At 64.6% G+C, this 45,275-nt stretch carries 40 protein-coding genes and 1 pseudogene; 27 read left to right on the top strand and 14 right to left on the bottom strand.

Annotated features, from left to right (window positions below):
- Together B1C78_RS17740 and B1C78_RS03885 are read left to right on the top strand one after the other, a co-directional pair.
- A partial coding sequence (locus B1C78_RS17740; protein WP_217697995.1) for a hypothetical protein occupies positions 1 to 188 on the top strand: 188 nt, incomplete at its 5' end.
- 104 nt (positions 189 to 292) lie between these two features.
- Positions 293 to 2,221, top strand: coding sequence for an NAD(P)-binding protein (locus B1C78_RS03885; RefSeq protein WP_077277832.1), 1,929 nt, complete (start codon positions 293 to 295; stop codon positions 2,219 to 2,221).
- A 224-nt stretch (positions 2,222 to 2,445) separates the two neighbouring features.
- Here the strand turns inward: B1C78_RS03885 and B1C78_RS03880 are convergent, their stop codons facing one another.
- The 4 genes from B1C78_RS03880 to flgA all read right to left on the bottom strand — a co-directional run bounded on the left by B1C78_RS03880 (position 2,446) and on the right by flgA (position 4,932).
- Entirely contained in the window at positions 2,446 to 3,192 is a 747-nt protein-coding gene (locus tag B1C78_RS03880; RefSeq protein WP_077277831.1) for a flagellar brake protein, read from the bottom strand.
- A 138-nt stretch (positions 3,193 to 3,330) separates the two neighbouring features.
- Positions 3,331 to 3,804, bottom strand: a complete 474-nt coding sequence (locus B1C78_RS03875; RefSeq protein ID WP_077277830.1) for a flagella synthesis protein FlgN — start codon at positions 3,802 to 3,804, stop codon at positions 3,331 to 3,333.
- Positions 3,804 to 4,115, bottom strand: coding sequence for a flagellar biosynthesis anti-sigma factor FlgM (gene flgM / locus B1C78_RS03870; protein ID WP_077277829.1), 312 nt, complete (start codon positions 4,113 to 4,115; stop codon positions 3,804 to 3,806). Before flgM ends, B1C78_RS03875 begins: the two co-directional genes overlap by 1 nt.
- 91 nt (positions 4,116 to 4,206) lie before the next feature.
- A complete protein-coding gene (gene flgA / locus B1C78_RS03865; RefSeq protein ID WP_077277924.1) occupies positions 4,207 to 4,932 on the bottom strand; it encodes a flagellar basal body P-ring formation chaperone FlgA in 726 nt (241 codons plus the stop codon).
- A gap of 197 nt (positions 4,933 to 5,129) precedes the next feature.
- Here flgA and B1C78_RS03860 point away from each other — a divergent pair, with 197 nt between their 5' ends.
- From B1C78_RS03860 to flgL, 13 genes are all read left to right on the top strand, one after another.
- Complete coding sequence (locus B1C78_RS03860) at positions 5,130 to 6,059, top strand: chemotaxis protein (RefSeq protein WP_077277828.1); 930 nt, start codon at positions 5,130 to 5,132, stop codon at positions 6,057 to 6,059.
- A 309-nt stretch (positions 6,060 to 6,368) separates the two neighbouring features.
- A complete protein-coding gene (locus tag B1C78_RS03855; protein WP_139349795.1) occupies positions 6,369 to 7,199 on the top strand; it encodes a CheR family methyltransferase in 831 nt (276 codons plus the stop codon).
- A gap of 337 nt (positions 7,200 to 7,536) precedes the next feature.
- Positions 7,537 to 7,932: a flagellar basal body rod protein FlgB gene (gene flgB / locus B1C78_RS03850; RefSeq protein ID WP_077277923.1), complete on the top strand. Its 396-nt coding sequence runs from the start codon at positions 7,537 to 7,539 to the stop codon at positions 7,930 to 7,932.
- 6 nt (positions 7,933 to 7,938) lie between these two features.
- Complete coding sequence (gene flgC / locus B1C78_RS03845; RefSeq protein ID WP_077277826.1) at positions 7,939 to 8,358, top strand: flagellar basal body rod protein FlgC; 420 nt, start codon at positions 7,939 to 7,941, stop codon at positions 8,356 to 8,358.
- Positions 8,359 to 8,375: 17 nt separating this feature from the next.
- Entirely contained in the window at positions 8,376 to 9,047 is a 672-nt protein-coding gene (locus tag B1C78_RS03840) for a flagellar hook assembly protein FlgD (protein WP_077277825.1), read from the top strand.
- A 27-nt stretch (positions 9,048 to 9,074) separates the two neighbouring features.
- Positions 9,075 to 10,304 carry a flagellar hook protein FlgE gene (flgE, locus tag B1C78_RS03835; protein ID WP_077277824.1) on the top strand — a complete coding sequence of 410 codons (1,230 nt, stop codon included), beginning with the start codon at positions 9,075 to 9,077 and terminating at the stop codon, positions 10,302 to 10,304.
- A gap of 15 nt (positions 10,305 to 10,319) precedes the next feature.
- Positions 10,320 to 11,060, top strand: coding sequence for a flagellar basal body rod protein FlgF (locus tag B1C78_RS03830; protein WP_077277823.1), 741 nt, complete (start codon positions 10,320 to 10,322; stop codon positions 11,058 to 11,060).
- 138 nt (positions 11,061 to 11,198) lie between these two features.
- Positions 11,199 to 11,990, top strand: coding sequence for a flagellar basal-body rod protein FlgG (gene flgG / locus B1C78_RS03825; RefSeq protein WP_077277822.1), 792 nt, complete (start codon positions 11,199 to 11,201; stop codon positions 11,988 to 11,990).
- A gap of 2 nt (positions 11,991 to 11,992) precedes the next feature.
- A complete protein-coding gene (gene flgH, locus B1C78_RS03820) occupies positions 11,993 to 12,682 on the top strand; it encodes a flagellar basal body L-ring protein FlgH (RefSeq protein WP_077277821.1) in 690 nt (229 codons plus the stop codon).
- Positions 12,683 to 12,694: 12 nt separating this feature from the next.
- On the top strand, positions 12,695 to 13,837 hold the full coding sequence (locus B1C78_RS03815) for a flagellar basal body P-ring protein FlgI (RefSeq protein ID WP_077277820.1): 1,143 nt from the start codon (positions 12,695 to 12,697) through the stop codon (positions 13,835 to 13,837).
- Between the two features lie 191 nt (positions 13,838 to 14,028).
- Positions 14,029 to 14,994 carry a flagellar assembly peptidoglycan hydrolase FlgJ gene (flgJ, locus tag B1C78_RS03810; RefSeq protein WP_077277819.1) on the top strand — a complete coding sequence of 322 codons (966 nt, stop codon included), beginning with the start codon at positions 14,029 to 14,031 and terminating at the stop codon, positions 14,992 to 14,994.
- Positions 14,995 to 15,056: 62 nt separating this feature from the next.
- Positions 15,057 to 16,979 (top strand): flagellar hook-associated protein FlgK, encoded by a 1,923-nt coding sequence (flgK, locus tag B1C78_RS03805; protein ID WP_077277818.1) that lies wholly within the window; start codon positions 15,057 to 15,059, stop codon positions 16,977 to 16,979.
- Between the two features lies 1 nt (position 16,980).
- Entirely contained in the window at positions 16,981 to 18,231 is a 1,251-nt protein-coding gene (flgL, locus tag B1C78_RS03800) for a flagellar hook-associated protein FlgL (RefSeq protein ID WP_077277817.1), read from the top strand.
- A 319-nt stretch (positions 18,232 to 18,550) separates the two neighbouring features.
- Here flgL and B1C78_RS03795 read toward each other — a convergent pair whose 3' ends face one another.
- The 4 genes from B1C78_RS03795 to epmB all read right to left on the bottom strand — a co-directional run bounded on the left by B1C78_RS03795 (position 18,551) and on the right by epmB (position 24,578).
- Positions 18,551 to 19,186 carry a class II aldolase/adducin family protein gene (locus tag B1C78_RS03795; RefSeq protein ID WP_077277816.1) on the bottom strand — a complete coding sequence of 212 codons (636 nt, stop codon included), beginning with the start codon at positions 19,184 to 19,186 and terminating at the stop codon, positions 18,551 to 18,553.
- A 10-nt stretch (positions 19,187 to 19,196) separates the two neighbouring features.
- Positions 19,197 to 21,281 carry an EAL domain-containing response regulator gene (locus B1C78_RS03790; RefSeq protein ID WP_077277815.1) on the bottom strand — a complete coding sequence of 695 codons (2,085 nt, stop codon included), beginning with the start codon at positions 21,279 to 21,281 and terminating at the stop codon, positions 19,197 to 19,199.
- Between the two features lie 351 nt (positions 21,282 to 21,632).
- Positions 21,633 to 23,441 (bottom strand): hypothetical protein, encoded by a 1,809-nt coding sequence (locus B1C78_RS03785; protein WP_077277814.1) that lies wholly within the window; start codon positions 23,439 to 23,441, stop codon positions 21,633 to 21,635.
- Positions 23,442 to 23,543: 102 nt separating this feature from the next.
- On the bottom strand, positions 23,544 to 24,578 hold the full coding sequence (epmB, locus tag B1C78_RS03780; protein ID WP_077277813.1) for an EF-P beta-lysylation protein EpmB: 1,035 nt from the start codon (positions 24,576 to 24,578) through the stop codon (positions 23,544 to 23,546).
- Between the two features lie 97 nt (positions 24,579 to 24,675).
- Between epmB and efp the strand changes: the two genes are divergently transcribed.
- Both efp and epmA read left to right on the top strand, forming a co-directional pair.
- The gene (efp, locus tag B1C78_RS03775; protein WP_077277812.1) at positions 24,676 to 25,236 is read left to right on the top strand and encodes an elongation factor P; all 561 of its coding nucleotides are present in this window, start codon (positions 24,676 to 24,678) and stop codon (positions 25,234 to 25,236) included.
- A gap of 64 nt (positions 25,237 to 25,300) precedes the next feature.
- Positions 25,301 to 26,247: pseudogene (gene epmA, locus B1C78_RS03770) on the top strand (EF-P lysine aminoacylase EpmA).
- 145 nt (positions 26,248 to 26,392) lie between these two features.
- On the opposite strand, the gene asd reads toward epmA, so the two are convergent.
- Both asd and B1C78_RS03760 read right to left on the bottom strand, forming a co-directional pair.
- Positions 26,393 to 27,265, bottom strand: coding sequence for an archaetidylserine decarboxylase (gene asd, locus B1C78_RS03765; RefSeq protein WP_077277811.1), 873 nt, complete (start codon positions 27,263 to 27,265; stop codon positions 26,393 to 26,395).
- Between the two features lies 1 nt (position 27,266).
- A complete protein-coding gene (locus B1C78_RS03760) occupies positions 27,267 to 27,932 on the bottom strand; it encodes an SCO family protein (protein WP_077277810.1) in 666 nt (221 codons plus the stop codon).
- 42 nt (positions 27,933 to 27,974) lie between these two features.
- On the opposite strand from B1C78_RS03760, the gene prmB reads away from it, so the two are divergent.
- On the top strand, positions 27,975 to 28,889 hold the full coding sequence (gene prmB / locus B1C78_RS03755; RefSeq protein ID WP_077277809.1) for a 50S ribosomal protein L3 N(5)-glutamine methyltransferase: 915 nt from the start codon (positions 27,975 to 27,977) through the stop codon (positions 28,887 to 28,889).
- Positions 28,890 to 29,078: 189 nt separating this feature from the next.
- Complete coding sequence (hemN, locus tag B1C78_RS03750; RefSeq protein WP_077277922.1) at positions 29,079 to 30,479, top strand: oxygen-independent coproporphyrinogen III oxidase; 1,401 nt, start codon at positions 29,079 to 29,081, stop codon at positions 30,477 to 30,479.
- A 155-nt stretch (positions 30,480 to 30,634) separates the two neighbouring features.
- Here hemN and B1C78_RS03745 read toward each other — a convergent pair whose 3' ends face one another.
- The 3 genes from B1C78_RS03745 to B1C78_RS03735 form a co-directional block, all read right to left on the bottom strand.
- The gene (locus B1C78_RS03745; protein ID WP_077277808.1) at positions 30,635 to 31,096 is read right to left on the bottom strand and encodes a DUF2721 domain-containing protein; all 462 of its coding nucleotides are present in this window, start codon (positions 31,094 to 31,096) and stop codon (positions 30,635 to 30,637) included.
- 112 nt (positions 31,097 to 31,208) lie between these two features.
- Positions 31,209 to 32,462 (bottom strand): TlpA family protein disulfide reductase, encoded by a 1,254-nt coding sequence (locus B1C78_RS03740; RefSeq protein ID WP_077277807.1) that lies wholly within the window; start codon positions 32,460 to 32,462, stop codon positions 31,209 to 31,211.
- Positions 32,463 to 32,552: 90 nt separating this feature from the next.
- Positions 32,553 to 33,389: an amidohydrolase family protein gene (locus B1C78_RS03735; RefSeq protein ID WP_077277806.1), complete on the bottom strand. Its 837-nt coding sequence runs from the start codon at positions 33,387 to 33,389 to the stop codon at positions 32,553 to 32,555.
- 97 nt (positions 33,390 to 33,486) lie between these two features.
- Here B1C78_RS03735 and aroC point away from each other — a divergent pair, with 97 nt between their 5' ends.
- The 3 genes from aroC to B1C78_RS03720 all read left to right on the top strand — a co-directional run bounded on the left by aroC (position 33,487) and on the right by B1C78_RS03720 (position 37,264).
- A complete protein-coding gene (gene aroC, locus B1C78_RS03730) occupies positions 33,487 to 34,587 on the top strand; it encodes a chorismate synthase (protein WP_077277921.1) in 1,101 nt (366 codons plus the stop codon).
- 225 nt (positions 34,588 to 34,812) lie between these two features.
- The gene (locus B1C78_RS03725) at positions 34,813 to 35,970 is read left to right on the top strand and encodes an MFS transporter (protein ID WP_077277805.1); all 1,158 of its coding nucleotides are present in this window, start codon (positions 34,813 to 34,815) and stop codon (positions 35,968 to 35,970) included.
- 238 nt (positions 35,971 to 36,208) lie between these two features.
- Positions 36,209 to 37,264, top strand: coding sequence for a thioredoxin family protein (locus tag B1C78_RS03720; RefSeq protein ID WP_077277804.1), 1,056 nt, complete (start codon positions 36,209 to 36,211; stop codon positions 37,262 to 37,264).
- A 289-nt stretch (positions 37,265 to 37,553) separates the two neighbouring features.
- On the opposite strand, the gene B1C78_RS03715 is transcribed toward B1C78_RS03720, so the two are convergent.
- Positions 37,554 to 38,429, bottom strand: a complete 876-nt coding sequence (locus B1C78_RS03715; RefSeq protein ID WP_077277803.1) for a LysR family transcriptional regulator — start codon at positions 38,427 to 38,429, stop codon at positions 37,554 to 37,556.
- A 117-nt stretch (positions 38,430 to 38,546) separates the two neighbouring features.
- Between B1C78_RS03715 and leuC the strand changes: the two genes are divergently transcribed.
- The 5 genes from leuC to B1C78_RS03690 all read left to right on the top strand — a co-directional run.
- The gene (gene leuC, locus B1C78_RS03710) at positions 38,547 to 39,965 is read left to right on the top strand and encodes a 3-isopropylmalate dehydratase large subunit (RefSeq protein WP_077277802.1); all 1,419 of its coding nucleotides are present in this window, start codon (positions 38,547 to 38,549) and stop codon (positions 39,963 to 39,965) included.
- A 305-nt stretch (positions 39,966 to 40,270) separates the two neighbouring features.
- Positions 40,271 to 40,909 carry a 3-isopropylmalate dehydratase small subunit gene (gene leuD, locus B1C78_RS03705; RefSeq protein WP_077277801.1) on the top strand — a complete coding sequence of 213 codons (639 nt, stop codon included), beginning with the start codon at positions 40,271 to 40,273 and terminating at the stop codon, positions 40,907 to 40,909.
- A gap of 232 nt (positions 40,910 to 41,141) precedes the next feature.
- Entirely contained in the window at positions 41,142 to 42,221 is a 1,080-nt protein-coding gene (gene leuB / locus B1C78_RS03700; RefSeq protein ID WP_077277800.1) for a 3-isopropylmalate dehydrogenase, read from the top strand.
- A 139-nt stretch (positions 42,222 to 42,360) separates the two neighbouring features.
- On the top strand, positions 42,361 to 43,383 hold the full coding sequence (locus B1C78_RS03695; RefSeq protein ID WP_077277799.1) for an aspartate-semialdehyde dehydrogenase: 1,023 nt from the start codon (positions 42,361 to 42,363) through the stop codon (positions 43,381 to 43,383).
- Positions 43,384 to 43,565: 182 nt separating this feature from the next.
- Positions 43,566 to 45,275 (top strand): type IV pilus assembly protein FimV (locus B1C78_RS03690; protein WP_245795294.1); only part of this gene is annotated, 1,710 nt, incomplete at its 3' end.

Raw genomic sequence — 45,275 nt, 5'->3', positions numbered from 1 at the left:
AGATTCGAACCCACGAAGATGGAGACCTGCTCGACGGGTGCAGCGAGCGGAGTCCGAACATCGTTGCGCAGCGGCGTTCGAACAATCCCACACTTTTCGTCATACAAATGCACAGGGGCCACGGCAGTATCGGCACCCCTGTGCATTTGTATCCCATTGAAACGGGCTTGGATGTTTTATGCCGTTGAGCCCGGATTCCGGTCAATCGGCACGATTTGCGTTGATTTTTATGGGGAAGCGTGTTTACTACACTAGGATGAGTCATACCGGGCCGTGAGCCATCGGGGGGACCATGAACGACCAATCAGGCACCTTTCGCCGCTATCAGGACGGTGAGGATACGTACCGCTCCCTCAAGGACGCCATCTTCGAGGCGGATGCCAGTCACAAGTGTCCGGTGTACGTGCACAGGACGCCTCCCTGTCAGGGGAGTTGTCCTTCAGGACACGACGTGCGCGGCTGGCTGGATATCGTGCGCGGCATCGAGAAGCCGCCGGAGGGCATGGATTGGCAGACCTATGCGTTTCAGCGGGCCACGGATGCCAATCCATTCCCCGCCATCATGGGGCGAGTCTGCCCCGCCCCCTGTGAGGACGGCTGCAACCGCAACCAGGTGGACGACCGGGTGGGTATCAACGCCGTTGAGCAGTTCATCGGAGACTGGGCGGGGGCCCTCGATCTGAAGCTGGCCCCGGCAGGCAGCCCCACGGGCAAGCGTGTGGCGGTGGTGGGCGGAGGACCGGGCGGGCTGGCCTGTGCCTACCAGCTGCGCCGCATGGGTCATGCGTGCACCCTGTTTGACGAACACGACCATCTGGGCGGCATGATGCGTTACGGGGTCCCGGGTTATCGCACGCCGCGTGATGTCCTGGACCGCGAGATTCAGCGCATCGTGGACCTGGACGTGGAGATCCGCCTGGGCGTGCGCATTGGGCGTGATATGTCCCTGGATGACCTGATGCGCGATTTTGACGCGGTGGTGCTGGCCATCGGGGCGCAGTCGGGCAAGCCCTTGCCGGTGCCGGGCGCGGATGCCCCCAATTGCGTCAGCGGCGTGGCGTTCCTGGAGGCCTTTAACCAGGGTCGCCTGCGCTACACGGCACGGCGGGTGGTGGTCATAGGCGGCGGTGATACCGCCATGGACGTGGTGTCCGTGGCCCGACGTCTCGGGCACATCGAGACCCAGCGCGAGCAGGACCGTCCCGAGTACGTGATTCTCAACCAGACGGCCCAGGACGTGGCCGACGTGGCCCGCCACGAGGGCTCCGAGGTGTTGCTGGTCTACCGTCGCCCGGTGGATCGCATGCCTGCCGCCAAGCACGAGGTGGAGGCGGCCATGCACGAGGGTGTGGAGATCCGTGGCAGCCTCGCGCCGGTGGAGGTCATCCTGGACGAGAACGGCCGTGCACGCGCATTGCGCGTGGTGGAAGTGGAGTGGGAAGGGAACCAGTCCAAGGTGAAGGAAGGCAGCGAGTTCGACATCGAATGCGATCTGGTGGTGGCTGCCATCGGGCAGGGGGTCGATTTCGCGGGCTTCGAGTGGCTGGACAACGGCAAGGGGCTGGTGGACGCGGACCGGCATTACCAGGTGCCAGGGCGCAAGGGCTTGTACGCCATCGGCGACATGCTGAGGCCGCATCTGCTCACCACCGCTATCGGACATGCGCGGGTGGCCGCCGAGAGCGTGGATCATTACCTTCGCAGCAAGGAACCGGGCGCACGCCCCAAGGTCGACGTGCACCACTTCAGCCTGTTGGAGAAGCTGCGCGAGGTTCACCTGGAACCGGAACCCTACCAGCATGAAGCCGAATGGGGGACCAACGAGGCGCGTTACGCAGTTCACAATTATGAGGACCGCTCGCGTCACGAGGTCATACCCTCGGATGAATTGTTCCTGGGCCATTTCAAGCTCACGCCGCGGCACCGGCGCCACGAGACGGGCGTTTCGGCCGAAGAGGTCCTGGGTCACTTCGAGGAGCGCTTCCGGGGCCTCGACGAGGAGGAGGCGCGTGCCGAGGCGGATCGCTGCATGAGCTGCGGCATGTGCTTCGAGTGCGACAACTGTGTGATCTACTGTCCACAGACCGCCGTGAAGCGCACGCCCAAGAAGCAGGCCACCATGGGGCGTTACGTGTATACCGATTACGCCCTCTGCATCGGCTGCCATATCTGTGCCGATGTTTGCCCCACCGGATACATCCGCATGGGCATGGGGGAATAGCGGATCGTCGAGGGACTTTTTGGGGTGGGAGGCGGCCCTGAAACCACCCCCACCCTAACCCTCCCCCATGAGGGGGAGGGGACAGTCTTGTAATCTCACGAGGGGGGGAGGGGAAGCTATGCTCTGTCTCACCTCTCACCTCTCACCTCTCACCTCTCACCTCTCACCTCTCACCTCTCACCTCTCACCTCTCACCTCTCACCTCTCACCTCTAGCGCCTTCCTTCAGCTCTTCGTCTGCTTGCGGATCTGCTCCCGCTCCAGTTCCAGGATGGTGCGCAGGAGTTCGCGTTCCGCGCGTGGGTCCAGCTTGGTGAACAGTACGCCCATATGAAGGTGTCCCTCGGTGGGGTGTGTGTGGCGCACCTGGGCGCTGCCGTTGATGGGGTGGCGGCCCGGGAGCTGGAGTGTCTCGATGGTGATGTCATCCATGGCCTGGACGGGGGAGTCGGATGGCAGCAGAGCGCCGAATCCGCCCAGGGAGATGTCCTGCAGGCGCCCCTTCACCTGGCTGCCGTCCTGGAGGCGCAGGTGCAGCGAGGCGTCCATGCCCATGCCCACATAGGCCCGAAAATGGGCGCGCCGCTGCTGGTAGTCCATGGTGTCGGGCAGGGGGGCCCGATAGAAGGCGATGCCGTCCTTCTCGCCGATGTGCTCGATGACACAGGCAAAATGCGCGGGGACGCCGTTGAAGACACCGTAGATGTGCACCTCGTCCCCGGTGGCGAGCGTGTCGTGGCCATCCCGGGGGGAGAATTCGTCGAGGAACAGAAAGCCGCCCTGCAGATCCAGCTTGAGCAGCGCGGTGTTGTAATACCCCTCGCCCTTGGGCGTTCGTGCGCTCAGCAGGGACCGCTGGCTGCGCAGCCCGTTGAGGATACTGCGGATGCGTGCCGCTTCCGTGAGCTTTTCGTGAAGGCCCGCCTGCTCCCGGGATCCCGTGCTGTTGGCGGGCGGATTGCCGTCGCTCATAGCGTGCAGGGCCCCCTGTCCCCTGATGACCTTCGATGTCCCTTTGCTTATCTTTCGCCTTGAGGGTCAAACCCGGATGCGGCGCCACTGTACCACGGCGCGCCAGGGAAACGGGTCCCGTGGAGGTTGGAGTCGTCTTCAGGCCTTGGTGATGTGCCGTGAGGTCTCGGCCGAGACGGCCTGACCCCGGGGGTCGTAGAGTTGGGTGCGGCCGTCTTCCCCGCGCAGGATATGGATGGCCTGTTCGGTCTGGCGCTGCTGCATGTTGACCACGCCGCCATTGATCTGGTTGAGTCGGCGGCAACGGGCCATCACGTCCTGAAGGCGTTCCCAGACCGGGCGCATGAGACCCTCGGTGTCCCAGTCGCGCAGGCAGGCTTCCATACCGGGGCCGTCCGGCGCGAATCCACCCTGGCCGAGCAGCGTGGCCTGTTCCCGGGTGAAACGCTCCAGTGATTGCACCACCTGGTGTTTTTCCGCCACTGCCTGGTTGAGGGCGTCGAGATCACGTTCCGCCAGGGCGTTGCTTTCGCGCTCCAGCGCCGATTCCAGCAGGCAGGCTTCGCGCACTGCCTGGTCCAGCAGGGCGTCCAGGCGTTCGGCGGGATGCACTAGAGCAGTTCCTCGGTCTTCATGAGCTTCTCGGCCACCCGCTCGGCACTGACCTCGTACCGGCCTTCCTGGATGGCCTGACGGATCTGCTCGACGCGCTCCTTGTTCACAACCGGCTGGGCGGCAACGGTCTGCACCACGTCACTGAGGCGGCGTGCCGTATCGGTGAGGGTGACCTGGTCAGTCGCGACCCCCTGTCCCGAACGGGAATCGCCCTCGGAACCGCGCGCCCCGCGATGTTCATTCACGGCCCGGCCGTCGCCGGTGGCCCGCGGCTGCGATTGCGACAAGTTTTTGATGTCAATAGACATTTTTGGAGATCCTCGGACTGCGTTTCAGCCGCTTCTGGACGGTATATCGGCCATCCGTCGGGAAACTTTAGCCTTCAATACCGGAATCCGGTCACATATTAACACCCACCACCCCGCGGGACAGTACAGTACCCTCCACGACCCGGCGGGAGGACAGGTTGCGCACCTGCACCCGCTGGCCCAGGCTGCCGTCGGCCAGCGCCTCGCCCGCCACGCGCACGGTGACGGCGGGATTCTCCGCCACCAGCATGACGCGCTGTCCGCGTTGAACCAGGCGGGGCGGTTCGACCATCTGCGGGGTCAGCACGGTACCGGCGGGCAGGGCCCGGCGAAGGACCATGTGGCGCGCTTCCTGCAGGTCGGACAGGTAGCCGCCGGAGAGGTTGCCGACGTCGTGGCGCTCCAGGCGCAGCGCCGCGTCCTCGAGCAGCGAGCCGCGGGGCAGGGGACGGGTCAGCACCAGGACCTGGCCGTGTACCGAGATGTTGACCGGCACATACAGGGTCCAGGTGACCGGACCCGGACAGCGCACGCCCACCGTGGTGCTGCCGGCCATGCGCGAGCCCGGGCCCAGGAAGGCCTCCAGCCCATGGTCGCAGCGGCGCAGGCGCAGCCGCGGGTCCAGGCGCCCGGGTGTGACCGTTACGTCAAAGCCCTCGCCGTGGGCATCGCGCGCCGCGGTGGCCATGAACCCGGTGGCGGCCTGCAGGATGCTGTCGTGGGGTTCGTGGGCCATGGCCGTGGACGCCCACGACAGCAGGACGCAGGCCAGGAGCGCGGTCGGGACCCGAACGAGTCTGTGGATGACGCTTTTCATGACAATGCCGGGGCCTCGCATCCCGAACAACGCGTCGGTTTCTTGACGCGAAAAGGTGTTCTGAGTCTGAAACTTGCAAGACACATGCCAGGGTCTCCCGTAATTCAAGGACGACCTGAAGCAGCCGATAAGGTGACGAGCCTGCAAACCACTCTGCCGCCGCGCACGACGACGCGTGCGACTTGGGAGAAAGCCACATGTCCGGTGTCCTGGATGAAGTCAATCGACGTACGCAACTGGTCGGCCAGAACCGTATGGAATTGCTGCTGTTCCACCTGGGGGACAGGCAGATGTTCGGTATCAACGTGTTCAAGGTGCGGGAGGTGATCCCCTGTCCGCCGCTCAAGCGCATGCCCGAGTCCAATCCCGTGGTCGCCGGCATCGCCAACATACGTGGGCATACGGTGGCGCTGATCGACATCGCCAAGGCCATCGGCAAGCGGCCCCTGCCGCAGACGGAAGGCACCTTCGTGATCATGACCGAGTTCAACCGGGCCGTGCAGGGGTTCCTGGTCTCCGCGGTGGACCGCATCGTCAACCTCAACTGGGATGCCATTCGCCCGCCGCCCAAGGGCACGGACAATGGCAGTTTTCTCACCGCGGTGACCAACGTCGATGACCAGCTGGTGGAGATCGTCGACGTGGAAAAGGTGCTGGAACAGGTGACCGGACCCGCGCGGGGGGTCTCCGCGGAGCTGACCCAGGCCGGGGTCGGTGCCGCGGGTTCGGGCCGCGTGCGGTGCGCGCTGGTGGCCGATGATTCCTCTGTGGCCCGCAAGCAGATCAAGCGTGCCCTGGACGAGATCGGGGTCGAGTCCATCCTGGTCAAGGACGGGCGCGAGGCCCTGGATACCCTCAAGGAGATGGTGGCCGCCGGGGATATTTACGAGCAGATATCCATGGTGATCTCGGACATCGAGATGCCGGAGATGGACGGCTACACGCTTACTGCGGAGTTGCGCAGGATTCCCGAACTGGCGCAGCTGTATGTCATGCTCCATTCCTCCCTGAGCGGCCAGTTCAATACCGCCATGGTGGAGCGGGCCGGGGCCAACCGGTTTCTGCCGAAGTTCAGCCCCGATGAACTGGCTGAGGCCGTGCTCGGCCATATTCAGGGCACGGATTGACCGCCGGCTTGCCGAAGCGGCAAGACCTTGCCGCCGATGCGCCGCCCGACTTGCCGCGGGGCGGGTAGCTGCGGTCGGGCGGACGTTTTGTGCGCGGCGGGGTAACCAGTACACTACCGCTAGCCCGCATATCCCGCCCCCGTGCGTAGCGAGTGGATCGGCTTCCGCGGTGGAACAATGGTGAGATATGCGGCTGGTCACCGGCGGGAGGGCGACCTGTTTTCCTTTGAGCAATCACGAACTTGTGCCGGAGACCGCCCTCAGTCGCCCGCCGGCGCAGCTGCGTCAGAAACCCCGGAGAGCCGCGCCTTGCCATCCACTGCCATCGAGCCCCAGGACTACGAGGACTTTCGCCTGTTCCTGGAGCGATCCTGTGGACTCGTGCTCGGCGACAACAAACACTACCTGGTGACCAGCCGGCTTTCCCGGCTCATGGACGAGTTTTCGGTGAGTTCCGTGAGCGAGCTGCTGCGGCTGCTAAAGTCCGGCAAGCGAGCCGGCCTGCGCGAACGGGTCATCGAGGCCATGACCACCAACGAAACCTACTGGTTTCGCGATGTATTCCCTTTCGAGATCCTGCGCAACCAGATCTTGCCGGATCTGGGGAAGCGAGGCGTCAACCCCGTCAAAATCTGGTCGGCGGCGTGTTCCAGCGGGCAGGAGGCCTATTCCATCAGCATGACGGTCAGCGAGCTTCAGCAGACGCGGCCGGGGGTGGTCAGGGACGTGCAGATCGTCGGCACGGATATCTCCACGGCCATCGTTCGGGAGGCCCGGGAGGCCACCTATGACGACCTGGCCGTGGCGCGGGGCCTGTCCCCCGAGCGCCGCGACCGGTTCCTTGTTCGAAAGGAAAAGCGCTGGCAGGTGCGCCCCGAAATCCGCGCCCGGGCCAGCTTCCGGGAGTTCAACCTCCTGGACAGCTTCACCCTGCTGGGTCGGTTCGACATCATCTTCTGCCGCAATGTATTGATCTATTTCTCCGCGGAATCCAAACGCGACATTCTTTCGCGCATGGCCGGCACCCTTAATCCGGGGGGTTACCTGTTCCTGGGTGCGTCCGAGTCCATGGCCAATTACTCGGACGCCTTCGAGATGCTGCGTTGCAACCCCGGCGTGGTGTACCGCAAGCGCAGCTGACCATCCTTCCACTGCGGCCACCGATCTCCACCCGGAAGCGGGCCTCCTTCACCCGGTCCCGGACAGCGTCGCTCATAGGGCGGCCGGTGGCCGCCTGTTCACGGCAGGTCATGCCCGAGTTGACGCGAAGCAGCTCCGCCCGGAGCTGACAGTCGTTCCGTCAAGAAACACCCCTTCCGGCCTCCTGTTTTCCGGTGCCAGTGGCGGAATCTTGCCGCCCTTCACCTGCCTGGCCACCACTGCTTGCTCATAACCCATTGAAATAAAGCAATATCAAGTAATGGCACGCCTGTTGCTTGTGTTCCGTGCAGACACGACACACGAGGTGCAGACGGGCATGTCTCTCTCTTTCGACAAGGCACTGGGCGTCCACGCCGACGCACTGCAGGTGAGGTCGCGGCGGCTCGAGCTGCTGGCGTCCAACCTGGCCAATGCCGACACACCCGGCTACAAGGCGCGCGACATCGACTTTCGCGCCGCGCTGAACCAGGCGGCGGGACAGGGCGGCGTGCAGATGGTGCGCACCCATGCAAGCCACCTGCCGGCCGAGAACTCCGGGCCGGGCGGCGAGGCGCTGTACCGCGTGCCCAACCAGCCGTCCCTGGACGGCAACACGGTGGATGGGCAACTGGAGCAGGCCGCCTTTTCAGAGAACGCCGTGCAATACCAGGCGAGCCTGGATTTCCTCAACAGCCGCTTCCGCGGACTCAAGGCCGCGCTGCGCGGGGAGTAAGGAGCCATGAGCAACCTGTTCAAGATTTTTGACGTGTCCGGTTCGGCGCTCAGCGCCCAGTCGGTGCGTCTGAACACCACCGCCAGCAACATGGCCAATGCGCAGGTGGCCAGTTCCACGCCGGAGGGCGCCTACCGGGCCAAGCACCCGGTGTTCGCCACGGTGCTGCATGCGGCCGGCCAGAACAACTCCACCTCGCCGGTGCACGTCGCGGGTGTCCTGGAAAGCCAGGCCCCGCCGCGCGCCGAGTATGCGCCCAACCATCCGCTCGCGGACGAGCAGGGCTATGTGTACATGCCCAATGTCAGCGTGGTGGAAGAGATGGCCAACATGATCTCCGCCTCCCGTTCGTACCAGAACAACGTCGAAGTCATGAACACCACTAAGCAGTTGCTGCTGCGCACCCTGCAGCTGGGTCAGCAGTAACCGGACAGGAGTAAGGCATGAGTGCAATCACCGCGGAAACGCTGGCCGCCCTCGGACTCAAGTCCCACGACGGCAAGTCGGAAAAGAAGACCGACCGGCTGGGGCAGACAGAGTTTCTCAAGCTGATGATCACGCAGCTGGAGAACCAGGATCCCTTCAAGCCCATGGAGAGCGGAGAGTTCCTGGGGCAGCTGGCGCAGTTCGCCACTGTCACCGGTATCGAGGACCTGCAGAAATCCTTCAAACAGTTTGGCCAGACCATCTACTCGGGGCAGACCCTGCAGGCCGCGGGCCTGGTGGACCGCCACGTGATGGTGCCGGGCGACATGATGCTGACCGACCCTTCACCGGGCGTGAATGGCGGCGTGCAGGTGGCCGCATCGGGTGATGTAACGGTGTCGGTCTACAACCAGTCGGGCCAGTTGGTGCGCCGCATTCCCATGGGCACCCAGGAGGCCGGGCTGCGCGAGTTCCATTGGGATGGACGCGATGCCAACGGTGCGGTGATGCCGCCCGGCATTTACGAGTTCCGTGCCGAGGCGACCAGTGCCGGGAGAACGGAGGCGCTGGACATGTACCTGTCGGCGCGGGTGGAGAGTGTATCGGTAGGCGAGAACCAGGGTTCCCTGACGCTGCGCGTCGAGGGGGTCGGGGAGTTCGACTTTTCAAAGGTGAGGCAGATCGGCTGAGGCCGTGGCCCATAGAGGAGAAAGACCATGCCATTTCGTACAGCCCTGAGCGGTTTGAATGCAGCGTCCGCGGATCTGCGCGTGACGGGCAACAACATCGCCAACACCAGCACGGTGGGATTCAAGGAATCCCGCGCGGAATTCGCCGATGTGTTCTCGCTCTCCTACGGCGGCATCAGTCAGACCGCCATCGGATCCGGCGTGCGCCTCTCGGCCGTCACCCAGCAGTTCGGCCAGGGCAATATCGACTTCACCGGCAACAACCTGGACCTGGCCATGAACGGGCAGGGCTTCTTCGTGCTCAGTGACAGCGGCACCCGGGTCTACAGTCGCGCCGGCGCCTTCCAGGTGAACCGCGACGGACACGTGGTCAACGCCCAGGGTCAGCGGTTGCAGGTGTACCCGCCACAGAACCCGCAGGGCACCCAGTTCAACACGGGCACACTGTCCGATCTGCAGCTCTCCACGTCGGAAGCGCCCCCGCAGGCCACGAGCGAGGTGGATACGCGGCTGAATCTGAGTTCGGAGGCGGAGGTGATTACGGATGCGTTCGAGATGGACAATCCCAATACCTTCAACTTCTCCACGTCGCTCACGGTATATGACTCGCTGGGACAGACCCATACGGCCACGCTCTATTTCCAGAAGACAGACAGCCTGGAGTGGAATACCTACCTGTCGATCAACGGCGAGTTGGTACCCGATACGGTCCCAGCAACCGCCGAGGAACTGACGTTCAATTCCGACGGCTCGCTGGCGACGCCGACGACGCCGCTGAACTTTGGAACCCATGACCCCCAGAACGGTGCGGACCCGCTGAATATCGACTTCGACTTGTCCAACGCCACCCAGTACGGCGGCACGTTCAACGTCACCAGCCTGAGCCAGGACGGCTTCAGCACCGGCCGCCTGAACAGCATCGACATCGATTCCAGTGGCGTCGTCTTTGCCCGATACACCAACGGCCAGTCCGAGGCGCTGGGCAAGGTGGCGCTGGCCAACTTCGCCAATCCCCAGGGCCTGCAGCAGCTCGGCGACAACGCCTGGGGCGAGTCCTTCGCCGCCGGCGACGTGATCCTGGGCCAGGCGGACACCGGCAACTTCGGCACCATCCAGGCCGGCGGCCTGGAGACCGCCAACGTGGACATCGCCGAACAGCTGGTGAAGATGATCACCGCGCAACGCAACTTCCAGGCCAACGCGCAGGTGATCACCACGGCCGATTCCATCACCCAGACCATCATCAACATCCGGTAACCGGGGCCCTGAACGATGGATCGCTTCCTTTACATCGCCATGTCCGGCGCCAAGGAGACCGCGCTCTCCCAGGCGCGCAACACGCAGAACCTGGCCAACGCCAACACCACCGGCTTCAAGGCCTCGCTGGAGGCGTTCACGAGCCGGGAAGTGCGCGGGCCCGGGCACCAGACACGCACCTATGCCATCAACCAGGACATGCGTGCCGACCTGAGCCCCGGACCCCAGCAGGCCACCGGGCGCGACCTGGACGTGGCGGTGCAGGGACAGGGCTGGATCGCGGTGCAGGCGCCGGACGGTACCGAGGCGTACACGCGTGCGGGCGACCTGCGGGTGGATTCCGTGGGTCTGCTCACCACCGGCACCGGCCTTCCGGTGCTGGGGGATGCCGGTCCCATCGCGGTGCCGCCGTTCGAGACCTTCGAGATCGGTACCGACGGCACCATCAGCATCCGGCCGCTGGGGCAGGAAGCGAACGTGCTGGCGGAAGTGGATCGCATCAAGCTGGTCAACCCGAATACCGATGATCTCGTGCGCGGCGAGGATGGGTTGATCCGCCATCGGCTGGGTGCGGACCAGCCGCCGGATGCCAATGTGACGCTGATGCGCGGAATGCTCGAGGCGAGCAATGTGAACACCGTCGAGGCCATGGTGAACATGATCGACCTGGCACGTCACTTCGAGATGCAGATCAAGATGATGAAGGCGGCCGAGGACAACGACGCCGCGTCGGCGGCATTGCTGCGCATGACGTAGCCCGGATGAAGCGCAGCGCAATCCGGGTCGAGCGCAGCGAGACAAGGACGCGCGGATAGAGCCCGTATCCCCCGGATCCCCCGGATTGCGCTTCGCTTCATCCGGGCTACGAGACTGAACCAATCAAGAGGTAATGACATGAACAAGGCCCTGTGGATTGCCAAGACCGGACTGGATGCGCAGCAGACGCGCATGTCCGTGGTCTCCAACAACCTGGCCAACGTCAACACCACCGGCTTCAAGAAGGGCCGCGCGGTGTTCCAGGACCTGATCTACCAGACGGTGCGCCAGGCCGGCGCCCAGGCGGCGCAGGATACGGAACTGCCCTCGGGCCTGATGCTTGGCACCGGCGTGCGCACCGTGGCCACGGAGAAGATGTTCACCCAGGGCAATGTCACCCAGACCGACAATTCCCTGGACCTGGCCATCGAGGGGCGCGGCTTCTTCCAGATCCTGATGCCCGACGGCAACCTGGCCTATACCCGCGACGGCAGCTTCCAGCTGAACAGCGACGGCCAGATGGTTACCTCGGGCGGCTACGAGGTGCAGCCGGGCATCGTCTTCCCCGAGGGCACACAGAGCATCTCCATCGCCGAGGACGGTACCGTCAGTGCCTCCGTTCCCGGCAACCCGGCTCCAATCGTGGTGGGCAACCTGCAGCTGGCTGATTTCATCAATCCGGCGGGCCTGCAGTCCATCGGCCAGAACCTGTTCACCGAGACCGCCGCGAGCGGTGCGCCTCAGTCGGGCAACCCCGGGCTGGACGGCCGCGGCCGGCTGCTGCAGGGCTTTCTCGAGAGTTCCAACGTCAACACCGTCGAGGAGCTGGTGAACATGATCGAGACCCAGCGCGCCTACGAGATGAACTCCAAGGCCATCTCCACCGCGGACCAGATGCTCCAGTACGTCAACAACAACCTGGGTCGCTAGACATGACCACAGCGATCAATACCCGAATCCGTTCCATGCCCGCCCTGTTGCTGGCTGCCCTGCTGCTGGGCGGATGTGCTTCCGTGATGCCCGTGCAGCGGGGCGACAACCCGGATTTCACCGCCGTGAAGCCGCCGGAACCCATTCCGGCCGAATACAACAACGGTGCCATCTACCAGTCCAGCTACGAGATCAGACTGTTCGAGGACTACAAGGCGCGACGCGTGGGCGACATTCTCACCGTGCGGCTGGCGGAGCGTACGCAGGCGCGCAAGTCCGCCAATACCAGCACTAGCAAGGATTCCAGCGCGAGCATCGGCACGCCCACCATCCTCGGCCACGAGGTCCCGGAGTTCGAGACGTCCGTGGGTGGCTCGCGCAGCTTCGAGGGCCAGGGCGACAGCGCCCAGAGCAATCAGCTGGACGGGCAGATCACGGTGATGGTGGCGGATGTCCTGCCCAATGGAAATCTCGTGGTTCAGGGCGAGAAGTGGATCCGCCTGAATCAGGGCGAGGAGTACATCCGCCTGCGCGGCATCGTGCGCCCGGTGGACGTGCGCGCCGACAATACGGTGCTCTCCACGCAGATCGCCAATGCCCAGGTGGCCTACGGCGGCAGCGGCACGCTGGCCGACAGCAACTCTCCCGGCTGGCTGACGCGCTTTTTCAACAGCCCCATCTTTCCCTTCTGAGGAGCTCGGGACATGATCGCCATCGCATACAGGACCTTCCGATCGGCAGCGCTCGCACTCGCCTGCGCGGCACTGGTCGTACTGCCGCAGCTTTCCGCGCCCGTGCAGGCCTACGAGCGGGTCAAAGACCTGGCCTCGGTGGCCGGCGTGCGCAACAACCAGCTGGTGGGTTACGGGCTGGTGGTAGGTCTTGACGGCACCGGCGACCAGACCACCCAGGCGCCGTTCACCGTGCAGTCCCTGAAGAACATGCTCGGTCAGCTGGGCGTCACGGTGCCGCCGGACGTGAACCCGCAGCTCCGCAACGTGGCCGCGGTGATGATCCACGCGGATCTACCGCCGTTTGCCAAGCCCGGCCAGACCATCGACATCACCGTCTCCTCCATGGGCAATGCCACCAGCCTGCGCGGTGGCAGTCTGCTCATGGCACCGCTCAAGGGGGCCGACGGACAGACCTACGCCATCGCCCAGGGCAATCTGGTGGTGGGCGGCTTCGGTGCCGAGGGCCGCGACGGCTCGCGGATCACCGTCAATGTCCCCAGCGTCGGTCGCATTCCCAACGGTGCCACGGTGGAGCGCGAGGTCCCCACGGCCTTCGCCCAGGGCGACAGCATCAGGCTCAACCTGCACCGCCCCGATTTCACCACAGCCAACCGGCTCTCCGACGTTATCAACGACACCATGGGTCCCGGTACCGCCCGGCCGGTGGACGGTTCCACGGTGCGCGTGAGCGCGCCGGTGGATCCGGGGCAGCGTGTGGCGTTCGTGTCCATGCTGGAGAACCTGAGAGTGGAGGCCGGTGCCCCGCCGGCCCAGGTGATCGTCAACTCGCGCACCGGCACGGTGGTCATCGGCAGCAACGTGCAGGTCATGCCCGCCGCGGTCACGCACGGCAGCCTGACGGTGACCATCACGGAAGCATTTGACGTCTCACAGCCCGCGCCACTGGCGGAGGGGGAGACGGTGGTCACGCCACGAACGGATATCGAGATCGCCGAGCAGACCAATCCCATGTTCCTGTTCGGCCCCGGCGTAACCCTGGACGAGATCGTGCGCGCCGTGAACCAGGTGGGCGCCGCCCCGGGCGACCTGGTCGCCATCCTGGAAGCCCTGCGCCAGGCCGGCGCCCTGCGCGCCCAACTGATCGTGATCTAGGAGCCCTTTTCTTGAATTGTGACTGCTCACCCGCCGCAACATCACGTAGGTCGGCCTTGAGGCCGACAGCGTTGGCTTCGAAGGGCAGCGGCGTCGGGCTGAAGCCCGACCTACACAGGTCAGTGAGTTGAGCAGTCACTCCGAACCTTGAACCTTGAACCTTGAACTTTGAACCTTGAATCGCCTTCACCATGAGCGCAGACCTCTCCAGGGCCTTCACCTATACCGACCTCCAGGGGTTCTCCGACCTGCGCCGCATGGCCCGGGAGGAGTCCCCGGAGGCGGCGGATGCGGCTGCGCGTCAGTTCGAGGCCCTGTTCATCCAGATGATGCTCAAAAGCATGCGCGAGGCCATGCCCGTGGACAGCGGCATGGACGGCGATCAGGTGAAGATGTACCAGGGCATGTTCGACCAGCAGATCGCCCTGGAGATGTCCCGCGGCGAGGGTATCGGATTGCGCGAATCCCTTTTGCGGGAGCTCTCGCCGGTCGCGCCGCACTCGGGCGAGGATCGTGAGCTGGCCATGCCCGCCCACCGCCTGCCGGTGCGGCAGGCGCCGGTCAACCCATGGCCTGAGGCCGTGATCAGGGCGCCTGCCGTGAGCGATCCCGCGCCGGCCGAACAGACCATGCCCGAGCGCGACGACTGGCGCCCCGAGTCCCCGGAGGCCTTCGTGCGCGACCTGTGGCCCCATGCCGAGCGTGCCGCCCGAAGCCTGGGCGTGGCGCCCGAGGTGCTGCTGGCCCAGGCGGCGCTGGAAACCGGCTGGGGCCGGCACGTGATTCCCAATTCCGACGGCACCAGCAGTTTCAACCTGTTCGGCATCAAGGCCGACAGCCGCTGGGACGGCCCCAGCGCCCGGGTGCAGACCCTGGAATATGTCAACGGCGTGCCTGAACGCCAGCGTGCCGCCTTTCGCGCTTACTCCAGTCCGGCGGAGAGCTTCGAGGATTACGTGCGTTTCATTACGTCCAACCCGCGATATGCCGATGCGCTGCGCCAGGCACCGGATGCCGAGGGCTACCTGAGGGGGCTGCAGTCGGCGGGCTATGCCACCGACCCGGCCTACGCCGACAAGATCCTGGACATCCTGGGCCGGGGCACCCTGCCGTCCGTAGCGGCCCTAAAGTCTGCGGCCGAGCCGCCGATAAGCTGACATGAGGATCCCGCGCATGCGCATCGAAAAGCCGTTCCAGTTTGATTCTCGGAGAGCCGGCCATGAGTAGCGGTGTGTTCGGCATCGGTACCTCGGGCCTGCTCGCCTTTCAGCGGGCGCTGGGGGTGACCAGCAACAACATCGCCAACTCCGCGACGGAGGGTTACACCCGTCAGCGCATCAACCTGAGCACCCAGCTGCCGGAGTTTGCCGGCAACGGCTGGTTCGGCAACGGTGTGAAGGTCTCCGGCGTGCAGCGCATCTTCGACCAGTTCGTCGAGAACCAGTTGCGCACCAGCACCTCCGGCAGCCAGCAGCACGCGATCTTCTATGATTACGCGCGCCGGGTGGACAATCTGCTGGCGGATCCGGATTCCGGCATGGCCCCGGGGTTCCAGCAGTTCTTCGCGGCCGTTCAGGACGTGGCCAACGATCCGACGGCCTCGGCACCGCGCCAGGTGCTGATCTCCGAGGCCCAGTCCCTGGTGGACCGGTTCGGGTTTCTCGACCAGCGGCTCAATGAGCAGCGCAGCCTGCTGAACGGCCAGATCGCCAGTTCGGTGTCCGAGATCAACAGCATTGCCCAGGCCATCGGCGACCTCAACACCGAGATCGTCGCCGCCATGGGCCGCAGCGGCGGCGCACCGCCCAACGACCTCCTGGACCAGCGCGACAGGCTGGTGCTGGAACTCTCGGAACTGGTGTCCGTGAACACCATCGAGCAGGACGACGGCGCCCTCAACGTGTTCATCGGCAACGGCCAGAATCTGGTGCTGGGCAATCGCGTCACCAATCTGGTGGCCGAGGCGCTTGGACCCGATCCCGATCAGATGCAGGTGGGTTACACCAGCCCCGGCGGTGCAGTGGACATCACCCAGTTCATGACCGGGGGTCGCCTGGGCGGCCTGTTCGAGGCCCGCGGCATGTTGGACCAGACACAGAATTCGCTGGGCCTGACTGCCATCGGCCTGGCCCAGGCCTTCAACGATCAGCATCGCCTGGGGCAGGATCTGGACGGCAATCTCGGCGAGGACTTCTTTCGGGTGCCGGAGCCGCAGATCATTTCCGGGCAGGACAATGTGGTGACGGGCGTGCCGACGGTGAACGTGGAAAACTACGGCTTGCTCACTACTGACGACTATCTGATTCGATTTAACGCCAACGACAACGCTTGGGAGCTGCGCCGGGAACCCGGCGGGCAGATCCTTGACACGGCTGAAGTGGGTGTCCAGGACACCCTGAGTCTGGTTACGGCTGACGACACAGTCTTCACCGTCGATCTGAGTGGCCTGGCTGATGAGAATGGAGGCGACAGTTTCCTGATTCGCCCGACGCGCACGGGAGCGTCGCAGATCGACACCGTGATCACCGATCCGCGCAAGGTGGCTGCAGCCGCGCCGCAGATGCAGGCGACGGCTGGTCTTAACAATGAAGGTGAGGCGAGTATTCAGTCGATCCGTGTGGACGATGCGTCGGTCCTGGACAATGGTCCGGTGACGGTGACGTTCATCCAGTCGCTAGACCACTTCGAGATCAACGGCGATTCGTTTCCACGGGATCCATCCGGCACCACCACCATCACCCACAACGGCTGGGAACTGGTCATCGAGGGAACACCTGACGACGGCGACACCTTCCAGGTGAGCCCGAACACTGCTGTGGTGGGCGACAACCGAAACGCCTTGGCACTGGCCGGTCTGCAGCAAGCCCGTGTCATGGGTGGCGGTACGGCCAGCGTCCAGGACACCTACGCCAACCTCGTGGCTGAGGTCGGCACGCGCACGCGCCAGGCCGAGGTGGCGGCCAGGTCACAGGGCAAACTCCTGGAGGAGGCCCAGGCCCAGCGCGAATCCATCTCGGGCGTCAATCTGGACGAGGAGGCTGCGAACCTGCTGCGTTACCAGCAGGCCTACCAGGCGGCCGCGCAGGTCATCGCCGTGACCAATACCCTGTTCGATACCCTGATCAATGCGGTGAGGCGATAAGATGAGAGTCTCCACCACCCAGATGTTTCGCAACGGCATCTCCACGATGCAGCAGAACCAGCAGGCGCTGTCCAACACGCAGCTGCAGCTGAGTACCGGAAAGCGAATTCTGAAGCCTTCGGATGATCCGAGCGGATCGGTGCAGTCGCTGCAGTTTCGCAGTGCCATCCAGCAGACGGAGCAGTATCAGCGTAACGGGGGCATGGCGGAGCAGCGCCTGTCATTGAGCGAGACGACGCTCAGCGCGGTGGGTGAGGGCTTGCACCGGGTGCGGGAACTGGCCATTCAGGGCAACAATGCCACCCAGACGGACGACACGCGCAAGTTCATCGCGGGAGAAATTCGGCAGATTCTCGACGAACTCATGCAGTTGGCCAATACGCGCGACGCCAATGGCGAATTCATCTACGCAGGCGTCACCTCTCTCACCCAGCCGTTCTCCACGGGTTCGGGCGGCGAGGTCATCTACAACGGTGACGACGGGCAACGACAGGTGCAGCTGAGCCCCGTGCGCCAGGTGGCGGTGGGCAATTCGGGACAGGAAGTCTTCATGGACATCCCCACCGGCAATGGCGTGTTCACCGTCCATGATTCGGCCGGAAACACCGGCACGGGTGTGGTGGATGCCGGCAGTGTACTGGATGCGTCGGCATGGGATCCCGATGACTATACCCTAAGCTTTGATTTCAACTCCGAAGGTGAACTTGTGTACCAGGTGACACGCCTGGATACGAATGGGGATGTGGTCGTTGTGGTGCCGGAATCAGGTGACGCTGACTGGGATGAAGCTCCGCAGTTCGTAGCGGGCCAGGCCATCCAGTTCAATGGCATCGAGTTGCGCGTTTCCGGCACCCCGGCCGTGGGGGACAGCTTTGCCGTGGTCCCTTCGCAGAACCAGGACATGTTCAGCACCTTCCGGCAACTGGCCGAAGCCCTCGAAGCGCCGGTGGAGAGTGACGCCGACCGCGCCACCCTCAACAACGCAGTCAACCGGGCGTTGCAGGACCTGGACAACGCGCTGGGGAACGTCCTGGACATCCGCGCAGGCGTGGGTGCCCGCCTCAAGGCCGTGGAATCGCAGCGCGCCATCAATGAGGACGTGCTGTTGCAGCTCAAGACCACGCTCTCCGAGGTGGAGGATCTCGACTACGCCGAGGCCATCAGCCGTTTCAACATGCAGCAGACCACCCTGCAGGCCGCCCAGCAGACCTACGTTCAGGTCCAGCGCCTGTCGCTCTTTAATTTCCTGTAGTGGGATGGTTGGTCTGAAAGGCTTTTAACCACGAAGCACACGAAGGGCACGAAGGACTTGTAGAAAAAGAAGATTTCTCTCGCAAAGAGCGCCAAGGACGCCAAGGATTTCTTGAGATTCCGTAGGTTGGGGTGAGCAGCGCGAACCCCAACGCAGTTGGCCAGCTCACCGTTGAATGTTGGGGTTCGTTCCTCACCCCAACCTACCTGTGGTCCGGCTTTCTTGGCGTCCTTGGCGCTCTTCGCGAGAGAAACTTGTTTTCCGTCTTCTTGCTTCGTGATCTTCGCGTGCTTCGTGGTTCAAAGAGCCTGAAACCGGTTCAACGACCGTAATCGGCGAACTTCGCCATGACCTCGGCCATTTCCTCATCCGTAAGCAGAATCGGCTCACCGAGTTGGCAGGCGCGCCAGTATTGCTCGCAGAGTTTCTCCACTGCCAGCGCCAGCGTGACCGCGGCGTCGAGGCTCTCGCCGGCGGCGATCATCCCGTGGTTGGCCAGCAGGCACGCACGCCGTCCTTCCAGGGCCTCCACAGCGGCCTCGGCCAGGGCCGGGGTGCCGAAGGTGGCGTAGCGGCTGCAACGGATGTCCGGTCCGCCGGCCATCGCGATCATGTAATGAAACGGCGGCAGGTCTCTGCGCAGGCAGGCGAGGGTGGTGGCAAAGCTCGAATGGGTGTGCACCACGGCCTGGATTTCGGGGCGGGCATCCAGGATCGCACGGTGCAGGAGCCATTCGCTGGAAGGCTTCCCGCCGGCCGCCTCGTTGCGTGCGTTCATGACGACCATCTGACCGGAGGTCAGGGTCTCCCAGGGGATGCCCGAGGGGGTGATCACAAACCCGTTTCCTGCGCGCAGGCTGAGGTTGCCCTCGGCGCCCTGGTTGAGCCCCGCGCGGTACAGGCGCTGCCCGGCACGCGCCAGGGCTTCGCGGGCGGTGTCGGTATCGGCGTCCACGGTGTGACGCTCAGCTCATGGAGGAGAAGTCGTAGTCCATCTTCTCCGAGGGGCCCTGCAGGAAGTTGCCCTGGATGTAGTTCACGCCGATGCCCCAGAGGATGGACAGGCCGGTGGCATCCTCCACGTGGGGTGCGATCACCAGCTTGTTCATGCCGTGAGCGCTGTCGGTGATGCTGCGGATGCTCTCCTGGTTCTCCTCGCTGCTGCTGAGCTTGTCCATGAAGCTGCGGTCGATTTTGAGGAAGTCGGCCTGCACATGCTGCATCAGCTGGAAGGGATTCAGGCCCACGCCGAAATCCTCCAGCGCGAACCGGCTGTGCACGTTCTTGAGGCCCTTGACGAATTCCTTTGCCTGCTTGAGGTGATTGACCACGGTGGCTTCCTTCATCTCGAACACGACGCACTGTGCGGGCACGCGGTGCTCCTTGAGGCGTTCCACGATCCACGGCAGCATGCCGGGTTCCTGCAGGGAGCCGGCCGTGAGGTTGATGAAGAACGTGGTTTCGTGGCCGTTCTTGCGGTGTGCCGCCAGTTGCTTCAGGGCATGGCTGATGACCCATCGGTCCAGCACCTTGGCCATGTCCGTACGCTCCGCGCTGGGCAGGAATTCGGAAGGCGAAATCTCCTGGCCATCGTCATCCAGCATGCGCATGAACACCTCGTAGTGCTCGCCGGCCTCGCCGTGCAGGCTGACGATGGGCTGGAACAGCAGGCGCAGGCGTTCCGCGGTTACCGCCTCGCTGATGCGGCTGACCCACACCTCGTCCTGCTGGCGCTGTGTCATCTCGCCCTGGCGCGGCTGGTAGACCTCTACGCGATTGCCGTCACCGCGGGCCGCCTCGTCGCAGGCCTTGGCCGCGCGCGACAGCAGTTCGTTCGGGTCGGGGGCGTTTTCGTCGATCCGTGCGATGCCGGCCGAAGCGGTGCAGGTGGCGGATCGGCCATCCACTTCGCAGATGTGGCCGGAGATGGCTGCGAGAATGCCGCCCACATACTCCTTGGCCTCTGCCGGCTGGTGCCGTGGCGTGAGGATGGCGAAGGTCTCGCCGTCGAAGCGGGCCACGACCTCCTCGTTGCCGGCGTGGTTCTCCAGGACCTTCGCCACGTCACCCAGAACCAGGTCGCTGCCTGCCACGCCCACGAGGTCGCGGATCTCGTGGAACTTGTCGATACGGAGTTCCACCAACGAGGCGTGCGCCTTGCCCTGGGTGGCCTGGCCGATGGTGGTACCCAGTTGCTCCATGAAGTACTGGCGATTGTAAAGCCCCGTGACCAGGTCGCGCTGGGAGAGATAGTTCAGCTGCTTTTCCAGCTCCTTGGTGTTGGCCTGGCTGCGGATCAGCACCTGGGTACAGGGTTCGCCGTCGATGCTGGCGGGAGTGAACTCCATCTGCGCCGCGAAGGGTTCGCCCCCCGGGCCGGTCAGCCGAATCTCCACGGATTTGCCCGCCTCGGTGCCCTCCGAGTCACGGTCGTAGTTGCGCAGGAATTCCTTCATGGTGGCCTGGTCGCTGCCATCCACCATGTCCATGATGGGCATGCCTTCCAGATCCTCGGCATCGGTGTAGCCGAACAGATCCAGGTAGGACTGGTTCGCGTAGATGTGCATGCCTTCATGCACGTAGGCAATGGCGTCCCGGGAACTGTCGAGCAGCGTCTTGCAGCGGCGTTCCGCCTCGCGCAGCGAGGACTCCGCGGATTTCAGGCGGCGCCACTGCTGCTGGCCTTCAAATGCACGTTTGACCACCAGCTTGAGATGATCCGGCCGGTCCTTGCGGACGAGGTCGTGCGCGCCCGCCTCGAGACATTCGGCAATGTCGTGGCCGTCTCCCTCGGCGATGGCGATCACAGGCACGTGGCGACCCACCTGTTCAATTCCGGTCGTGACCTGCTCGAGTGTCAGGTCGGATGCCGGGGAGAGCGTGCACAGCACGAGATCCGGTGCATGTTTCTGCAGTTTCTCGTGAAGATCCTCCTCGTCCTCCGCGCGTTCCGGCCTGACCGCGAAGCCCGCTGTCTTGAGGGTGCTGATCATCATCTCGGCATCGTTGAGATCCGGTTCAATGATGATGAGTCGAAGCAGGTTGTCCATGGCTGGCCGTCACTCCCTGGGGTTAAATGGCTTCGCGAGGCTAGCCCGCATATCTCACCGCGATAGGACTCCGGCGGGAACAGTCTGTCATGCTGAGCTTTGCGACCATTTCAACGTGTTCCCCCTGACGTCTTGGCCTGCCGTGCGGAGCCGGTGTCCGCCCGGTGAGATATGCGGGCTCACCCATTGTGCCGTACCGACCGTGTACTGTGCTACCCGCAGATGGGTGCGGGCACTACTCACTGGGGGAAGGAAGAAGGACATTGCTGATGTGCAGCAATCCGGGATAATCCTCGGGCCCGACGATTGCGTGACGCGGGTATCGGTACCGCATGTCCCGTAACGGGGCCTTCAGATGAGTGTCCAGACGTCGTCGAACTGGCGATCGTTATCCGGGGAGTGACGATCCCGCGCCTGTTCCGGCTTCGGGGAAGGGGCGTTCTTGTCCAGGGTGGTGTAGCGATACTGGGCAAACAGGCTGTTGTGCTCGCGGATACCCGCGAGTTTGATGCGCATGGATCGGTTGGCCAGTGTCAGGACGGCCTCATCGCCCACCCGGAATCGGCCCGGAGGCGTGAGCAGCGTGGGGGGCTGCTGGATGGTCTTGATGGCCGGCAGCATGAGGGCTTCCACGGCGTCGCCCACCGGCTGGCCCATGCGGGACGGTTCGAGGTGAATCAGCAGGGTCTTGGGTGCCAGTACCTGGACGCCGATCTCCAGGCCGCGGTTGTCCTTGTTCAGCATCCACCGGATGACACCCACCCGCCATTGGTAGTGGCTGCCTTCCTTCTCTCTCAGGCCGATCAGTTCACCCACCTGCGCTCGGCTCGTTTCCGAGTGCGGCCAGCGCAGGCGGAAGCCTCCCGCGCTGGCGTTGACCAACTGCCAGGCATCGGGTTCGACCTCGGCGTTGCGCAGTCCCACCGCCGTGATGGAGCCACCGGTGGGCGGATATCCCAGGTAGCCTTCCGTGATCACGTTGCCCCTGCCCACCACGTCCCAGGCCTGCGCATCACCCAGGGCGTCTCTCTGGGACAGGAAGGACGCCTCCTGCCCGTTGCGGCCGTGGCTGTCCTGGATGGTCTGCAACGACAGGTGGTCGATGCCCAGCGTGCGCTCACTCGGGCCGAGGCGCTCGGCCAGTTCCCGCGCAATGGTCGCGTGGATACCAGTCAGGCTGATGGCCACGTTGATCTCGTCATCCCTGCTCGCACGGCTGAACCGGCGCTTGGCCTTGCGGGTCCATCCGTCGAGCATGCGGCCGAGGAGATCCGCGCTCATGTCACGTGCGCCGGGTTTGCCCGGCGACTGAAGCCTTTCACGAATCTCCCGAATCAGCGGCGCGATATTGATCGCGCGTATCCCGGGGCTCTGGCTCACTTCGTCCAGCCTGTCATAGGCAGGCGGCTCGTCGCCCTCCAGGTTCACCACGTGCACCCCGTCGCCGGTGTCTGCAATGAGGTCCCGGGAGATCACGGCCGACCCCGCAGCGCTCGCCAGGAACTCGGCCACACGGGGCGTCTCGCCCTGTCGCAGGCTCAGGGGGTGGGCAAGCGCCAGCAGGCAGATGGCTTTGAAGGTTCGGCCGATGGTACTCCGGTCCTGCCCCTTGAGGCTGTCGTCCGTGACCGGGCGTTCCTCGATGCCGTGCATTTCGGCTGCGCGGTAGAGGCGGTAGAGCTCACGCCAGGCCCCCGGTGGCGGCACCTCATAGAGCCGCCAGCTGTTGAGTACGATGTCGCCCCAAAGCCGCATGGCGCGATAGACGGCCAGTGCCAGTTCCTTCTCCCGTGGCCGGCCCTTTGCCAGCAGGTCATGCACGGTACGCGTGTAGCCGGTGGCCAGTTCGGTGCTCACCGCGCGGTCGAGCGCCGCGATGCGGCGGCTCTTCTCAGGAAGCGGCAGGGTACGGTTGATGAAGTGCCGGCCCAGATGATCCAGGACCGTGTTGCCCATGGGGCGCATGAGCTCCAGCAGTTCGAGACGATGGGAGGCGGACAGCTCGGATGCGTTGAGCAGCTTCAGGCCTTCGTAATACTGGCGGGTGGCCTCACCCATATTGACCAGGGGCAGTTCCTCCAGCCAGCGCTTGAGTTTCCGTGGCTGAGTGGGGAATCCTCCATGGCCCGAGGCCCTGAGGCGTGACAGTCTGAACAGCATCCCGTGGGTCCTGGTTGGCCCTTTTGGAGCCCTGTGGCAGATCACCTATAAGAATATTGTGATCCAGTTCAAATTTCCATAGTAATTTCTACGGATTTGGAGTCAAGTTTTCCGACACTCGGGGATGCTTTCCGTCAATGGTGTCTTGCTCTCCCGGCCCGGCAGCTCCCGCACAAGGCGAGGCACCAGGTAGCCCGGCAGCGAGGCGGCAAGCTGCCTGTGTAGCGCCAAGGCCCGGGTGTCCGGCACCAGGAAGTGAGCGGCGCCGCGTACCGGATCCAGCTGATGGAGGTAATAGGGCAGCACGCCCGCCTGGAACAGTGTCTCGCTCAGCGCCTTCAGGTCCTCGACACGGTCGTTCACCCCGCGCAGCAGCACGGACTGGTTCAGGAGCGTCACGCCGGCGGCCCGGAGCCGGTCCATCCCCTGACGCAGCGCGTCGTCGACCTCGCGGGCGTGATTGGCGTGGATCACCAGAATCGTCTCGAAGCGTCCCGGGCGCAGCCACTCCAGCAGGGCATCGGTGATTCGCTCCGGCAGGACCACCGGGGTGCGGCTGTGCACCCGCAGGCGCTTGAGGTGGGGGATTTCTCCCAGCGCCCCGGCCAGCGCCGCCAGCCGCCCGTCGCTGAGGGACAGCGGGTCACCACCGCTGAGGATCACTTCGGAGATGTCGGGGCGCTCGGAGATGTAGGCCAGTGCCGCGTCCCACGCGTCGCGGGCCGGGTTGGCGTCCGCGTAGGGGAAATGCCGCCGGAAGCAGTAGCGGCAATGCACGGCGCAGGCCCCCGTGGTGACCAGAAGCACGCGCCCGGGATACTTGTGCAGCAACCCCGGTGCCCGCATGGCCTCTCCGTCTGCCACCGGATCGTCCACAAAGCCCGCCACGTCATCGCACTCCACATCCAGGGGCAGGACCTGGCGCAGCAGGGGATCGTCGGGATCTCCGGGGCGCATGCGGGACACGTAGGGCTCGGGGACCCGCAGCCGGAATGGTTCAGCAGCCCGGCAGGCTGCGGCCAACAGGGCCCGGTCCAACCCCAGTCGCTCGATCAGTTGCGCAGGGTCGGTGATGGCCGCTGCCTGCTGGCGCTGCCAGAGGGGCGCCTGTCGCACCTCCGGTGTTCGGGTTATCATGTGCGGCCTTCGAATTTCGCGATTCATACACGCATCCGGGCGGGATCACTTGGATCCGGCGCGGCTTTCCTGTTCAGAATTGAAGAGAAGCGGTCAAATGGCGTACAGCACCAACGAGTTCAAGAGCGGCCTGAAGATTCTCCTGGACGGCGATCCCTATGTCATCGTCGAGAACGAATTCGTCAAGCCGGGCAAGGGTCAGGCCTTCAACCGGGTGAAGGTCCGCAACCTCAAGACCGGCCGCGTGCTGGACAAGACCTTCAAATCGGGGGAATCCGTGGAGAGCGCCGATGTGGTGGACACGGAGATGCAGTACCTCTACACCGACGGTGAATTCTGGCATTTCATGGTACCAGATACCTTCGAGCAGCACGCCGCCGGGGAGGCCGCGGTGACCGACGCCGTCAAGTGGCTCAAGGAACAGGACATGTGCACCGTGACGCTCTGGAACGGCGTGCCGCTCGCGGTCAGCCCGCCCAATTTCGTGGAACTGACCATCACCCAGTGCGATCCCGGCGTGCGCGGCGATACCGCCCAGGGCGGCACCAAGCCCGCCACCCTGGAGACCGGCGCCGTGGTCAAGGTGCCGCTGTTCGTGGAAGAGGGCGAAAAGGTGCGTGTGGACACCCGCTCGGGCGAGTACGTCTCCCGGGTCTGAGCGCCCCGTGTCCGAGGACTGGCGTCCTGTCGCATCCCTCGGCGCGCTGCGCGCGCGGGCGGCGATGCTGGCGGGGATCCGCGCCTTTTTCGCGCAATGTGATGTCCTCGAGGTGGAAACGCCGCTGCTCTCCCGGGCGGGCGCCACCGATCCCGCGCTTGAAAGCCTCGAGGTTTGCGCGGACGGCGCACCGCGTTTCCTGCACACCTCCCCCGAATTCCCCATGAAGCGCCTGCTGGCGGCCGGCAGCGGCGATATCTACCAGATCGCCCGGGTGTTTCGCGCCGGCGAGGCCGGGCGGCTGCACAACCCCGAATTCACGATGCTGGAGTGGTATCGCGCCGGCTTCGACGCGTCCCGCCTGATGGACGAGGTGGAGGCCCTGGTGCGTGAACTGGCCGGCGCGGCCGATCCGGGTCCGGCCGAGCGGCTGACTTACAAGGGCGCGTTCGAGCGTCATGCAGGCATCGATCCCCTGCGGGCGGACGTGGCGCAACTGTCCGCTTGTGCGGGCCAGCACGGCATCGACCTTACCGGCAGCCCAGCCCGCATATCTCACCACCCTTCTACTNNGGTGAGATATGCGGGCTGGATCGCGACGGCTGGCTGGACCTGCTCATGAGCGTGGTGGTCGCCCCCGCTCTGCCGGCCGGGCGGCTGACCTTCATCCACGACTACCCCGCATCCCAGGCCGCTTTGGCGCGGTTGCGCCCCGGAGATCCGCCGGTGGCGGAGCGCTTCGAACTCTTCTGGGGCAGCCTGGAGCTGGCCAACGGCTTTCACGAACTGACCGACGCAAGTGAACAGGCGCGACGCTTTGAAGGTGACCTGGAGAAACGCAGGGTCCGCGGCTTGCCGCCCGTGCCGGTGGACACCCGTCTTCTGGCGGCCCTCGAAGTCGGCCTGCCCGACTGCGCCGGCGTGGCCCTGGGGGTGGATAGGCTGCTCATGTGCATCGTCGGCAGCAGGGACATCCGGGAGGTGCTGGCGTTTCCGTGGGAGGATGCTTGAGAGAAAGGATGAAGGTGGAAGGNNCCGGCCCTCCGGGCGAACCCGGCTTGGACCATTCGCCCGGAGGGCCGGGCTCCTACGATGTTTGATCGATCACCGGATCGGAGCAAGCCTTGTTCATCCTTCATCCTTCATCCTTCATCCTTCATCCGTCAAACTTCCCAATCCCTTCCCCCACCTTCACCCGCATCCCCGGCGCCAGATCCGACTGCCAGGTGAACGGCACGTCCGGCAACAGCAGGATCACCGTGGAGCCCATGTTGAAGCGCCCCATCTCGGCGCCGCGAGGGAGTTCGACCGGCCGGTCGTCGTGGCGGGTGACGGTGGGGTCGTGGCGGGGCGGGGTGACCTCGCCTGCCCACACCAGTTCGATACTGCCCACGTTGATGGCGCCCACCATGATCGAGGCCAGCGGCCCGCGCTCCGTGTCGAACAGGCAGGCCACGCGCTCGTTGCGGGCAAACAGGTTGGGGATGGTGCGCACCGTGTGCGGCGCCACCGAGAACAGGCGCCCCGGCACGTAGACCGTCTCGCACAACCGCCCGGCCGCCGGCATGTGCACCCGGTGGTAATCCCGGGGCGACAGATAGAGCGTGATGAAGTGGCCGTTGCGAAACGGTTGCGCCCGTGCGGCGTCGCCGCCCAGCAGGGTTTCCAGGCTGAAGTCGCGGCCCTTGGCCTGGATGATGCGCCCCTCACTGATGCGACCCAATGCGCTCACCGTACTGTCGGCCGGGCTCAGCAACGCCGTGGGGTCGTCATCCAGCGGACGCGCATCCGGGCGAAGGGCGCGGGTGAAGAAGGCGTTGAAGCTTGGATAGGCCTCCGGGCGGGTCTCCGCGGCCTCGCTCATGTCCACGCCGTAGCGACGGATGAACCAGCGCGCCACGGGGTCCTTGAGACGCGTCTCCATGCGAGCCAGCGCATGCACGGTACGCGAGATGGCGTGGTGGGGCAGGGCGTAGAGGGGCAGCGACTTGATCAGGTCAAGCCAGCGGGGCGGTTCGGCAGCGGGCATCCTAGCTGCGTCCGGAATGCCTGAGAATACGGAGATAGTCCGTTGCCAGGGTTTCCACCTGGTGCGGCGCGCCCAGCACTGCCTGGAGCTGGCCCTGCGGGTTGAACAGCAGGATCGAGGCGGAGTGGTCCACCAGATAGTTGTCCGGATCCCGGGGGTCGTCCGCCTTCTGGTGCAGGATGCCCAGCGTCCGGGTGAACGGCGTCAGCTGCTCCATGGGGCCGGTGACGCCCATGAAATCCGGATTGAAATATCCCACGTACTGCTTGAGGGCCTCCGGGGTATCCCGCTCGGGATCCACCGACACCAGTACCACGTTGGGATCCTCCGCCCTGGGGTCCAGGCGCCTGACCTCCTCGACGGCGCTGCCCAGCAGGGCCATGGTCAGCGGGCAGATGTCCGGGCAGTAGGTGTAGCCGAAGAACATGAAGGTCCAGCCGCCTTCCAGCGATGCCTTGGTGAACGGCTCGCCATGCATGTCCACCAGCTCGAACTCGGGCAGGTTGCGCGGTTCGGAGAGCCAGGTGCCTCCTTCCAGGGAGAGCGGCTGCCCGGGACCGGCGTCACGCTGGGACATGCCGAAGCCGATACCGACGGCCATCGCCACGGCGCCCGCAAGTACGATCAGCAGGAGTTGCACGGTCCGAGTGTGAAGCGCTCCGGCCATGTGGCGTATTATTCCACATCTTTCATTTCGACGGCATAGACCATGCGTGCATCCCCCGCAACCGAGGGCCTGGAGACCATTCGCGACTTCATCCGCTGGGGTGCCAGCCGCTTCAGCGAGGTGGGCCTGAGCTTCGCCCACGGCACGGACAACGCCCTGGACGAGGCCGCCTGGCTGGTCCTGCATGCCCTGCATCTGGGTCACGATCTCCCCGAGGCCTATCTGGACACGCGCCTGTCCCGCGAGGAAAGGGTCCGCGTGACCGACCTGCTGATGCAGAGGATCCATACCCGCAAGCCCGCGGCGTACCTCACCCGCGAGGCCTGGTTCGCGGGGCTGTCCTTCTACGTGGACGAGCGGGTGCTGGTACCGCGTTCGCCCATTGCGGAGCTGATTCAGCAGGGTTTCTCCCCCTGGATCGACCCCGTTCGGGTGGGCCGGGTGCTGGATCTATGCACCGGCAGCGGCTGCATCGGCATCGCCTGCGCCCACGCCTTCGCCGAGGCGCAGGTGGATTTGAGCGACGTCTCCCGCGATGCCCTGGCCGTTGCCCGGGAGAACGTGTGCCGCCATGGGCTGCAGGACCGGGTACGCATCATCTGCTCCGATCTGCTTGACGATATCGGGCCAGAGATCTACGACGTCATCGTCAGCAACCCGCCCTACGTGGACGCCGCCGACATGGCGGCCCTGACGCCCGAGTTCCAGCACGAACCCGCCCTGGGCCTCGCCGCCGGCCCCGACGGTCTCGACGCCGTACTGCGCATCCTCCGGGACGCCCCCGCCCACCTGGCCCCCGGCGGGATCCTGGTGGTGGAAGTGGGCAACAGTCAGGCCGCTCTCATGGCCCGCTTCCCCGATGCTCCCTTCACCTGGCTGGAGTTCGAGCATGGCGGCGAAGGGGTGTTCGTGGTGGGGGCGGAGGAGCTGTCTGAAATGATGAAGGTGGAAGGATGAAGGATGAGGGTGGATTGAAATGACCGGTTGCGCGGTGAGGGAATGGGCCTGATGGACCTCATCCGTGATTCCTCGCGCAATATCCGGGTTAAACATTCCCTGCCGCGCCATGTTTCGTTGACCGCGATCATCTCGGGTGTATCCCTGATAGGCTAGAGTTTCACGATGCCCACGAAACCGGTGCAATCCATGACCGCATTCGACGCCATTCCCCAGAACGTGGACTTCGACGCTGACCTGATCCGGCGCTACGACAAGGCCGGGCCGCGCTACACGTCTTATCCGACGGCGGTGCAGTTCCACGAGGGGTTCACGGCCGACGACTACCGGGCGCAGGCGCAGGCGAGTAACGCCTCGGGGCGGCCGCTTTCCCTCTACGTGCACATCCCGTTCTGCGACACGGTCTGTTACTACTGCGCCTGCAACAAGATCGTCACCAAGGACCGCAGCCGGGCGCGGCCGTACCTGGACCGATTGCTGCGTGAGATGGAGATGCAGGCCGCGCTGTTCGACTCGGGCCGGCCGGTGGATCAGTTGCACCTGGGGGGCGGGACGCCCACGTTCATCGCCCACGACGAGATGGCGGAACTGATGACCGGGATTGCCACCCACTTCGGGGGGCTCAACGAGGAAACCGGTGAATACGGCATCGAGATCGATCCCCGGGAGGTGAGTGCGGATACGCTCTCGCTGCTGCGCCGCCTGGGTTTCAATCGTCTGAGCCTCGGCGTTCAGGATTTCGATCCGCGGGTTCAGAAGGCGGTGAACCGCATCCAGCCGGCTGAGCAGACGCTCGCGGTTCTCAACGAGGCGCGCCGGGTGGGTTTTCGCTCCATCAGCGTGGACCTGATCTACGGTCTGCCGCTGCAGACTCTGCAAAGCTTCGCGGCCACGGTGAACCGCATCATCGAGGCGGCTCCAGACCGGGTATCAGTGTTTAATTACGCGCACCTCCCCGAGCGCTTCAAGCCGCAGCGGCGCATCAACGTGGAGGATCTGCCTTCCCCGGCCGAGCGTCTGGGCATCCTGCAGCAGACCATCGCGCAACTCACCGAAGCGGGTTACGTGTACATCGGCATGGACCACTTCGCCCGCCCCGACGATGAACTGGCCGTCGCCCAGCGCGAAGGCACCCTGTACCGCAACTTCCAGGGCTACTCCACACACGCCGACTGCGACGTGGTCGGGCTGGGCGTGAGTTCCATCGGCATGGTGCAGGACTGCTACGCCCAGAACCGGCACGACCAGGACGGTTACTACGCACGTATTGACGCGGGCGAAGTGGCCGTGTTCCGGGGGGTGCTGCTCGATGCCGACGATCGCCTGCGCCGCGACGTGATCAACGCGCTCATCTGCCATTTCCGCCTGGATTTCGCGTCCATGGAGGCGCGCCACGGGATCGCGTTCGCCGATTACTTCGCCGGGGAACTCAAGATGCTGGAACCCATGCAGGCGGACGGCCTGATCACCGTGGACGCCGACGGCATCGCAGTGACGCCCAGGGGCCGGCTGCTGATCCGCAACATCTGCATGGTCTTTGACCGCTACATCCGCGAGGCGCAGGTGGTGCGCCATTCCCGGGTGATCTGAAGGAGAGCGAATTCAAAATTCAAGATTCAAAGTTCAAGGCTTATGCGATGCCAACCCGCTGAACGCTGAACGCTGAACGCTGAACGCTGAGTGCTGAGTGCTGAGTGCTGAGTGCTGAGTGCTGAGTGCTGAGTGCTGATTGCCAAATCTCGAATTCACTCCTCCTTCCTTCCCCGCAACAGCGCCAGGTTGCGCACCGCCAGAAAGACCTCCCTTAGAAAAGCCACCAGTGCACCGATGAGTGAGAGCATGGCGGCCACGAAGAGGCCGCCGACGATCTCGGGCGTGTCCAGGTTGAGGAAGTGGTCGAGAAAGGCGAACACGATCAGCACGCACACCAGCAGGCCCGAGAGCGTGGCCAGCGCGATGCCCAAGTAGGCCAGGCGAGCCCGTCGTCTGAGCGTGTCCAGTTCCCGGTAAGCCGCTGCTCTTGCGTTGTGGTCGCCCAACGCCTGCATCCCGGACTCCAGATGCCGGCTGCGATCCACAACCCTTGAGAGCCGCCCGGCGAAGGCGTTGACGAAGGCACCGATCCCCGCCAGCAGAAACACCGGCGCCACCGCAAGCTGGATCACGTGGGAGATATCGGCGGGCGGCGATTCCATGAACAGGGGCATGGCGGAATCCGGGAGGGAATAGGAGTTCGGAATTCAAGATTCAATATTCAAGATTCAAGGGGAAACTGCAATGCTCCGTAGCCCTTGAATCTTGAATCTTGAATAGTCCTCCCTATTCCGCCATCAGATCCTCGAACACCTTAATCACTTCCGGCTCCATCCACTCGATGGCACCGAACAGCGCGTAGCGGATTTCGCCCGCCCGGTCGATGACGAAGCTGGTGGGGTAGGCCAGCACGTTCCAGTGGCGCAGGGCGCTGTTGTCGGGATCCATGAGGATCGTGAAGTCCACCTGGATGCGCTCGAGGAATTCCACCACGGTGTCCTCGTCCTCGCCCAGGTTCACGGCGAGGATGCGGAAAGGCCCGTCTCCCAGTGCGTCCTCCAGGCGCTGCATGGAGGGCATCTCGTGCACGCAGGGCGGGCACCAGCTCGCCCAGAAGTTGATCAGGACCACGTCGCCCCTGTATCCGGCCAGATCGTGGAGTGTGCCGGCCAGATCCGGCAACTCGAGGGGTGGTGCCTCCGGGTTGCCGCGCCAGGGTTCCAGGCGGCGGTCCTGTCGTGTCGGGGTGGCGGTGCGCGCGGCGCCCTCGATGTCCACCGCGACACGGCGGCTTTCCAGGCCGTCCAGCATGCGCATGGCGGTCACCAGTTCCGTAGCCAGTTCCGGCTTGAAGGCCTCCTCGGCGTCCAGCGTGTTGGGCCGGAAGAAGAACCGGTCACGCAGCCGCGGCAGGGTGCGCACGTAGACGTGGCTGCCGCCTTCGCCCAACTGGTCCACCACCGGCATGAGCAACGGATACTGGGGAGACAGCACCGGCTGGATCAGATAGACCGGCAGATTCGTGGCCCGGGTGACGGGCTGGAACTCGGGCGGGCGGTCGTCTTCGGGGATACCGGTGTGCAGGTAGGGGCTCATGAGAATCACCCCGCCCAGCCCCTCGCGGCGCGGCTCTTCCATCTGCCATGCGCGCAGGCTGGTCAGGACCCACGGCGCCGCCCGGTCGTTGCCGAACACGTAGACCTGCTTTCCGGTCTCCTCACGGGCGTGATCGATGAGGCGGCCCACCAGGTCCTCCGGGATCCGGTCGAGGCTGCTGGGGGTATTGGGCAGGAAATAGGCGGCGTAGGGATCCGGCAGCCAGACTTCCACGCCCTGCGCCTGCAGATACTCGGCCTGCTGGTGGTGTCCCGGAAGAACGCCATGGTTGGATGGCAGCCAGACGAGCAGGCGCTGGCCGTCGCCCTGGTAGCGTGAGACGGGGAGGTCGGTGCCGTCATCGAGGGTCAGCGTGAACTCCGACGCGTGCAGGGGAACGGCCAGCCACAGGCAGGTCAGCAGGGTCAGTGCGGTTCGGGTCATGTGCGTTGGATGTTTGGCTGGATCAATGTACGGCGGCAGGCACCGGAAGGTTAAGACGCCGGAAACCGCACAAAATTCCCGGCCTCCCGATCACTGGGCGGCATCCGTCGGGAACAACCGCTGGGCATTGCGCCAGGCCATGGCCTCGGCCACTTCCGGCGGCAGTTGCCGCAGCCAGTGCCGGGTTTCGTCTATCAGTTCACCGAAGCGTTGCCACCGGTTCACGCTGAAAGTGTCCATGCCCACCATGAAGCGGTCGGGGAAGCGTGTGAACAGTTCCGCCCAGTCCGGGTCCAGCCGCCCGTCGGGGGCGATGCGCTCGTTGCGCATGGAGAGGTCCACGTAGAGGTTGTCATGGCGCTCCAGGTAGAGCGCCAGGAAGAAGGGCACGGGCACGGTACCCGCGTGGGCCCACAGGAGGGTGACCTCCGGCGCATGTTCAAACAGGCGCTCCACCACGCCGTGATCGCCGTGAAGCTGAAGGATCAAACCCCGGGATTCGGCCAGCCGGGCCATGTCCCGGATTACCGGGGTATTGGCATGTTCGGAGAACAGGTGGAACTCGCCGATGCCCCGCCAGGGTCCACGCTCGAGCCAGGTCTCCAGCCATGGGATCAGGTCCGGGTCGGAATGATAGGTATAGCGGTCGTCCCGGGTGCGATAGGGCATCAGGAAGGGAACGATTCGATCCGGGGCCGCCTCGTGAAGCCGCAGCGTCGCCTCGTTGGGTCGGCTCGAGACCACGGCGCGGGTCACATGGTTGCGGTCGAACTTCGCGATGATCTCGTTGGGGGTGAAGGCGCCGGCCGCGCCGCTGCGATCGGGACCGCTGTAATGCAGGTGGGTGTCGAAGATGGGCAGATCCTCGCCGGCCTGCGAGACGGCGGGAACGAGACACAGGGCGAGCAGCAGGAGCAGGGTCTTCATGGCCGCACAGGCTACCGGTTTCCCGTGGCCGTGAGAACCGGCGCCAAGGGGTCGCGGACCCCGCCGCGCCGGGCCGCGACCTGCTACAATGCGCGCCATGTCGGGCAACACCACAGGCAAGCTCTTTACGGTGACGAGCTTTGGCGAAAGCCACGGCGCGGCCATCGGCTGCATCGTGGACGGTTGCCCACCCGGCATGGCGCTCTGCGAGGCGGATCTGCAGCCGGATCTGGAACGTCGCCGTCCGGGCAAGTCGCGCCACACCACGCAGCGCCGGGAGACCGATCAGGTGCGCATCCTCTCGGGCGTGTTCGAGGGGGTGACCACCGGCACCCCGATCGCGCTGATGATCGAGAACGTGGACCAGCGCTCCAAGGATTACAGCAACATCGCCGATCGCTTCCGTCCGGGCCATGCGGATTACACGTATTTCAAGAAGTACGGCCTGCGTGACTACCGCGGCGGCGGGCGCAGTTCGGCGCGCGAGACGGCCATGCGCGTGGCGGCGGGTGCCATCGCCAAGAAGTACCTGCGCGAGCGCTACGGCGTGGAGATCCGCGGCTACCTGGCCCAGCTCGGCCCCATCGTCACAGAGCACAAGGACTGGGATGCCGTGGAGCAGAACCCCTTCTTCTGTCCCGATGCCGACAAGGTGGCGGAGCTCGAGGCCTATATGGATGCCTTGCGCAAGGAGGGAAATTCCGTCGGGGCGCGCATCAACGTCGTGGCCACCGGCGTGCCGCCAGGCTGGGGCGAACCCATCTTCGATCGCCTGGACGCGGACATCGCCCACGCCATGATGGCCATCAATGCGGTGAAGGGTGTCGAGATCGGCGACGGGTTTGCCAGCGTGTCCCAGAAGGGCACGGAGCATCGTGACGAAATGACGCCGGAGGGTTTTCTCTCCAACCATTCGGGCGGGACCCTGGGGGGCATCTCCAGCGGCCAGGATATCCGTGTATCCATCGCCCTCAAGCCCACCTCCAGCATCCGCCTTCCCGGCCGCACGGTGAACGTGAAGGGCGAGCCCGTGGAAGTGGTTACCACCGGCCGCCACGACCCCTGCGTGGGCATCCGCGCCACCCCCATCGCCGAGGCGGCCCTTGCCGTGGTGCTCATGGACCACGCGCTCCGCCACCGCGCCCAGTGCGGAGACGTGCGCACGGAGATGCCGGATATTCCCGGATCGACACCTTGAACAGCTGACCGCGAAGGGCGCGAAGGGATGCGCGAAGGACGCGAGGGAAAACTGGAACTTGTCGGGCGTGAGGTCATCGACGCCTCGATTTCAATGTGAAGCACATGAAGCAGGGTGTTCGCAGAGTAGTGAACTCGCGGGCGAAGGAATATCAGTAATCGGTTTCTTCGCGTCCTTCGCGCATGCCTTCGCGTCCTTGGCGGTTCGCTTTTCAAAGATACAAGAATGCCCACCACCCCCTACTGGAAACTCTCCAGCTTCTACTTCTTCTATTTCGCCAGTATCGGCGCGTTCGTGCCGTACTGGGGGTTGTTCCTGCGCGACGAGGGGTTCACGCCGGGGCAGATCGGCGAACTCATGGCCATCATCATGGCCACAAAAATCATCGCGCCCAACGTGTGGGGGTGGCTGGCGGACCGAACCGGGCAGCGCACGCGCATCATCCGGCTGGCGGCGCTGCTGGCCCTGGTGGCCTTCGCGGGGGTGACGCTCCATACAGGCTACTGGTGGGTCGCCGCCATCATGGCCGTGTTCAGTTTCTTCTGGAACGCGGCGTTGCCCCAGTACGAGGCCCTGACACTGAACCGCCTCGGCGGGCGGACCCATCGCTACGCGCACATCCGCTTGTGGGGCTCCATCGGCTTCATCGCCTCCGTGGCGCTCTTGGGGCCCCTGTTCGAGCGGGTGGATGTGGCGATCCTGCCGTGGATCGTGCTCGGCATGCTGGCGGCGCTTTGGGTCAGCACACTGACGGTCTCGGAAGGCCCTGCAAGCCCTCATGCCAGGGATATGTCCGTCTCCCTGGCGGCCACGCTGCGCCGTCCCCAGGTGCTGGGCCTGCTGATCGCGTGTTTCATGATGCAGGCCAGCCACGGACCGTATTACGCGTTTTTCACCATCTACCTGGAGGACAACGGCTACTCGCGCACCATGGCCGGTCAGCTCTGGGCGCTCGGCGTGCTGGCGGAGGTGGCGGTGTTTCTCATGATGCACCGCTGGCTGCCGTACTTCGGTGCCTGGCGCCTGCTGCTGGTGGCGATCGGCGTGACGGCTGTGCGCTGGTGGCTGCTGGCCAGCATGCCGCAGGTGCTGCCGGTCATGCTGCTCACCCAGGTCATGCATGCGGCCAGCTACGGTCTGTACCATGCCGCGGCTATATCCCTCATCCACGAGTATTTTCCAGGCAGGCTGCAGGGCAGGGGTCAGGCGCTGTACTCGTCGCTGAGTTTCGGGCTCGGCGGTGCGCTGGGCAGTCTCGCCAGCGGCTACGTGTGGGACGGCATCGGCCCCAGTTGGGTCTATGTGATGGCCTCGGGACTTGCCACTGCGGGCCTGGCGGCGGCCTGGTTCGGGATGCGGGCGAGCCTCTCCCGACGCGCCTGAACCGCAAGACCCGGACCGGATCATGGCGGTGCATGGGGGACACATATCCTTACGAACACCATGGTGATAAGACCCTGTATCGCGAAGGATCCTGGATCAGGAACCTTCCGGAATCGCCGGATGTCTAGTTTTTATAGGTGCATTGCCTTAGTTTATGGGTTACTCGGGGCAGATCCTTCTCGGTACGCTTCCCGGCGATCGTGTTTCCTGCCCCCGCTACTCAAGGAGGGCAAGCCGCATGAAACACGTATTTCTACCCCTCTCCATCGCCTTGGTGGTCCTGCTGGTCGCGTTGCCCGCCCAGGGCCAGAACCAGGTGCGGGAAGGCACCCTGTTGCCCGGCGGCGTGAACCCGGGCTGGGTGGAGCCCCCCTCCTGGTTCCGGGAGACCTTCCTGGATATCCGCGAGGACATCGAGGATGCGGCCGCCGAGGGCCGGAACCTGATGATCTATCTCTATCAGGACGGCTGCCCCTATTGTGAGCGTCTGATCCGGGACAACTTCGCGCAGCAGGACATCGCCGAGAAGACACAGAAATACTTCGACGTGGTGGCCATCAACATGTGGGGCGCCCGGGAGGTGACGAACCTGGACGGTGAGGATGTCACTGAAGCCGATTTCGCCCGCAGCCTGAAGGTGCAATACACGCCTACGCTGCTCATGCTGGACGAAACCGGTGACGTGCTGGCGCGCATCAACGGCTATTTCCCGCCCCATCGTTTCCGTGTGGCGCTGGAGTATATCGGCGAAGGCCATCACACGGACATGACCTTCCCGGAGTACCTGGCCAAGGTGGGCGAGGAACCGGCTTCCGGCAAGCTGCACGTGCGCGATGAGTGGATGACGCCGCCCGTCGATCTGTCCGAAGTGATCAACGGCAGTGACAAGCCCCTGCTGGTGTTCTTCGAGCAGGAACAGTGCTCCGCCTGCGATGAGCTGCACACGGACATCCTGGTCCGCGAGGAAAGCGAGGAGTTGCTGAAGCAGTTCAACGTCGCCCACGTGGACATCTGGTCCCGGGACAAGCTCACCACGCCTGCAGGCGAGACCATGGAGGCCCGCGAGTGGGCGCGCGACATGAACGTCCTCTTCACACCCACCATGGTGTTCATCCATCCCGAGGACGGCGAGGTGATCCGCACGGAGGGTTATTTCCGCACGTTTCACGTGCAGGGCGTCATGCACTACGTGTTGAGCGGCGCCTACCGCGAACAGCCCGAACTGCAGCGCTATCTCGATGACCGCGCCTATGAACTGCGCGATCAGGGCATCGAAGTGGACCTCATGGACTGACGTTCACTGGCGTGTTGAGCCGGTGATCCTTCACAGCCTCCGGAACCCCGGATGTGCGCAGTGCGCCCTCCGGGGTTTCTGCATGTGATTGAACCACGAAGCCCACGAAGTCATTCAAGAAAGATCATTTCTCTCGCGAAGACGCAAAGCTCGCCAAGAATGCATTTAAATGAAGATCTCTTTGGAAGTTCTTTGCGAGCTTTGCGTCTTTGCGAGAGAACATTCTTTGGTGTCCTGGCAGTACTCCGTTATATTCGCGTGTCTGGTGGATCAACTGCCTCTTAATCGGTTATTCCAGCGCCGCAGTATCGGGTGACTCCAGCAAGTCGAGCATGGCGCAGGCGGCATTGGAGAGGGTGCGTTCCCGGTGCACGACGCTGCCGAGTCGCCGTGCGGGCGCGAGGTCCGGGACGGGCAGCGTGCGCAGCGAATCATCCAGCAGGGTCTTCGGCAGCAGGCTCCAACCCAGGCCGATGGAGACCAGCATGCGGATGGTCTCCAGGTAGGTGGTCTCAAGCGTGCGGCGCGGCACGATGCCGAGTGCCCGCAGGGCATCATCGATAATCGTCCGGGTGAAGGTGCCGGTGGGCGGGAGTATGGCGTCGTAGGTCCCGAGCCGGGGTTCACGTGCCGAAGCCAGCGGATGGTCGCCGGCGGCCACGGGCAGCAGGAGATCATCCCAGACGGTGACGGTCTGCAGCGGCGGATCCGGCGCCGCGGGCAGCGTCACCACGGCCAGATCCACGTCGCCATGAGCCACGGCACGGCAGGCCTCCTCGGATTCCATGAAACGGATATCCAGATCCACGTCGGGGAACTCACGGGTGAAGCGCTTGAGCAGGGGCGGCAGGCGATGCAGGCCCACATGATGGGAGGTGGCGAGCCACAGGGGGCCCGCCACCTGGCCGCTGAGGTTGTCCAGGCTTCGTCGTGCCTCGTCCAGATCGGCCAGGACGCGGCGCGCCCGGGGCAGCAGCACCCGCCCGGCCTCCGTGAGGCTTACCTGACGCCCGATGCGGTCGAACAGGCGCTGGCCCAGAATGTCCTCCAGCGCCGCGACACGTTTGCTGACGGCCGGCTGAGTCAGGTGAAGCTTTTCCCCGGCCATGGAAAAAGAGTGATGCTCTGCCACCGCCAGGAACGCCTGAAGCTGTTCCAGATCCATGTAATGACCCGTCTATGTATTCCCAATAAGAATATATACCATGAATAACATGAATTGGTGTTATCTATGTGCCGGGCCTAGAATGGCTGCATCTAGGTTCGGCAGGAGTTTCCAGCAATGACCGGCAAGACCCTCTACGACAAGCTCTGGGATGCCCACGTGGTGCGTACCGAGGCGGACGGCACCGCGTTGCTCTACATCGACCGCCACCTGGTCCACGAGGTCACCTCGCCCCAGGCCTTCGAGGGTCTGCGCCTGGCGGGCCGCAGGCCATGGCGCACGGACACGGTGCTGGCCGTGCCCGATCACAACGTGCCCACCACCCACCGCGACCAGGGCATCAGCGATCCGGTCTCCCGCGTGCAGGTGGAGACCCTGGATGCCAACGTGCACGAGTTCGGTATCACCTTCTTTCCCATGACGGACGTGCGCCAGGGGATAGTGCACGTGATCGGTCCGGAACAGGGGGCGACGCTGCCGGGCATGACCGTGGTCTGCGGCGACTCCCATACCTCGACGCATGGGGCCTTCGGGGCGCTGGCCTTCGGCATCGGCACCTCGGAGGTGGAGCATGTGCTGGCCACCCAGTGCCTGCTGCAGAAGAAGATGAAGAACATGCTGGTGTCCGTCGACGGGCAGGTGGGCCCCGGGGTGACCGCCAAGGACATCGTGCTGGCCATCATCGGCGAGATCGGCACCGCAGGTGGCACCGGTTACGCCATCGAATTCGGCGGCGACGCCATCCGCGCACTGTCCGTGGAAGGGCGCATGACTGTCTGCAACATGGCCATCGAGGCGGGCGCCCGGGCCGGCATGGTGGCCGTGGACGACACCACCATCTCGTACGTGAAGGGCCGGGCCTACGCGCCCACAGATGAGCTGTGGGACAAGGCCGTGGCTGCCTGGCGCGAGTTCAAGAGCGACCCCGACGCGGCATTCGACCGGGTGGTGCACATTGATGCGGCGGGGATCGCGCCCCAGGTGAGCTGGGGCACGTCTCCGGAGATGGTGGTGCCGGTCACTGGCCGCGTGCCCGATCCTGACGAGGCCGGCGATCCCGTCAAGGCATCCGGCATGAAACGCGCACTGGAATACATGGGGCTCGAGGCCAACACCCCCGTGAACCAGATCGCCATCGACAAGGTGTTCATCGGTTCCTGCACCAATTCGCGCATCGAGGACCTTCGGGCCGCGGCCGATGTGGTGCGTGGGCGCCGGGTGGCGGACAATGTGAAGCTCGCCATGGTGGTGCCAGGCTCCGGCCTGGTGAAGAGACAGGCCGAGGAAGAGGGTCTGGACAAGGTGTTCCTGGAGGCAGGATTCGAGTGGCGCGAGCCCGGCTGCTCCATGTGCCTGGCCATGAACGCCGACCGGCTGGAGTCGGGCGAGCGCTGCGCATCCACTTCCAACCGGAATTTTGAAGGGCGGCAGGGTCAGGGCGGGCGAACCCACCTGGTCAGCCCTGCCATGGCAGCCGCCGCGGCGGTCACCGGTCACTTCACGGACGTACGCGACCTGACGCCGCCTCCCGGCTGAACTTTGTCAGAAGGAGGGCCGAGATCATGGGCAAATTGATGGCGGTTCTGGTGGTACTGATGGTCCTTGGCCTGAGCGGCTGCGAATACATGCGTGGCCAGGACGGGGGCGGCGAACCAACGCGTGAAGCGCCAAGTGGCTACTGATTGTTCGTAGCAGTGAGGCGTAAGGCGCGATGGAAGATCTCCGTGCGCCTTTCGACGGCATAAGGCCTGACGGTGTTGTGGCCGTGGGGCGGGGACGAATGTGCGCTTGCCGACGAGTGGCGCGGGCGCGGTTGATACACGAGCAGGAGTGAAAGATTCATGAAGCCACTGACCACAGTCGATGGCCTGGTAGTGCCGCTGGACCGTTCCAACGTGGACACCGACGCCATCATCCCCAAGCAATACCTGAAGTCGGTCAAGCGCACCGGCTTCGGGCCGAACCTGTTTGACGACTGGCGTTACCTGGATCCGGGCGAGCCGGGGATGGATCACTCGAAGCGGCGTATCAACCCGGACTTCGTACTTAACGATCCCCACTACTGGGGCGCCGAAATCCTGCTGGCGCGCAAGAACTTCGGCTGCGGCTCCTCGCGCGAACATGCTGTCTGGGCGCTGACCGACTATGGCATTCGCGTCGTGATCGCGCCGAGCTTCGCGGACATCTTCTTCAGCAACAGCTTCAAGAACGGGCTCCTGCCCATCGTGCTGGACGAGGCGGTGGTGGATCGCCTGTTTGCCGAGGTGTCTGCGACCCCCGGCTATCGGTTGAACGTGGACCTGGCTGCGCAGACCGTGACCACGCCCTCCGGCGAGGCAATCCCCTTCGAGGTGGGCGAGTTCCACAAGCACTGCCTGCTCAACGGCCTGGACGACATTGCCCTGACCCTGGAGCACGCCGACGACATCCGCGCCTACGAACAACGCCGCCGTGCGGAGGCGCCGTGGCTGTTTCGCTGAGAATGGACAGGATGAACAGGATTTATCCGGATTGACAGGATAGAAATCCAAAAGCAAAAGAATTGGACAGGATTAACACGATTAACAGGATTAAGAGCGCTTTGAAATCATGTAAATCCTGTTAATCCTGTCTGATGCTCTTTCATTTTGAGTCCTTATCCTGTCAATCCGTATAAATCCTGTTCATCCTGTCCATTCGCCTTTCCAAGCCAAGTAACCAAGGAAGCCAGACATGACCAAGAAGATCCTGGTGCTGCCCGGTGATGGCATCGGACCGGAGATTGTGGCCGAGGCCACCAAGCTGCTCGAGGTCCTGCGCCGGGAGCACGGGCTGGTTGCGGAGTTCGAAGAGGCCCCCGTGGGCGGTGCCGGCTACGACGCCGCCGGGCATCCGCTGCCCGAGGACACCCTGAGACTCGCGAAAGCAGCCGACGCGGTGCTGCTCGGCGCCGTGGGCGGGCCCCGGTACGACACCCTCGACTGGGAGTTGCGCCCGGAGCGCGGGCTGCTGGGGCTGCGCTCGGAACTCAATCTGTTCGCCAACCTGCGCCCCGCGATCCTCTACCCGCAACTGGCTTCGGCCTCGGCGCTCAAACCGGAGATCGTGGGCGGACTGGATATCATGATCCTGCGCGAGCTGACCGGCGGGGCCTACTTCGGCAAGCCCCGGGGCATCCGGACCCGCGATGACGGCGTACGCGAAGGGTTCAACACCATCATCTACGACGAGGGCGAGATCGAGCGCATCGTGCGCAGCGGCTTCGAGATCGCCATGAAGCGGGGTCGGCGCCTGTGCTCCGTGGACAAGGCCAACGTGCTGGAAGTCTCCCAGCTGTGGCGCGAGGTGGCGATCCGTGTGTCGGAGGACTTCCCCGACGTGGAACTCTCCCATATGTACGTGGACAACGCCGCCATGCAGCTGGTACGTGCGCCCAAGCAGTTCGACGTGATCGTGACCGAAAACATGTTCGGTGACATTCTCTCCGATGCCGCGGCCATGCTCACGGGCTCCATCGGCATGCTGCCGTCCGCCTCCCTGGATGCCGACGGCAAGGGGATGTACGAGCCGATTCACGGATCGGCGCCGGACATCGCCGGGCAGGGGGTGGCCAACCCCCTGGCCACGCTGCTGTCGGTGAGCATGATGCTGCGCTACTCCCTGGACGAGGGGGCGCTGGCCGATCGGGTGGACGCCGCCGTGAGCCGCGTGCTGGATCAGGGGCTGCGTACGCCGGACATCTGGACCGAAGGCTCCAGCAAGGTGGGCACCACCGCCATGGGCGACGCGGTGGTTGCAGCGCTGGGTGAATAGCGCCTGGCCTGGAAACGCCGGCACACATGATACCCGTGGCGAACTTTGCGGATTAGCCCGAACGGGCAATGGACACAAGGCACAGGATTCTTCAGGATTTGGCCGATCGGCCGATATGAGACCCTAGAGTGATGCGAAGATGAGCAAGAAATTCGATGTAGCGGTAGTGGGCGCCACGGGCGCCGTGGGCGAGACCATGCTGTCGATCCTGGCCGAGCGGGACCTGCCGCTGGGCGAGGTGTATGCCGTGGCCAGCGCGCGCTCGGCGGGCAGCCGTGTGAAATTCGGTGATCGTCACCTGGTGGTGCAGGATCTGGCGGAATTCGACTTCTCGAAGGTGCAGATCGGCCTGTTCTCTCCGGGCGCCTCCGTGTCGAAGGAGTATGCCCCCAAGGCCGCGGCCGCGGGCTGCGTGGTGATCGATAACACCTCCCAGTTCCGATACGACGACGACATTCCCCTGGTGGTGCCCGAGGTCAATCCTCACGCGGTGGCCGGCTATACCAACCGGGGCATCATCGCCAATCCCAATTGCTCCACCATCCAGATGCTGGTGGCGCTCAAGCCCATTCAGGATGCCGTCGGGATCGCGCGCATCAATGTGGCGACCTACCAGGCCGTGTCAGGCACGGGCAAGGAGGCTGTCGAGGAACTGGCCGCCCAGACCGCCAACCTGCTCAACGGCAAGCCCATAGAGAAGCATGTCTATCCCAAGCAGATCGCCTTCAACGCCCTGCCGCACATCGACGTGTTCCTGGACAACGGTTACACCAAGGAAGAAATGAAGATGGTCTGGGAGACCCGCAAGATCATGGGCGACGACAGCATCCAGGTGAATCCCACCGCGGTGCGGATCCCGGTGTTCTACGGCCATTCCGAGGCGGTTCACGTGGAGACCCGGGAGAAGATCACCGCCGAACAGGCCAGAGAGCTGCTCTCGAAGGCCCCCGGGGTGGTGGTCCTGGACGAACGGAAAGACGGCGGATACCCCACGGCAGTGACCGAAGGTGCCAACCATGACCCGGTTTATGTGGGCCGAATCCGGGAGGATATCTCCCATCCCCAAGGGCTCAACCTGTGGGTGGTGGCAGACAACGTGCGCAAGGGTGCGGCACTCAACAGTATCCAGATCGCCGAAATTTTGATAAAAGACTATCTGTAGCCTATAGTTACGCCGTATAGTTAGATTCGACATGACAAATGCCGATCGCCGGAACCCGGGCATCGGGGCCCTCAACGCGTAAGTTGCAGGTCAGGGTGTGCCGGGTTATCAGGGATCAAATGGGGGAGACTTCCCGGATGAGGGAAGACCATTCGAACACGATAAGTTCAAGGGGAAATTCCGTGCGCAGATTGGCGATGGGCATGGCCCTTCTGGGCCTGTTACTGGTTCCGGGGCTGTCACAGGCTCTCGGGCTTGGTGAAATCGAGGTTCACTCGGCGCTGAACCAGCCGCTGAATGCGGAGATCGAACTGGTCGAGGTGCGCCGCGGCGAAATGGAGGACCTCCAGGTCCGGCTGGCACCCGAGGATCTATACCGCAGACTGGGAATCGAACGCACGGCCTTGCTGACCCAGCTGCGCTTCCAGCCGGAAACCCTGCCCGACGGCCGTCACGTGATCCGCGTGACCACCCGAGAGGCGGTCCGCGAACCCTTCGTCAACTTCCTGGTCGAGGCGGCCTGGCCCGCCGGGCGCCTGGTTCGGGAGTACACCCTGCTTCTTGACCCGCCCGTCATGTTCGAGGCCCGCGAGGCGCCTGCCCCGGTGGCCCCCGCGCCGGAGGCCCGCCCGGCCGAACCGCGTCCCGCACCGGCGCCGCGCGTGGAGGCCCCGCGCCCGGATGCCCCCGACACGTATCGCGTGCAGCGTGGTGACACGCTTTGGACCGTGGCCCGCGACCTGCGTCCCGGCACCGACGTGTCGGTCGAGCAGATGATGCTGGCGCTGCTGCGCACGAATCCCGGGGCGTTTACCGACAACAACATCAACAACCTGCTCAGTGGGCAGGTCCTGCGCGTACCGGATCGGGGCGAGATTGATCGTCTGAGCCGCGCCGAGGCCGTACGCGAGGTGGCACGCCAGAACGAACTCTGGCGGGAGTACCGTGCGCGGCTGGCGCAAGAGACGGCACCGCAGGTACCGACGCCGCCGGTGGCGGAGGAACCCGCTCCGGCGGTGGCTCAGCCGGACGATCCGGCGCCGCCGGACGATGCCCGTCTGGAAATACTGGCCGCCCGGGAAGCACAGGACGCCATGGCGGAGATGGAGCGGGAGCTGGGCCTGGCCCGGGAGACCGCGGAGGCCCGCGGCCGTGAAGTGGATGACCTGCGCTCACGGATCGGGGAACTGGAGACGCTCCTGGAGCGTCGCGAGCGTCTGCTGGAACTGACCAACCAGCAGATGGCCGAACTTCAGGCCCGGATGGATCAGCTGGAGGGCCGCGAGCCCGCCGACCCGGTCGCTGAGCCCGTGCCGGACGTGGCCGAGGTTGAGCCCGCACCGGACGTGGCCGAAGAGGTCCCCGGAGTGACCCTGAGCGAGGCGGAACGGATGGCGCTGGCACCGGTACCCGAGACGCCCGCACCGGCCCCCGAGACGGCGGCCCCGGCGCCCGAACCTCGTGCCGCAGCCCCTGCGCCAGCGCCGCCGGCAGAGCCTGCACGTCCGGCGAGCATGATCGACGACCTCATGGCCAATCCCAATGCCATGATGATCGTTGGCCTTGTGGCATTGCTGATCGTTTTGCTGTTGTGGCTCATGGTCCGCAGGGCGCGGGCCGGCCGGGCAAGTGAACCGGCCCTGGCGGTTGCAACACCTGGCGGCACCGAGGTGCGCTTCGATGCCGGCGGGGCCGGTGCCCTGGCAGGCGCGGCCGCGGGTGGAGCGGCTGCGGGCGTGCTCATCGGCAGCCGTGACGAGGACCAGGATCAGGACGAGGCCGGGGAAACCACCCGCGCAGCGGGTGACGAATCGCTTGCCGGGGACACCATTGTGGAGCCTCCGGAACAGGCGGCCGGAGAAGCGCTGCCGGGTGAGGCGGGCGGCGAGTCC

Source organism: Thioalkalivibrio denitrificans (assembly GCF_002000365.1).
GTDB lineage: Bacteria > Pseudomonadota > Gammaproteobacteria > Ectothiorhodospirales > Ectothiorhodospiraceae > Thioalkalivibrio_A > Thioalkalivibrio_A denitrificans.
The sequence above is the reverse complement of the archived record's forward strand: the minus strand, read 5'-3'. Positions and strand labels throughout refer to the sequence as shown.

Bases quoted from the DNA above. Each gene is read 5' to 3' on its own strand.
- B1C78_RS03885 (WP_077277832.1), top strand. From the start codon at position 293: ATGAACGACCAATCAGGCACCTTTCGCCGCTATCAGGACGGTGAGGAT.
- B1C78_RS03880 (WP_077277831.1), bottom strand. From the start codon at position 3,192: ATGAGCGACGGCAATCCGCCCGCCAACAGCACGGGATCCCGGGAGCAG.
- flgM (WP_077277829.1), bottom strand. From the start codon at position 4,115: ATGTCTATTGACATCAAAAACTTGTCGCAATCGCAGCCGCGGGCCACC.
- flgA (WP_077277924.1), bottom strand. From the start codon at position 4,932: ATGAAAAGCGTCATCCACAGACTCGTTCGGGTCCCGACCGCGCTCCTG.
- B1C78_RS03860 (WP_077277828.1), top strand. From the start codon at position 5,130: ATGTCCGGTGTCCTGGATGAAGTCAATCGACGTACGCAACTGGTCGGC.
- flgB (WP_077277923.1), top strand. From the start codon at position 7,537: ATGTCTCTCTCTTTCGACAAGGCACTGGGCGTCCACGCCGACGCACTG.
- flgC (WP_077277826.1), top strand. From the start codon at position 7,939: ATGAGCAACCTGTTCAAGATTTTTGACGTGTCCGGTTCGGCGCTCAGC.
- B1C78_RS03840 (WP_077277825.1), top strand. From the start codon at position 8,376: ATGAGTGCAATCACCGCGGAAACGCTGGCCGCCCTCGGACTCAAGTCC.
- flgE (WP_077277824.1), top strand. From the start codon at position 9,075: ATGCCATTTCGTACAGCCCTGAGCGGTTTGAATGCAGCGTCCGCGGAT.
- B1C78_RS03830 (WP_077277823.1), top strand. From the start codon at position 10,320: ATGGATCGCTTCCTTTACATCGCCATGTCCGGCGCCAAGGAGACCGCG.
- flgG (WP_077277822.1), top strand. From the start codon at position 11,199: ATGAACAAGGCCCTGTGGATTGCCAAGACCGGACTGGATGCGCAGCAG.
- flgH (WP_077277821.1), top strand. From the start codon at position 11,993: ATGACCACAGCGATCAATACCCGAATCCGTTCCATGCCCGCCCTGTTG.
- B1C78_RS03815 (WP_077277820.1), top strand. From the start codon at position 12,695: ATGATCGCCATCGCATACAGGACCTTCCGATCGGCAGCGCTCGCACTC.
- flgJ (WP_077277819.1), top strand. From the start codon at position 14,029: ATGAGCGCAGACCTCTCCAGGGCCTTCACCTATACCGACCTCCAGGGG.
- flgK (WP_077277818.1), top strand. From the start codon at position 15,057: ATGAGTAGCGGTGTGTTCGGCATCGGTACCTCGGGCCTGCTCGCCTTT.
- flgL (WP_077277817.1), top strand. From the start codon at position 16,981: ATGAGAGTCTCCACCACCCAGATGTTTCGCAACGGCATCTCCACGATG.
- B1C78_RS03790 (WP_077277815.1), bottom strand. From the start codon at position 21,281: ATGGACAACCTGCTTCGACTCATCATCATTGAACCGGATCTCAACGAT.
- B1C78_RS03785 (WP_077277814.1), bottom strand. From the start codon at position 23,441: ATGCTGTTCAGACTGTCACGCCTCAGGGCCTCGGGCCATGGAGGATTC.
- epmB (WP_077277813.1), bottom strand. From the start codon at position 24,578: ATGATAACCCGAACACCGGAGGTGCGACAGGCGCCCCTCTGGCAGCGC.
- efp (WP_077277812.1), top strand. From the start codon at position 24,676: ATGGCGTACAGCACCAACGAGTTCAAGAGCGGCCTGAAGATTCTCCTG.
- asd (WP_077277811.1), bottom strand. From the start codon at position 27,265: ATGCCCGCTGCCGAACCGCCCCGCTGGCTTGACCTGATCAAGTCGCTG.
- B1C78_RS03760 (WP_077277810.1), bottom strand. From the start codon at position 27,932: ATGGCCGGAGCGCTTCACACTCGGACCGTGCAACTCCTGCTGATCGTA.
- prmB (WP_077277809.1), top strand. From the start codon at position 27,975: ATGCGTGCATCCCCCGCAACCGAGGGCCTGGAGACCATTCGCGACTTC.
- hemN (WP_077277922.1), top strand. From the start codon at position 29,079: ATGACCGCATTCGACGCCATTCCCCAGAACGTGGACTTCGACGCTGAC.
- B1C78_RS03745 (WP_077277808.1), bottom strand. From the start codon at position 31,096: ATGCCCCTGTTCATGGAATCGCCGCCCGCCGATATCTCCCACGTGATC.
- B1C78_RS03740 (WP_077277807.1), bottom strand. From the start codon at position 32,462: ATGACCCGAACCGCACTGACCCTGCTGACCTGCCTGTGGCTGGCCGTT.
- B1C78_RS03735 (WP_077277806.1), bottom strand. From the start codon at position 33,389: ATGAAGACCCTGCTCCTGCTGCTCGCCCTGTGTCTCGTTCCCGCCGTC.
- aroC (WP_077277921.1), top strand. From the start codon at position 33,487: ATGTCGGGCAACACCACAGGCAAGCTCTTTACGGTGACGAGCTTTGGC.
- B1C78_RS03725 (WP_077277805.1), top strand. From the start codon at position 34,813: ATGCCCACCACCCCCTACTGGAAACTCTCCAGCTTCTACTTCTTCTAT.
- B1C78_RS03720 (WP_077277804.1), top strand. From the start codon at position 36,209: ATGAAACACGTATTTCTACCCCTCTCCATCGCCTTGGTGGTCCTGCTG.
- B1C78_RS03715 (WP_077277803.1), bottom strand. From the start codon at position 38,429: ATGGATCTGGAACAGCTTCAGGCGTTCCTGGCGGTGGCAGAGCATCAC.
- leuC (WP_077277802.1), top strand. From the start codon at position 38,547: ATGACCGGCAAGACCCTCTACGACAAGCTCTGGGATGCCCACGTGGTG.
- leuD (WP_077277801.1), top strand. From the start codon at position 40,271: ATGAAGCCACTGACCACAGTCGATGGCCTGGTAGTGCCGCTGGACCGT.
- leuB (WP_077277800.1), top strand. From the start codon at position 41,142: ATGACCAAGAAGATCCTGGTGCTGCCCGGTGATGGCATCGGACCGGAG.
- B1C78_RS03695 (WP_077277799.1), top strand. From the start codon at position 42,361: ATGAGCAAGAAATTCGATGTAGCGGTAGTGGGCGCCACGGGCGCCGTG.